The following is a 55858-nucleotide window of genomic DNA, read 5'->3' as shown; positions in this document are numbered from 1 at the left end:
AGCTATTTCAAGGAAGAGATTTCGCAGTGGATGCGGCCCGAGGTGGCCCACCAGGCCGCCGTGCCCGATGCCGCTGAAGTGGTCCCCCGCATCGCCGAGGAGCTGCAGCAGATGGTGCCCGGCAGCTCGCAATGGAGCCTGGGCATGGCCGATGCGCGCAACAATGTCGTGAGTGCGTTCTGGCGCATTGCCAAGCCCGCGAAGGGCGAGCGCGGCTTTGGCAGCGCGGTGTTCGATCCGCAAACCGGCCAGAAGGTCAGCAGCCGTGAGACTGTGGGCGGCGAGTTCTTCTACCGCTTCCACTTCCAGTTCCATTACATGCCGGTGCTCTGGGCCCGCTGGCTGGCCAGTTTCTGCGCGATGTTCATGCTGGTGGCCATTGTTAGCGGCGTGATCACGCACAAGAAGATCTTTGTCGACTTCTTCACCTTCCGCTGGGGCAAGGGCCAGCGCTCCTGGCTGGATGCGCACAATGCGCTGTCGGTCTTCGGCCTGCCTTTCCACGCGATGATCACCTATACCGGCCTGGTCACGCTGATGGCGATGACCATGCCCTGGGCCAGCAGTGCCGCCTTCAAGACCCAGGCCGAACGCCAGGCCATGCAAAGCGAGATCAGCGCCTTCGTTCCTGCCGGCAAGCCCAGCGGCCAGGCTGTGCCGCTCGCCCCGTTGGGCGATATGGTGCGCCAGGCCCAAGAGCGCTGGGGCGCGGACCGCATTGGCCGCGTCACCGTCAACAACGCCGGCGACGCCTCAGCACGCGTGATTGTCACCTATGGCGATTTCGAGCGCGTGTCGATCAGCCCCAAGTACATGCTGTTCGAGGGCAGCACCGGCAAGCTGCTGGAGGTCAAGGAACAGGTGGGCGCGGCAGCCGAGACGCGGGGCGTGCTCTATGCCCTGCACCTGGGCCGCTTTGGCGATACCACCGTGCGCTGGCTCTACTTCCTCACCAGCCTGGCGGGCACAGCCATGGTGGGCACGGGCCTGGTGATGTGGACCGTCAAGCGCCGCACCAAGCTGCCCCATCCGGACAAGCCGTACTTTGGCTTCTGGCTGGTGGAGCGGCTCAACATCGCTGCAATTGCCGGCCTGAGCATCGGCATGGCCGCCATGCTCTGGGCCAACCGCCTGCTGCCGCTGGGCATGGAAAAGCGCAGCGACTGGGAGATCCACTGGTTCTTCATCCTCTGGGGGGCCAGCCTGGTCTGGGCCATGCTGCGGCCTGCCAAGCGCGCCTGGGTGGAACTGCTCTGGGCCGGTTGCGCAGCGCTGGCCTTGCTGCCGGTCGTCAATGTGCTGACCACCGACCGGCCGCTGTGGCGCAGCGCCATCGACGGTGACTGGGTGTTCACCGGGCTGGAGCTGACCTTGCTGGCGCTGGCCGCGCTGCATGGCTGGCTGGCGATCCGCACCTGGCGCCACCAACCCAAGCGCAAGCCGCAGCGCCAGGCGGCACCGCGCCCGGCTGCCAACTCCCCGGCGCCTGCCGCCCGGGATGTGGAGTCCGGCGCGACGGCTGCCAGCGCGGCCATGGCGCCCGATCTGCAGGAGGCCCGGCCATGAACCACCTTGCCATTCAGCTGGTGTCACTGCCGGCGTTTGCACTGCTGGCACTGGCGATGGACCGCCACCAGCTCGACCTGTTGGGCCGTGAGCTGCCACCCGGCCCCACCCGGGGCCTGCGCATGGCCGGCTGGCTGGCGCTGCTCGCCTCGCTGGCCATCGCCGTCGGGCTCAAGGGCTGGTCGCTCGGCCTGGTCACCTGGTGCGGCCATATCTCGCTCAGCGCCGCGATTGTCCTTCTCACAATGGTGGCCTGGGAACGCCGCAAATCTGTAAAAAAGTGACACGCCAGGCGGGCCGGGGGCCCGTCTTGCATCATTTCGTCTTCGACCCTGCCTACAATCTCCGTTGCCGCGATTAATAAACACATATAGCGGGTAACTAACAGATTGAACGGAAGGGGAGGCGGTTTGTCACGTGTCTTAGCAACCGAAGCCGAGGTGGTGGCGCTGTCCCCGGATGCCTCTTCCACCAAGGCGGCACAAGGGTTGAAGAACCCCAGCAAATGGCCCAGCCTGGGCTGCAACGAAACGGCAGCCTGGGGCGAATGCCAGGGCAGCGGCTCCAAGCCCTACCAGACCCAGGTCGACCTGAGCGGGCCGTCGTTCAAGTGCTCTTGCCCGAGCCGCAAGTTCCCCTGCAAACATGGCCTGGCGCTGATGCTGCTGCGCGCTGCCGGCCAGGTGGCCGACAACGCCGAGCCACCCGCCTGGGTCAGCGCCTGGCTGGACAGCCGCGCTGAAAAAGCCGAGAAAAAAGAAGCCAAGGCCGCTGCCATTGCCGCAGCGCCCCCGGCCGATCCCGCGCTGCTGGCCAAGCAGCAAGCCAAACGTGACGACAAGCGCTGGGACAAGGTAGCCGCCGGCATGCAGGAGCTGCAACTGTGGATGCAGGACATGCTGCGCAACGGCCTGGCCAACCTCTCGGGCGACCAGCAGGCGCGCCAGCACTGGAACACCATGGCCGCGCGCATGGTCGATGCGCAGGCCAGCGGCATGGCCGCCCGCATCAAGGACGCCTGGGAGCTGGTGGACAGCCACCCCCAATGGTCGCGTGACCTGCTGGTGCAGCTGGGCCACTGGCAACTGCTGGCCGATGCGGTGGCACGCCGCGATGCGCTGAGCGCCGATACCCGTGCCGATGTGATGGCCGCGCTGGGCTGGCCCATGGACAAGGCCGAGGTGCAGGCACGGGGCGAGGCGCTGGCCGACGACTGGTTGGTCGTGGGCCTGCGCCAGATCGAACGCGAGGGCCGCCTGCTGGAGCGCCGCGTCTGGCTGCAAGGCCAGCACAGCGGGCGCATCGCCTGGTTGCTGGATTACGCCCAGGGCGGCCGTGGTTTTGAGACCGCCTGGGTGCCGGCGCAAAGCTACCGGGGCAGCCTGCATTTCTACCCCGGCCAGGCACCGCTGCGCGCCATCGCGGGGGCTGATATCGAACTGCTGGCGCCCGGCGCCGGCGCCCCGTTGGGCGAGGGCGCATGGCGCGATGCGTTGGCGCAGCTGAGCCAGCGCATTGCCGCCAACCCCTTGCAGCCGGTGCAGCCGCTGTGGTGCGGCCAGGCGCGTCTGCAGGTCAGCGCGGGCCAGTGGTATGCGCTGTGGCCGCAAGGGGACGCGGCCGCGGCGCTGGTGCCGCTGGCCGTGGGCGATGACCATGTCTGGCAGCTGCAGGCGCTCGGTGGAGGCGCGCCGATGGCGCTGTTTGGCGAATGGGAGGGCGGCCAGCCATCAGGGCGCTGGCGCCTGCTCAGTGCCTGGCAGGCCGGCGATGGCCAGGCGCCGTGGACCAACATCTGGCAGAACCGGGGTGAAGTGCTGTGAGCCATGCAAATCTTTGGGCTGCGTTGCAGCAATCTGCGCTCGTCGGCGCCGAGCGGCTGGCGCTGCCAGCCATCTTTACCCAGGGCATCGACCGCACGGCGCCCGCCAGCCAGCAGGCGCTGCAGGCGGCTTTGCTGCAACCGGCAGACAGCAAGGCGCAGCAGTTGCTGCGCGCCACCGCGGTGGCAGCGGTGCTGGAGCGGGCCGGTTGGCGCCCCGCGCAACCCGCTGCGACGGTGGTAGCTGCCGCTTTGCCACCACCGGCCGCTGAATCGCGCCCGGCGCCGCAGGGCGAGCCGCTGTTGCGGCTGCTGGGCGAGGTGCTGCAGGGCAATGCGCCCGAGCTGCTCGCGCTGGCCTTGGTCAGCCTTGATGAAGCCGGCCAGCGCCTGCCTTATGCGCTGTTGGTGGATGCGCTGCACCAAGGCCGCCAATCGGTCGAGCTGCGCCAGTGGCTGACCCCGGTGCTGGGCGAGCGCGGCCGCTGGCTGGCCGCCCAGAACCCGCAGTGGGCCTATGCGCATGGCGTGCAAGAGACAGCCGATGCCGAGCAGATCTGGCAGGAAGGCTCGCTGGAGCAGCGCGTGGCCTTGCTGCTGCAGCAGCGTGCCACGGACCCGGCAGGCGCCCGCGCGCGGCTGGAAGCCAGCCTCAAGGAGCTGGGTGCCCGCGAACGCGCACCAATGGTGCAGAGCCTGGCGCGCGGCCTGTCGGCAGACGACGAGGCCTTGTTGGAAAAGCTGCTCTGTAACCGCAGCAAGGAGGTGCGCGAATCGGCCGCCAGCCTGCTCGCGCGCCTGCCGCACAGCCCGCACAGCCAGCGCATGGGCGCCGCGCTGCAGGCCATGCTGAGCCAGGATGCCCAGGGCGAGTGGCAGATCGAGCCACCGCAGGAAGGCCACAAGGACTGGGAGCGCGACGGCGTCACTTTGCAGCCGCCCGCCTATATCAAGGGCCATCGCGCCTGGTGGCTGCAGCAGCTGGTGGAGCTCACGCCCCTCGATTTCTGGCACCAGCAACTGAACAAGACGCCCGAGCAGCTGTGGGAATGGAGCCGGCGCAGCGACTGGAAAAGCGCGCTGCGCCAGGGCTGGATCGCGGCGTTGCGCGCCCAGCGCGATGTGCGCTGGCTGCCGCTGATCCAGAGCATGGAGAGCGACTCGCGCAGCAGCGATGTGCTGCCGCTGCTGATGGCCGAGCTGAGCGCCGAAGAACGCGAAACCCAGTGGCTGGCACAGCTGCAGGCCAAGCTGGGCAAGAGCGCGTTCATCGAGGCCATCCACCGCATCGACGAGGGCATGGGCCGCACCGAGTTGCTGTCGCCTGCGATGTCCCGCTGGTTGCTCGAGGCCTTGCTCGGCACCTTGCAGTCGCGCCAGCCTGCGGGCAACTGGCACAGCTGGCAGGCAGACCATGCGATTCTTGCCTGCGCACGCCGCCTGCAGGTGGGCGACTTGGAGCGCTTTGCGCAGCTGTGGCGTGCGCCACCTGCGGCAGCGCCCGCCGAGCCCGTGGCGTCCGACGACGCTAGCGCACTGGTGGTGCCCGAAGGCAGCAGCGAGGCCGACATCGCCAAGCTCCAACAGGAGCAGCAGGCGCGCCTGGAGCGCTCACGCCTGCGCCCCTGGGATGACGAGCAGGTGCTCGCCCAACTCAACCGCATTGTCGATCTGCGCCTGGCGCTGCAAGCGGCCCGAATCGCCTGATCGCGCCCACCACGAACCTTTTGATCTCTACCGGAAGCACACCATGAGCCAAGTACTCCGCCAGCACGCCGAGCAGCAATTTGCCGAAGAACTGGATGCCTTGCAAAAGGCCGATGACCGTCCGCGTCCACCGAACTGGAAGCTCTCGCCCTGGGCCGTGCTGCAGTACCTGATGGGCGGCACGCTGAGCAATGGTTTTGAAGTCAGCGCCAAGTACATCGGCAGTCCGCGCCTGATGGAGATTGCCGTCTCGACCCTGGCCACCGACCGCGCACTGCTGCTGTACGGGGTGCCCGGCACCGCCAAGTCCTGGGTGTCCGAGCATCTGTCGGCGGCGGTGAGTGGCGACTCGACCATGCTGATCCAGGGCACGGCCGGCACCAGCGAAGAGCAGCTGCGCTATGGCTGGAACTATGCCCAGCTGCTGGCCCACGGCCCGTCGGAAAAGGCGCTGATCCCCAGCCCGCTGGTGCATGCGATGAAGCTGGGCAAGATCGCCCGCATCGAAGAGCTGACCCGCATCCCTGCCGATGTGCAGGACACCCTGATCACCGTGCTGTCCGAAAAGACCTTGCCGGTGCCCGAGCTCTCGACCGAGTTCCAGGCCGTCGCCGGCTTCTCGGTGATCGCCACGGCCAACAACCGTGACAAGGGTGTCAACGAACTCTCCAGCGCGTTGAAGCGCCGCTTCAACACCGTCGTGCTGCCCGTGCCTGCGTCGCAGGACGAGGAGGTGCAGATCGTCACCAAGCGCGTGGGCGAGCAAAGCCGCGCGCTGCAGCTGCCTGCCGAGGCACCTGCGCTGGAAGAAGTGCGCCGCGTCGTGCAGATCTTCCGCGAGCTGCGCCATGGCCAGACCGAAGACGGCAAGACCGTGCGCATCAAGTCGCCCAGCTCCACCTTGTCGACCGCCGAAGCGATCTCGGTGATCAACAGCGGCATGGCGCTGGCCGGCCATTTTGGCGATGGCGTGCTGCGTGCGCACGATGTGGCCTCCGGCCTGCTGGGCGCCGTCATCAAGGACCCGGTGCAGGACAGCGTGGTCTGGAAGGAATACCTGGAGACGGTGGTGAAGGAGCGCGCGGAGTGGAAGGATCTCTACCGCGCCTGCCGCGAGCAAATCTAAGCCGCTGACACCGTTCTTCTTCTGCCCCCGACAACGCTGACCGAGCCCATGGCCACTTCTGCTGACAACGTCCATTTCTTTGGCATTCGCCACCACGGGCCGGGCTGTGCGCGCAGCCTGGTGCAAGCGCTGGCGCAACTGCAGCCCGACTGCCTGCTGGTGGAAGGCCCGCCCGAGGGCGAGGCCCTGCTGCCGATGCTGCGCAGTGCCGAGCTGCGGCCGCCGGTGGCCATGCTGGTGTACATGCAGGACGAGCCCAGCCAGGCGGCGTTCTACCCCTTTGCCGAGTTTTCGCCCGAGTGGCAGGCGCTGCAGTGGGCGAGCGCGCAGGGGGTGGCCACGCGCTTTATCGACCTGCCCCAGACCCATGCGATGGCCCAGGACTGGGCACGGCGCCAGGCGCTGAAAAAGCCGGAGCCTGCGCAGGACGTGGATGGCGAAGAGGGCGAGGACGATGCGGTGGAGGCAGCGGACGAGGCGCCAGGTGATGCCGCCGAGGCCAGCGCCGACACGGCCCCCGCCGCGGATGTGGACAGCGATGCAGCGGATACCACTGCGCCCCCGCAAGCGCCGATGCGCGACCCGCTCGACTGGCTCGCCCATGCGGCCGGCTTTGAGGATGGCGAGAGCTGGTGGAACCGCCTGGTGGAAGAGCGCGGCAACAGCGAAGCGCTGTTTACCAGCATCAACGAGGCCATGACGGCGGTGCGCAGCGAACTGGGCGAGGAGGGCGAGGCCTGGCGCGGCCCCCACCATGTGCTGCGCGAGGCCCAGCGGGAGGCGCATATGCGCCAGTGCATCCGTGAGGCGGTCAAGGCGGGCTACCAGCGCATTGCGGTGGTCTGCGGCGCCTGGCATGTGCCGGCGCTGCAGCAAAGCACCACTGCCAAGGCCGACAGCGCCGTGCTCAAGGGCCTGCCCAAGGCCAAGGTGCTGGCGACCTGGGCGCCCTGGACCTACCGCAACCTGGCCAGCCGCAGCGGCTATGGCGCAGGCGTCACCTCGCCGGGCTGGTACGAGCACCTGTGGCAGTGCTACCGGGCCGATGCGGCCTTGGCACAGCAAGCGGCAGAAGGCCAGTCCGTGCCTGAACGCAGCGCCCGCGATGCCGCCACGTTGCGCACCGCAGGCTGGCTGACCCGCGTGGCACGGCTGCTGCGCGACAAGGACCTGGACTGCTCCAGCGCCCACATCATCGAGGCCACCCGCTTGGCCGAAGGCCTGGCTGCCATGCGCGGCCAGCCGATACCGGGATTGCAGGAGATCAACGAGGCCATCGTCACGGTGGTCTGCATGGGCGAGACCGCGCCGCTGAACCTGATCGACGACGAGCTCACCGTCGGCCATGTGCTGGGCACGGTGCCCGCCGATGTGCCGCAGGTGCCGTTGCAGCGCGATATCGAGCAGCAGCAGAAATCGCTGCGCATGAAGCCCGAAGCAGCCAGCAAGCTGCTGGCGCTGGATCTGCGCAAGGAGACCGACCTGGCGCGCAGCCATTTTCTGCACCGCCTGCGCTTGTTGGGCATTGGCTGGGGCACCCGTGCCGCCGATGCGCAGCGCAACCGCGGCACCTTCCGCGAGAGCTGGCAGATGCAGTGGGAGCCGGAGCTGGCCGTGCGCATCATCGAGGCCAGCGTGCATGGCGCCACCGTGGCGCAGGCCGCCACCGCGCGCCTGCGCGCCAGCCTCTCGCCCGATACCCCCTTGCCCGAGATTGCACAGGCGATTGACGACGCGCTGCTGGCGAACCTGCCGCAGCTGGTCGAGTCGCTGATTGCCACGTTGGCTGAGCGCGCGGCCACCACCGGTGATGTCGCCCAGCTGCTGCAGACCCTGCCGCCACTGGCCAATGTGTACCGCTACGGCAGCGTGCGCCAGACCGATACCGCCCTGCTGGCCACGGTCATCGATTCGCTGGTGCTGCGCGCAGCCATTGGCTTGCCAGTGGCCTGCATGGCGATGGACGAAGAGGCTGCTGCGGCGATGAAGGGCAAGGTGCTGGCCGCGCACGAGGCACTGCGCCTGCGCGGCACCGATGCCCAGGCCGCCGTGGACGCCTGGCGCGCTGCGCTGCGCAGCCTGGCGATGGGCGATGCCGCTGCGGCCTTGCTGCGCGGCATGGCCTGCCGGCTGCTGCTGGACGAGCATCTGCTGGACAGCGCCGAGGTGGTGCTGCAGTTCAACCGCAACCTGTCGCTGGGCGCGGCGCCGCTGGATGTGGCCGCCTGGCTGGATGGCTTTTTGAACCAGCAGGCGCTGGTGCTGCTGCACGACGAAGCGATCTGGGGCGCCGTCGATGCCTGGCTGGCCGGGCTGGGCGAAGTGCAGTTTGCACAGATCTTGCCGCTGGTGCGGCGCAGTTTTGCCCACTTCAGCAAGCATGAGCGCCAGAGCCTGGGCGACAAGGCCCGGCGCGCGCCGGTGGCCGGTGCTGCCGCGCCTGCCGCTGCGTTGGCTGCCGGCGATGACGATTCGCCCTGGGGCGAGGCGCGCGCCGTGCTGGCCTTGCCACTGCTCAACACCCTGCTGGGGCTGGGGCTGCCGCCCGAGTTGCTGGCGCAGATCGCCGCTGCCTCGGCCCCCCGCAACGACGCCCCAGCGCTGGAGTGATGACGATGACGAATGCCACCCATTCCGCGCCAGGCCCGGCGCAAAACGATAGCCAAACCCTGGCCGCCGACGCGGCAGAGGCGCTGCAGCCAACCACCCGCTTGCAACGCTGGCGCATGGTGCTGGGCAGCCCGGCCGATGCCAGCTGCGGGACCGTGGGCGGGCGCCTGCAGGAGATGGACCAGGCGCTGGCCGCGCTCTACGAAGGCGACAGCCAGCTGGGCTCACGCAAGGGTGGTCGGGGCAATTCTTCGCCGTCGGTGTCGCGCTGGCTGGGCGATATCCGCAAGTACTTCCCCAGCCAGGTGGTGCAGGTGATGCAGCGCGACGCGATGGAGCGCCTGCAACTGCGCGAGTTGCTGCTGCAACCCGAGATGCTGGAGAACGTGCAACCCGATGTGCACCTGGTGGCCAACCTGATGTCGCTGGGCTCGGTCATCCCGCAAAACACCAAGGCCACCGCGCGCCTGGTGGTGCGCAAGGTCGTGGACGAGCTGATGAAAAAGCTCGAAGAGCCGATGCGCAGTGCCGTGGCCGGCGCGCTGGACCGCAGCCAGCGCAACCGCCGCCCGCGCCATGCCGAGATCGACTGGAACCGCACGATACGCGCCAACCTGCGCCATTGGCAGCCCGAGTACAAGACCATCGTTCCCGAGACCTTGATCGGCTATGGCCGCAAGGCGCGCCGCCCGCAGCGCGAGGTGATTCTGTGCATCGACCAAAGCGGCTCCATGGCCAACTCGGTGGTCTATTCCAGCATCTTTGGTGCGGTGATGGCCAGCCTGCCTGCGGTCGCCACCAAGCTGGTGGTGTTTGACACGGCCGTCGTGGACCTGACCGAGAAGCTCGACGACCCGGTCGATGTGCTGTTTGGCGTGCAGCTGGGCGGCGGCACTGACATCAATGGCGCCGTGGGTTATTGCCAGAGCCTGATCAGCGAGCCGCGCAACACCATCCTGGTGCTGATCTCGGACCTGTACGAGGGGGGCGTGGAGTCAGGCCTGCTGCGCCGCGCCCATGAGCTGGTGGAGTCGGGCGTGCAGTTCGTCACCTTGCTGGCGCTGAGCGACGAAGGTGCCCCCGCTTACGATGCCGCACTGGCGGCCAAGCTGGCCGCCTTGGGCGTGCCTTCCTTTGCCTGCACGCCGGACGCCTTCCCGCAGCTGATGGCCGCTGCGATCCGCCGCGATGATGTGGCCGCCTGGGCGGCGACCCAGGGCTTCAAGACCAGCCAATAACGGCCAACAGCGGCCAGAAAAAAGCCCTGCGGAGCAGGGCGGTTGGAGTAAACAGGGATGGGTGGTTGAAGACCTTCAACGGCCCAGCGAATCGGGCAGCGGAAAGCCGGTAATCCGCTTGGCGCGCGGCGGTGCATAGGTGCGCACCTTGGAGGTCTTGAGGCCCAGGCGCACCAGCGATTCGGCAATCGTCACCGCTGCAGCCACGCCATCGACCACGGGCACGCCGGTGCGGCTGCGCACCTTGTCTTCGAGCTCGGCCATGCCGCCGCAGCCCAGGCAGATCACCTCGGCATGGTCTTCTTCAACAGCCTTGGCCGCCTGCTGCACGATGGCATCAACCGCGCGCTCGGGCTGGCTCTCCAGCTCCAGCACGGCCATGCCGCTGGCGCGCACCGAGGCGCAGCGCGCATCCAGACCGGCCAGCTTGAGCCGGTCTTCGATCAGCGGCACGGCCCGGTCCAGGGTGGTGACCACGGCGTATTTGTGGCCCAGGAACATCGCCGTCGATGCCGCTGCCTCGGTGATGTCCACCACCGGCACTTCCAGCAGCTCTTGCAGGCCTTCGCGGCCATGCTCGCCGTAGCCGGCCTGGATGACGGCATCAAAGGGCTGGTCATAGCGCATGACCGCATCCATCACCCCGACAGCGCAGAGGTAGCTCTCAAAATTGCCCTCCACCGACTCGGCGCCAAAACGCGGGGTGAGGGCGACGATCTCGGTGCCCGGGGCCGCTGCCCGGCGCGCCTGGGCGCCAATGGCCTCGGTCATGCTCTCGGTGGTGTTGACGTTCACGATCAGAATGCGCATGCAAAAAACTCCGTCTCAATGTTGGGCATGGTTCACGGCAATGGCCTCGCCGTCCTGGTCTTCGTAGTGCTGGCCCTTGGGGGTCAGCAGCCAGTAGAACAGGCCGCCGAGCCCGGCTGCAATGAACCAGGAGAAATGGGACACCGACTCCAGCGCCGGCAGAAAGGCGAACAGCAGCGCAATCAGCGCCGAGGGCACCAGGGCCTGGATGGCGCGGCGGTTGACGCCGTTGTGGTAATGGTAAGGGCCACGGTGGTCATCGCTGTACAGTGCAGGCACATGCACGCGCTCCTTGCGGATCAGCCAGTAGTCGGCCATCACGATACCGAACAGCGGGCCCAGGAAGGAGCCCAGGCCACCGAGGAAATACAGGATCACCAGCGGCGAATCGTAGAGGTTCCACGGCAGGATCACAAAGCCCAGGATGGCGCTGACCAGCGCCGCGCGGCGGAAGTTGAGCTGGCGCGGCAGCAGGTTGGCCAGCGCCAGCGCAGGGGCGACAAAGTTGGCCATCAGGTTCACGGCGATGGTCAGGATCAGCAGCGACAGGCTGGCCAGGATCAGCAGCGGCTTGTTGGGGATCTTCTCGACGATGTCGGTGGGGCTGAGGATCAGGGTGCCGTCGATGGCCAGTTGGCCGCCGGTCAGCACGACGACGATCAGGCCGAAGATCAGCATGTTGATGGGGATGCCCCAGAAGTTGCCCTTGACCACGGCGCTGCGCGAGGTGGCGCCCCGGGTGAAGTCACAGAAATTGAGCACAAAGGTGCCGTAGATGGCGACCCACAGCGAGGCCGCACCCATGATCTGCACCCACATCGCCCCACCGGTGCTGGGCTGGGGCGCCGTCCACTGGATCCTGCCGCCCGAGCTGTACAGCACCCAGCCGGCCAGCGCGATGAAGGTCACCAGAATCACCGGGCCGGCAAAGGCCTCGTACTTGCGGATGCTCTCCATGCCCCAGCAGGCAATCATCGTCTGCACCACCCACAGCAGGCTGAAGCTGATCCAGCCCAGCACCGGCAGGCCCAGCACCTGGTGCGCCAGCAGCGCCTGTAGGCTGGGGAAGAGGGTGATCAGCAGCACATCGAGCACCTTGGAGGCCAGGTAGGTCTGGATGCCGAACCAGGCAATCGCAACGCCGCCCCGGATCAGCGCCGGGATCTGCGCGCCCCGCGTGCCAAAGCTGATGCGGCTCATCACTGGAAAGGGCACGCCCGTCTTGGGGCCCATGAAGCCCGACAAGGTCAGCAGCACAAACAGCAGTGCGGCGCCCATCATCAGCGCCGTCAGAATCTGCCAGCCGCCCAGGCCCAGCGCAAACAGGCCGATGGCAAAGGCATAGTTGCCCAGGCTGTGCACATCATTGGCCCACAGCGTGAACAGGCTGTAAGCGCCCCAGGACCGGCTGTCTTTCCGGGTGGGTGCCAGGTCCTTGTTGTAGAGCGAGGGGCATACACCGGCGGGCAAATCGGTGGTGGCTGCGGGCCGCTGCTGGGCGGGGTTGAAGGCAAAGCCTGCGTTCTGGTCTGCTGCAAGATCGGTCATTGACATCCTTGGATCGGGCGCATCCAGGTGCGCCTTAGTAACGGCCTGGCGGCCTGATTTGTCTCGTCATGTGCGCGGGTCCATGCATGGCATGTGCAGCAGAGAAGCGGGGCCTCAATGGCTATGCTTTGTGTGCACATATGCATACATTAAGTGTATACAAAGCGTCCAAAAATGAACTAGGGCCAACCCTGAAAGGGCGCCGTTGCTGTTGCCTGGGAGACGCGTTTACCGGCGCTGCCAGAGAGCGCATCGGCGCAGCGCGAGTACATGAGGTTGCTCTTGTTTCGGCCTGTAGCTATCGGCCGTTTCGCTGCACCAACGCTTAGGCACCAGGCAGAAATGCGATCCATTTCTAAAGAGCCTGGCGCCTCTGGGGCCATGCGCTGCAACGCGCTGCGCAAGGTTTAGACTGCGGGCTCCCTTGGGGAGTAGCCTGCTTCCGCGCTGGAAGCGTCTGCGTCAACATACTCGGCATGACCCATGCTGTGGCGCAGACATCCGTTCTTCGGTTGGCGAGACCATCGGCATGCCAGCACGACCTCGGTCGGGCAGTGGTGGCATGCCGTTGTGCTCATGCCCGACTGTCCCAGAAGAACCTCCGATGAATGCTGCTTCCATTTCCCTGTTGGCGCTTGCCATGTCTACCGATGCCTTTGCCGCCGCAATTGGCAAAGGCTCTGCCCTTGTCAAACCCCGTTGGTCCGAGGCACTGCGCACCGGCCTGATCTTTGGTGTCATCGAAGCCATCACCCCGCTGGTAGGCTGGGCGCTGGGCTATGCCGCCGCCGATTATGTGAAGGCCTGGGACCACTGGATTGCCTTTGTGCTGCTGCTGGTGCTGGGTGGCCGCATGGTGCTGGGCGCTTTCAAAAGTGCCGATGAACCCGGGATGGGCCGCCCGGCGCGCCATGGCTTCTGGCTGCTGGTCGCCACCGGCTTTGCCACCAGCATTGATGCGATGGCGGTAGGCGTGGGCCTGGCTTTCCTGGATGTGAACATCACCGTGGTCGCGCTGAGCATCGGCTTTGCGACCTTTGCGATGGTGACCTTGGGGGTGATGGTGGGCCGTGTGCTGGGCCATATCACCGGCCGCTGGGCAGAGGCGGTGGGTGGCGTGGTGCTGATCGCGATTGGCTCGCTGATTCTGTACGAGCACCTGGTGGCGGTATAAAAGCAGGCCCTCTGCGGTTGCCACGGCAGAGGGCTTTGGTGTGCGGCCCTGTAGGAGGACGGCGCCAGACAAAACAAAGCCCCGCAGAGCGGGGCTAAAGTGAGAGAGATCAGTGAGCCTGCAATCGCTGCGGGTGCCGGGTTTTCAGTTCTGGCTCAACCGCTGGCAAGCTTCGCTGGTATCAGAAGCGGGCAGGAGCACGCTTACGGTCACGTTCGTCTTCAGGCCAAATAGCAAACACTTCAGTCATTTCAGTCCTTTCACCTTTCTGGTGTAGATGCGTGTACAACGGGCCGCGCGCTGAAGTGGTTGACAAGGCCTGCATAAAGTTTTGTGAACAACCTCCAACAAAACGTAGAAATCACCGTTTTACGGGGCTTGAGACGGCATTGCATTGTGAAATCGCTATGATTTGCCACCGAATTTGGATAGGGAGTGCGTAATGGCTGGTGCTGGTTTATTGATGTTGCTCGATGATATTGCGACCTTGCTTGACGATGTGGCGCTGATGACCAAGACGGCTGCGGGCAAGAGCACGGCCATCCTGGACGATGTGGCCACGCAGACCAAGGTGGCGGTGCAAAAGACGGCGGGGGTGCTGGGCGATGATCTGGCGCTGAACGCCGAGCAGGTGACCGGCGTCAGGGCCAACCGGGAGTTGCCGGTGGTCTGGGCGGTGGCCAAAGGCTCACTGAAGAACAAGGCCATTCTGGTGCCGGCAGCGTTGCTGATCAGCGCTTTTGCGCCCTGGCTGATCACGCCGCTGTTGATGATTGGCGGCGCTTTCCTGTGTTTTGAGGGGGTGGAGAAGGTGCTCAGCCTGTTCCACAAGCCCAAGCACACCCATGACGCCGTCAAGGAGTCAGAGCAGGCTGCACAAATGGGTGTAGCCCCTTCGTCGGTCAAAGCCGCCAACGAGAAGAACATGGACCCGGTGGCCTATGAAAAGGCCAAGGTGGCGGGTGCCGTCCGGACCGATTTCATTCTGTCGGCCGAGATCATGGCGATTGCGCTGGGCACCGTCGCCAGCAAGCCGATTGCCGAGCAGTTGGTGGTGTTGGTCGCTGTGGCGCTGGCGATCACCGTGTTTGTCTACGGCCTGGTGGCCGGTATTGTGCGCATGGACGATGTGGGCATGTGGCTGATGCGCAAGACCAGTGCCGCCGCAAAGGCGTTTGGCCGGGGCCTGATCGCTTTTACGCCCTGGCTGATGCGCGGCTTGTCGATTGTGGGTACGGCTGCGATGTTCATGGTGGGCGGCAGCTTGCTGGTGCATGGCATCGGCCCGATCGAGCACTGGCTGCAGAGCACCGTGACCCCGATGGGCGGTGTGGTGGCCCTGCTGGCACCGACGCTGGTGCACGTGGCCGTCGGCGCGGCCATTGGTGGCCTGGTGGTGCTGGCGGTGGAGGCCTGGCACAAGTTGCGCAGGCACTGATCAGCAGCAGCGCCACATCGTTGGGATGCGGCTGCAGTAAAGACCTCAAGGCGGCATCGCAACAGCGGGCCGCCTTTTTTCATGGCTTGTTTTGTCTCGTTGATCTGGGTCAGGGCCGCCTGGCGCGCAGAGGAAGAAGATGCAGGGCATGGACAGCAGGCAGATCTGCCACCCACCTATCCGGCGCTTGGCGCTGGCCGGGCATGCAGATGCTGGCTCGTTTCAGCTACTTTTCAATCCATGCGAGCAAGATCGCAGCGAGGGCAATGATGATGAAAAAAATGATGTTGGCAGCGGCGGCTGTATGTGCAATGGCGTCGGGCGCCGCGATGGCGCAGGAGGCGCAAAGCCCCTGGCAAGTGCGTTTGCGTGCGGTGCACCTGGACAGCGCCAACAAGGACTCCACCGGCCTGGGTCTGTCGATCAATGACAAGACCATTCCCGAAGTGGATGTGACCTACTTCTTCACGCCCAATATCGCGGCCGAGCTGGTGCTGACCTACCCGCAAAAGCACGACCTGCGCTCTGACGGCGCCAAGATCGGCACGCTCAAGCACCTGCCGCCCAGCCTGCTGGCGCAGTACCACTTCACCAACATGGGCGCGTTCAAGCCCTATCTGGGCGCTGGTGTGAACTACACGCGCTTCTCGAACGTGAACTTTGCACCGGCGGTTGAGGCCGCGCTCGATCCATCGATCAAGAAGAACAGCTTTGGCGCCGCACTGCAGATCGGCTTTGACTACATGCTCGACAAGAACTGGTCGATCAACGTGGATGTGAAGAAGGTCTACATCAAGACCGATGTGCGCTCGGCGGGCACCAAGGTGGGGACCTTCAAGGTCGATCCTTGGCTGCTGGGTGTCGGTGTGGGCTACCGCTTCTAAACAGGTTCTGAAGCCGTCGACGGATCAAAGAGCACTGTGATTGAGCCGCTTGTTGCAAGCGGCTCTTTTTTTGCGTGCGACGGCCCCTCAGACCTTGGCCAGCGCCTGCTCCAGATCGGCCAGCAGGTCATCGACATGCTCGATGCCGACGGACAGACGCACCATGCCTTCGCTGACGCCGGCCTTCTCCAGCTCGCCACTGTCGAGCTGGCGGTGGGTGGTCGAGGCCGGGTGCGTGGCCAGTGATTTGGCATCGCCAATATTGACCAGGCGCGTGAACAGCTGCAAAGCATCCAGAAAGCGGGCGCCTGCGGCACGGCCTTCGCCGTCGGCGGCCTGGAGGCTGAACGACAAAATACCCGAGGCGCGGCCGCCCGACTGCTTTTGCAGAATGGCATGGTCCGGGTGGTCTGGCAGGCCCGCATAGCGCACCCAGGCGACCTTGGGGTGCTTTTGCAGGGTCTCGGCAATCTTCTGGGTGTTCTGGCAAATGCGGTCCATGCGCAGCGCCAAGGTTTCGATGCCTTGCAGGATCTGAAACGCGTTCTGCGGCGAGATGGCCGCGCCCATATTGCGCAGCGGCACCACGCGCGCGCGGCCGATGTAGGCCGCAGGGCCCAGCGCTTCGGTATAGACCACGCCGTGGTAGCTCACATCGGGTTCGTTGAGGCGCTTGAAGCGCGCCTTGTGCTCCGCCCAGGGGAAGGTGCCGCTGTCGACGATGGCGCCGCCGACGCTGGTGCCATGGCCGCCGAGGTATTTGGTGAGCGAGTGCACGACGATGTCAGCGCCATGCTCGATGGGGCGCAGCAGGTAGGGCGATGGCACGGTGTTGTCGACGATCAGCGGCACGCCATGGCGGTGGGCCACATCGGCCAGCGCGCGGATGTCGGTGACATTGCCCAGCGGGTTGCCGATGGACTCGATGAACACGGCCTTGGTCTTGTCGTCGATCAGTGCGCCAAAGCTGGCCGGGTCGCGCGGATCGGCAAAGCGCACCTCGATGCCTTGCTGCGGAAAGGTGTGGGCAAACAGGTTGTAGGTGCCGCCATACAAGGTGCTGGCCGAGACGATGTTGTCGCCCGCTTCGGCCAAGGTCTGGATGGCTGCGGTGATCGCTGCCATGCCCGAGGCCAGTGCCAGCGCGGCAATGCCGCCTTCGAGCGCCGCCACGCGCTTTTCCAGCACATCGGTGGTCGGGTTCATGATGCGGGTGTAGATATTGCCCGGCACCTTCAGGTCAAACAGGTCGGCGCCATGCTGCGCGCTGTCAAAGGCGTAGGCCACCGTTTGGTAGATGGGCACGGCCGCAGCCTTGGTGGTCGGGTCGGGCGAATAGCCTGCGTGAACGGCCAATGTCTCGATGCGCATGGTGTTGGAATCCTTTTTGTGGGCAGAAATATGCCTCCCGGTTGTAGCAGTTTTGTGCGGCAGACCAACGATTTTTTGGGTATGAGCTTATGAGCGCTCAGCGCCATCAACACGCTCAGAGCCAGGTATTGACCGCCAGCCCGCCCAGCACCAGCCAGACAAACAGCACCAGCCCCAGCAGCAAGGGCTTGATGCCCGCAGCCCGCACGGCGCGCACATGGGTGGTGAGCCCCAGGCCGGCCATCGCCATCGTCAGCAAGGCGTTGTCCCACTGCACACCGATGGCGAGCGCCTGCGCAGGGATGACGCCCAGCGAATGGATGCCCGCGACTGCGACAAAGCCCAACGCAAACCAGGGAATGGTGATCTGGCGGGCCTGCACGGCGCCACCGGCTGCCGGCTGCCGGACCGCTGCAGCGCTGCCAGGGCGCCTGGCCAGCCACAGCGACAGCGCGATCAGAAACGGGGCCAGCATCATCACCCGCACCATCTTGGCGACCACGGCAGTATCGGCCGCGCTGCTGCTGACGGCGCCGCCAGCCGCCACGACCTGGGCGACCTCGTGCACCGTCGAGCCGACCCAGAGGCCATAGCCGGCCTCGGTCATCTGCAGACTGGGTGCGAGCCATTGGTAGAGCACGGGGTACAGAAAGGTGCCCACCGTGCCAAAGACCACCACGGTGGCAATCGCGACCGCCACATCATCGGCACGTGCCTTGGCCACCGGAGCCGTGGCCAGCACGGCCGCTGCGCCGCAGATGGCGCTGCCTGCGCCCACCAGCATGCTGGTGCGTGCATCCAGCCCCAGCCAGCGCCGGCCCAGCCATTGCGCCAGCACAAAGGTGCTGATGAGCATCAGCGCATCGATCAGCACTCCGGCCAGGCCCACGGCGGCGATGTCCTGGAAAGTCAGGCGCAGGCCATAGAGGATGATGCCCAGGCGCAGCAGCTGCTGCTTGGACAGCCCGACCCCCGCTGCCGCCGGCGCCTGTACCGCGCCATAGACGGTATTGCCCACCAGCATGCCGATGACGATGGCCACCGTGAGCGCGCTCAGCCCATGGCTGCTAAACCAGGGCAGTGCCGCCAGCCCGCTGGCCAGCCAGGCGATGGCCGCGCACAGCAGCAGGCCGGGCGCCAGGCGTCTGGCGGTATCGAGCCCGTGGCCGTGGCGCAGCCGGGGGAGGGGGAGGTGGGCGAGTGACATGGGCGGTTCCAGAGGCCCTGGCAGGGCCGGAAGCGGCAGGCTGCTGGGCGGTATGGGGTCACTATAGAAATTATTCTTATATCTGTATAACGGATTGTTTGATTAAGTTCTATCGATAAAATAGGTAGATATTGTTCCATCAACCCAAGCACCTTGGGTGCCATCACCATGCTCCATCTCAGCCTGCGCCAGTGGGAGGTTTTCTGCGCCATTGCCCATAGCGGCAGTACCGTCGCTGCGGCGCGGACCATTGGCCTGTCGCAGTCGGCGGTCAGCGCCGCCCTGCAGCAGCTGGAGGCAGGCCTGGGCGCGCAGCTGTTTGCGCGTAGCGGCAAGCGCCTGGTGCTCAACGACCTGGGCCGCAGCCTGTGGCTGCAAGCACAGGCCTTGCTGGAGCTGGCCTTGCAGCTGGAGCAGGCCACCCAGCACAGCGAGCCCATGGCGCCCGTGGTGCTGCGGCTGGCGGCCAGCACCACCATTGCCAACCATGTGCTGCCGGCTATCCTGGCGGACTTCATGCAGCGCTATGCCCAGGTGCAGTTTGAGGTGGTGATCGGCAATACCCGCGAGGTGGCCGAGGCGGTCAGCGAGGCCAGTGTGGACCTGGGCTTTATCGAAGGGGTGAGCCACTGGCCGGCACTGGAGGTCCAGCCCTGGCGCGAGGATGAGCTGGTGCTGATTGCCGCGCCTGGCCATGCGCTGGTGGCGGCAGCAGGCCACGGCCCTGTCAGCGCGCAGCAGCTGGGCGCCTGCCGCTGGTTGTTGCGTGAGGAGGGGTCGGGCACGCGCGAGGCGGTGGAGTTCAGCGTGCTCTCCCAGTTGCGGGAATGGCCGATTGCGGCGGTGCTGGGCAGCTCGGAGGCGATCTGCACCGCCGTTGCGCGGGGGGCGGGCATCAGTTGCCTGTCGCGGGTGATTGCCCAGCCCTGGATCGACCGGGGCGAGCTGGCCGTGTTGCACAGCCTGTTGCCGCCGATGCGGCGGCAGTTCTCGCTGTTGCAGCGCCAGGGCAAGCAGCGCTCACCGGTATTGCAGGCGCTGGTGCAGGCCTGTGAGGACGCTGCCTGAGCGCTGTTCAACGGACGTGGTGCTTTTCCAGCTTGCGGGCCAGGGTGCGGCGGTGCATGCCCAGGCGGCGTGCGGTTTCGGAGATGTTGAAGCCGGTCTCGGCCAGGGTCTCGTGGATCTTCTCCCACTCCAGTGTCTTGATCGAGGTCGTGGCGGCGGTCAGGTCGACCTCGGTGCTGCCTTCGACCCGGCTGAAGGCCGCTTCGATGTCATCGGTGTTGGACGGTTTGGCCAGGTAGTGGCAGGCGCCGAGCTTGATGGCTTCGACCGCGGTGGCAATGCTGGCGTAGCCGGTCAGCACGACGATCAGCGCATCGGGGTTTTGCGCATGCAGCAGCTGCACGCAGGACAGGCCCGAGGCATGGCCGGCCAGCTTCAGGTCCATCACCGCGTACTGCGGGCGCTCGGTCTGCAGCAGTTGGGCCACCTCGTCAGCGCTGCTGGCATGCAGCACGCGGTAGCCCCGGCGCTCAAAGGAGCGGCGCAGCGTGCGGGCAAAAGCGGCATCGTCTTCAACCAGGAGTAGCAGGCGTTCTTGGGTGGAGGTCATGGTGTGGTTCATCATCCAGGGCAATGGAGGCCAGCGGCAGGCTGATGCGTACAGCTGCACCGCCGCCCAGGTGCTGCTCGCGGTTGCGGGCCTCGACATGGCCGCCCAGCGAGCGGGCCACATTCATCACCAGAAAGAGGCCCAGGCCACCGCCAGGGCGTTGTTTGGTCGACTGGTAGGGCTTGCCCAGATGGGCCAGGATCTCGCTCTTGAAACCCGGGCCGCTGTCGGTCACCTGCAGCACCAGCTGGGCGTCGTCCTGCGCGGGGCATTCCACCACCAGCTGGACAAAGTCGGACGAGGCCTCCAGTGCATTGTCCAGCACATTGAAAATCATCTGTTGCAACGAGGTATCCGAGATGATGGGAACGTCGCGTGCCACCTGCTTGCGGTAGACAAAATTGCCGGGCTGGCGGTGGCTTTGCCACTGCGCCACCACGCGGTCCATGAAGGTGACCAGGGTGGTGGTCTCGGGCGCGTCGCCGCGCGTCTCGCCGGCCGACAGCAGCACGCCGGTGACGATGGATTTGCAGCGCTGCACTTGGTGCTCCATCTCGTGCAGGTCCTCCATCAGCTCGCCGTCTTGCGCGATCGAGGGCATGCGCTGCCAGTCGCCCAGAATCACCGCCAGGGTCGACAGCGGCGTGCCCAGCTCATGGGCTGCGCCGCTGGCCAGCAGGCCCATGCGCACGATGTGCTCTTCCTCGGCGGCGCGCTGGCGCAGGTCCGCCAGGCGCGTATCGCGCAGCTGCAGGTTGGACATGATGCGGTTGATGAACGAGACCAGCAAGATCGCATTGAGCCCGAAGCTGATCAGCAGCCCCAGCAGGTACAGCGAATGCATCGCGCCGCTGCGGTGGCTCATGATCTGCAGCGGCTGGTAGAAAAAGGCCAGCGCCACCGCGCAGCAGCCGGTGACCACCACAATGCCCCAGGCATAGAAGGGCTTGAGCAGTACCGCCCCCAGCGTGACCTGCAGCAGGAACAACGTGATGAAGGGGTTGTTGGCGCCGCCGCTGAGGTAGAGCTGCAGGCTCAGCGCACCGACATCGGCGAGCAGTGCCACGAACAGATCGCTCGACGAGATATCGTGCTGGCGCCAGCGCAGCCACCAGATGCAGATCAGGTTGGTGATGACCAGCCCGGCCAGCACGGCCAGCATCTCGTACAGCGGCAGGTAGATGTCAAAGCCCCAGCGGACCAGCGAGATGGTGACCACCTGCCCCACCACGGCCAGCCAGCGCAGCTGGATCAGCAGCTGCATGTTCTGGCGGTCGGTGGTGTGGGTGACCTGAAAAGGGGAGGGGATGGACAGTGGCACCGTGCGATTGTGCCGCAGTCGGCAGGCCTTGCGCCTGCCAGTGTTACCAGCGCCGCCAGGCGCCGGTAAGTCTGAGGGTGATTAACGCGCGCGCTTGCGTTTGCGCAGCACCAGCCAGGTCGCGCCTGCCACCATCAGCGCCAGGCCGTACCAGGTCAGCGCATAGACCAGGTGGTTGTTGACAAAGCGCACCTGCGTGAGACCGGCGCGTGGCCATTGCTGGCTTTGCAGGTCGCTGGCGCTGCTGCGCTTTTGCTCGCCCACCAGCTCGGCGCTGCCATCGGGCAGGCCTTCGTCGATGAAGAAGGGGGCCACCTGCGTCAGGCCCTGGGCCTGTGCGATGGCCTGCACATCGCGGGAGAACCAGCGCTGGGATTGCGGGTCGTTGTCACGCAGAAAGCCGCCCTTGGGCTCGGTGGCGCGCAGCAGGCCCGTCACGCGGACCTCGCCCGTTGGCGTAGCAGCTGCCAGCTGCGGGCCGCCTGCCCAGTCACGGCGCAAGGTATCGGGCACAAAGCCCCGGTTGACCAGCACCTGGCTGCCATCGGCCTGCTGCAAAGGGGTCAGCACCCAAAAGCCCGAGCCCAGCGCGGTGGCGGCCTGGGTCAGCACGGTCTTGTCGGTCAGCCACTGGCCTTGCAGGCTGCTGGGCTGGTATTCCACCGCCTTGGCATCGAGCTGGGACCAGCTGGCCGGGGCGGGCAGCGCTTGGGGCGCGCTGTGCACCCGGCGCTCGACCCGTTCGATCAGGTCCAGCTTCCACTGCAGGCGGTAGACCTGCCAGGTGCCCAAGGCGATAAAGCCCAAGAACAAGGCGATGCCCACGGTCGCGAGCATCGCCTGAAAAAGTGCGGAATGCCGGGGCAGACCCGGTGCATTCCGTTGCGTTTCGTTGGTCAAAACAGCTTAGTGGTTGGTGTGGCCTTCGCCGGCAGGTTGCTGCGGGTTCACGACCGTGGGGCTGTGGTTGTGGCCCGGCATCATGTTGGTGTTCATGTGGTACATGACCCACAAGGTACCAGCCAGGGTCACGGCCACGAACACGATGGTGAAGATCGTGGACATCAGGGTCCAGCCGCCTTCGACCTTGCCGTTCATGTGCAGGAAATAGATCATGTGCACGATGATCTGCACGACTGCGAAGAAGGCGATCACGACTACGGTGGTGGTGCGGTTCTCAAACACATCGCCCATGACCACGGCAAAGGGGATGGCCGTCAGGATGATCGACAGGAAAAAGCCGATCATGTAGCCCGAGAAGGTGCTGTGCGGGCCGTCGTCATGACCGTGGTGGTCGTCATGGCCGTGTGCAGCGTGGTGGTGTTGTGCGCTCATTTACAGCACTCCGATCAGATAAACGAAGGAGAAGACGCCGATCCAGACCACGTCCAAGAAGTGCCAGAACATCGACAGGCACATCAGGCGGCGGTTGTTCTCACGGGTCAGGCCGTGCTTGCCAATTTGCAGCAGCAGCACCACCAGCCACACCAGACCGAAGGTCACGTGCAGACCGTGGGTGCCCACCAGTGCAAAGAAGGCCGACATCGCAGCGCTGCTTTGCGGGCCAGCGCCCTCATGGATCAGGTGGTGGAACTCATACAGTTCCACGCCCAGGAAGCCCGCACCGAACAGGCCAGTGATGATCAGCCAGACAACGGTGCCCTTGACCGAGCCCTTTTGCTTGGCCAGCATCGCAAAGCCGAAGGTGATGGACGAGAACAGCAGCAATGCCGTGTTGATGGCCACCAGGCTCAGGTCGAACAGCTCGGCACCACCGGCGCCGCCGGCATAGTTGCGGCCCAGCGCGCCGTAGGTGGCGAAGAGGGCTGCAAAGATCAGGCAGTCGCTCATCAGGTAGAGCCAGAAGCCCAGAGCGGTGCCATTTTCAACATGCGGCTCTTCCTTGAGGAAGTAGTCGCGGTTCAGGGCGCCGGGCGCCCCGGCGAGTGTGTTGTGATTAGACATGGCGGGCCAACAGTTGGGTACGTTCTTCTTCGGTGGCTGCTACCTGCGTTGCAGGGATGTAGTAGTCACGCTTGTAGTTGAAGGTGTGGATGATCGAGGCCAACACGATGCCGGCAAAGCTCAGACCCGCCAGCCACCACATGTGCCAGATCATGGCAAAGCCGAAGACCAGGGCGATCATCGAGATCACGAAGCCGGCGCCGGTGTTCTTGGGCATGTGGATTTCCACGAAACCGTCGAGCTTACGCTTGAAGCCGTGCTTCTTCATGTCCCACCAGGCGTCGCTGTCATGCACCGCTGGCGTGAAGGCGAAGTTGTACTGAGGAGGAGGCGAAGAGGTCGCCCATTCCAGCGTACGGCCGTTCCAGCAGTCACCGGTCACGTCACGCAGCTGGTCGCGCTTGAGGTAGCTGACGAACAACTGGATGAAGAAGCAGGCGATACCCAGAGCGATCAGCACGGCGCCGAACGCAGCGATGATGAACCAGATCTGCAGCGAGGTGTCTTCGTAGTGGTTGACGCGGCGGGTCACACCCATCAGGCCCAGCACGTACAGCGGGGTGAAGGCCACCCAGAAACCGACGAACCAGAACCAGAACGAGGCCTTGCCCCAGAACTCGTCGAGGCGGTAGCCAAAGGCCTTGGGGTACCAGTAGTTGATACCGGCAAACACGGCAAACACCACGCCACCAATGATCACGTTGTGGAAGTGGGCGATCAGGAACAGCGAGTTGTGCAGCACGAAGTCAGCAGGCGGCACGGCCAGCAGCACACCAGTCATACCACCGATGGTGAAGGTCAGCATGAAGCCCACGGTCCACAGCATGGGCACGGTGAACTTGATGCGGCCACGGTACATCGTGAACAGCCAGTTGAAGATCTTGGCGCCGGTCGGGATCGAAATGATCATCGTCGTGATGCCGAAGAACGAGTTCACGCTGGCACCGGACCCCATCGTGAAGAAGTGGTGCAGCCACACCAGCCAGGACAGGATGGTGATACAGACGGTCGCATACACCATCGAGGTGTAGCCGAACAGGCGCTTGCGCGAGAAGGTGGCGACGATTTCGGAGAACACGCCGAACGCAGGCAGGATCAGGATGTAGACCTCAGGGTGGCCCCAGATCCAGATCAGGTTCACGTACAGCATGGGGTTGCCGCCCAGCTCGTTGGTGAAGAAGTTGGTGCCGACGTAGCGGTCCAGGGTCATCAGCACCAGCACGGCGGTCAGGATCGGGAACGAGGCCACGATCAGCGCGTTGGTGCACAGCGAGGTCCAGGTGAAGATAGGCATCTTCATCAGGTTCATGCCAGGTGCGCGCATCTTGATGATGGTCACGATCAGGTTGATACCGGACAAGGTCGTCCCGACACCGGCAATCTGCAGCGCCCAGATGTAGTAATCCAGACCGACGCCCGGGTGGTACTCGCCCAGACCCGACAGTGCCAGCCAGCCCAGGGTGGAGAACTCACCGACGAACAGCGAGGCCATCACCAGTACGGCACCGGAGGTGGTCATCCAGAAGCTGAAGTTGTTCAGGAACGGGAAGGCCACGTCACGCGCACCGATTTGCAGCGGCACCAGGTAGTTCATCAGGCCGGTCACAAAAGGCATGGCCACGAAGAAGATCATGATCACGCCGTGGGCGGTGAAGATCTGGTCGTAGTGGTGCGGAGGCAGGTAGCCCATCGATTCACCGGCAGCCAGCGCCTGCTGGCCACGCATCATGATCGCATCGGCAAAGCCGCGCAGGAACATGACCAGGCCGAGGATCATGTACATGATCCCGATGTTCTTGTGGTCGATGGAGCAGATCCAGTTCTTCCACAGCGGACCCCAAAGCTTGAACTTGGTGATACCGGCGAAGACGACGAGGCCGCCCAGGACCACGGCAATGAAGGTCCACAACACGATGGGCTCATGCACCATCGGTATGTCATTCCATGTCAGCCGCCCGAGGAGCGGGTCATGGCTTACGTTTGTAGCTACGGACATATTGAGTCTCTTTGAAAATTCTCGATGGGGTTACTGCGCCACGGGGGTGCCAGGCGCCTGCTCGCCCAGGGAGGCGACCACCGCAGGGGCGTTGGCCACCGTGCACACGTCGTCTTCAGGGATCAGCGAAACACTCTTGCCTGCAGCTGCACGGGCCTTGATGTTGGCCATGGCATCCTTGGCCATGATCTCGTCCATGCACATCTTGCCGGCTTCAACGCAGCGGTTGAGCACGGCGTGGTACAGGGTGTTGTCAACGGTGCCGAACAAACGGACCGGATCGCGCTCGCTGGGCTTTTCCAGCTTCACGTATTCGGCGCGGTCCAAGGTAGCGCCTTCGGTCTTGGCCTTTTGCACCCAGGCGTCGAAATCGCCATTGCTCAGGCCATGGAACTTGAAGGTCATACCGGCAAAACCCGAGCCGCTGTAGTGCGAGCTCATGCCCTTGTACACACCGGGCTTGTTGATCACGGCGTTCAGCTGCGTCTGCATCGAAGGCATGGCATAAATCATGCCTGCCAGGTCAGGGACGTAGAAAGCATTCATCGTCGTGGTCGCCGTCAGCTTGAAGCGGATGGGGCGGTCGACAGGTGCAGCCAGCTCGTTGACGGTCGCAATGCCTTGCTCAGGGTAGATGAAGAGCCACTTCCAGTCCATCGCCACCACTTCCACTTCGAGCGGCTTGACGTCAGCGGCCAGAGGGCGGTTGGCGTCAATGCGGTCCAGGGGGCGGTAGGGATCGAGCTTGTGGGTGTAGATCCAGGTGAGCGCGCCCAGCGCGATGATGATCAACAGCGGTACCGACCAGATCACCAGCTCCAGCACCGTGGAGTGGTGCCATTCGGGATCGTAGTCCGCCGGCTCATTGCTTTCGCGGTACTTGAACGCGAAGAGCAGGATCAGCACGATCACCGGAACGATGATGATCAGCATCAGCAACGTGGCGATGATCACCAGATTGCCGGACTGCGCCGCCACGTCTCCCGCAGGGTTGAGGACAACGGTATTACAGCCTGCAAGGCTGGCGGCAACCAGTAACGCCGCAACGAGCCGTGAAGGCCCGCGAAGTTTTTTGAGATCAGGCATGCGAAAGGGCACGGCAAGCGCGCTTAGGTATAAACATGGATTGCAAAATCCCCCCAAATGTAAATGCTAGAGGCAGGCCTGTCGATTGGACATTTTGTCCTACGCCCTCTCAGAAAGTACCCAGCTAGGCTCCTGGTGAAGGTACGGTCTCAGCAGGCCGGTAACAGCTTGAGGAAGGAGCTTTTGTATGAGTAGTCTCGGTTACACAGCATCTCCTGTCGGCGGCACCCCCGGTGCTGATCCCCATTCCCGTGCCCATTCTGACGAAGATGTAACACCTGGCGAGATCGCGGTCGGCGTTATTATCGGCCGTTCGTCGGAGTACTTTGACTTTTTCGTATTTGGTATAGCGGCCGTCTTGGTCTTTCCAAGCGTTTTCTTCCCCAATTTCTCTCAGCTGAACGGCACTTTGCTGTCGTTTGCGGTCTTTGCAATCGCCTTCATTGCCCGACCGGTGGGCACTGCGATTTCGATGGCTATCCAGCGCCGCTGGGGCCGGGCCGCCAAAATGACCGTGGCTTTGTTCCTGCTCGGTGTCTCCACGGTCGGCATCGCCTTTTTACCCGGGTATGACGTGCTGGGCCGTACGGCCATCTGGCTGCTGGCGCTGTTTCGCTTTGCCCAGGGGCTGGCGCTGGGCGGCTCCTGGGACGGGCTGCCATCGCTGCTGGCGATGAATGCCCCCAGCAACCGCCGCGGCTGGTACGCGATGATTGGGCAGCTGGGTGCGCCGCTGGGCTTTGTGCTGGCGGCCGGTCTGTTTGCCTACCTGTACAGCGCGCTGTCGAAGGCCGAGTTCCTCAGCTTCGGCTGGCGCTATCCGTTCTATGTCGCCTTTGCGGTGAACGTGGTGGCCTTGTTTGCGCGGCTGCAGCTGGTGCTGGGCCAGACCTACACCCAGGCCATGCAGGAGCGGGAGCTGGAGCCTGTCAGCGTCACCCGCCTGATCGATGAGGAAGGCAGCCACGTGGCCATCGGTGCGTTTGCCGCGCTGGCCAGCTTTGCGCTGTTCCATCTGGTCACGGTGTTTCCGCTGTCCTGGATTTCGCTGTACTCCCAGCAGCCCATCACGCATGTGCTGGGCGTGCAGATACTGGGCGCCTTCTGTGCGGCACTGGCGATTGTGGCCTCGGGCACGCTGGCAGACCGCTTTGGCAGGCGCAATACCTTGGGTGCGATGGCCGTGTTGATTGCGCTGTTCAGCCTGGCCACACCGAAGCTGCTGTCCAGCGGCGTCACCGGTAACAACATCTTCATCATTGTCGGCTTTGTGCTGCTGGGCCTGTCCTACGGCCAGTCCTCGGGCACGGTCACTGCCAATTTCTCCGCCCGTTACCGCTACACCGGGGCCGCGCTGTCCACCGACATGGCCTGGCTGGTGGGTGCTGCGTTTGCACCGCTGGTGGCGCTGGGGCTGTCGGCCAAGTTCGGCCTGATCGCCGTCTGCCTGTACCTGCTGTCGGGTGCCATCTGTACGTTGGCTGCGCTGGGGATCAATCGCGCGCTGGAGTCGCGCGAGAGCGCCGAGTCCGGCGCGTGACCGGTTTTATCAAGGGACTGCCCATTGCGGGTAGCCAGGCCAAGGATTGACCTCGGTGCCTGGACCTTGGTGAAAATAAAGCTGCAGAGCGAAGCTCTTGCAGCTTTTTTTATGGGCGCGGGCCAGCAGCAGCGATCAGCTGCGCACCACCGCAGGCCGGGTGCGGTAGAACTGCATCGGAAACTCCTGCATCTCCTTGGCATGCTGGTTGATCACCGAGCGCTTCATCTTGCCCACCACATGCATCTCGCAGGGCTTGCAGTCAAAGCGCAGGGTCAGCTTTTCCTTGCCATTGATCAGCTGCAGCGGCTCGGCCTTGATGGTGCCCTTGACGCCGATGACACCCTTGGCCTGCTTGGGGCAGAGGCTCATTGAGAAGCGCACGCAGTGCTTGGTGATCATCAGCGAGACTTCGCCTTCCTCTTCCTTGCTCTCGTAGGCCGCGTCGATCACCTTGACGCCATGCTTCACATAGAAGTCATGCGCCTTCTGGTTGAACACGTTGGACAGGTAGGTCAAGGTGTCTTCCGGGAAGGGTACCGGTGGCTCCACCGGCAGCGCGCGCGGCAGGCGCACAAAGCCGGCCTCGCGGGCCGCTTCCAGCGCGGCCACCGCATCGCGGCGCAGCTGGTTCAGCGCCGAAGCCGGAATGAACCAGGGCTGGTCCAGCTGCAGGCTGATGTCATGCACCGAGAAGATCGTTGCGCCAAAACGGCCGAGCTGGTCGCGCAAGGTCGCCTCGGCCCGTTCGCTGTCGGTGGCGGGCTGGTGCGGCTGCACCAGGCTGGCGCTGCCGACAAAGCCGTCCTCGTCGGTCAGGGTCAGTGCAAAGCCGTCCGGGGTCTGGTTGAGCTGGGCCCACAGGCCAATGCGGCGCTCGCTGGATTTCTTGTCCAGCGTGCGCACCCAGGCCATGTCGCGGTTGCGGTTCACTTCCAGGCCCTTGCGCAGGTCCTTGAAGCCGGCGATCGGGTCCTTGGGGAATACGCGCCACAGCGATTTCTTCGCATCCACCGATTCGGCGCGGTTGATCTGCATGCCGACCAGCTCTTTTTGCAGGTCGTAGTAGCACAGGCCATCGCCGTTGTGCAGCACGGTGTCGCGGCTGGAGGCTTCGAGCTCAACAAAGTTCTCGCCCACCTTGGTGACCCAGCCGATCGCACGGCCCGGCGTCTTGGGGGTGTCAAAGGCGCCGATATCGTCCTTGCGGCCATTGACGAAGTAGTCGGTGAACTCGCGGTTGAAGTTCTGGTCCGGGTCGGGCGTGAAGCTGAAGCTGGTGCGCCCCGAAGACGAGCGCGCCAGTGGCGCATCCGAGAATTCGCGCTCTTCGATGATCTCGTCGAGCAGCTTGCGGTAGTGGGCGGTGATGTTCTTCACATAGCCCATGTCCTTGTAGCGCCCCTCGATCTTGAAGCTGCGCACACCGGCATCGATCAGCGCGCGCAGGTTGTCGCTCTGGTTGTTGTCCTTCATCGACAGCACATGCTTTTCATGCGCAATGATGCGGCCCTGGGCGTCCAGCACCTCATAGGGCAGGCGGCAGGCCTGGTTGCAATCGCCCCGGTTGGCGCTGCGGCCCGTGTGGGCGTGGGTGATGTAGCACTGGCCCGAATAGGCCACGCACAAGGCGCCATGGACAAAGAATTCTATCGTCGTGCGCGCCGGGTCGGTCGCGGCACGCACGGCGGCAATCTGTTTCAGATCCAGCTCACGCGCCACCACGAGCTGCGACAGGCCGGCATCCTGCAGAAAGCGGGCTTTCTCGGGCGTGCGGATATCGCTCTGGGTGGAGGCATGCAGCTGGATCGGGGGCAGGTCCAGCTCCAGCAGGCCCATGTCCTGGATGATCAGCGCATCGGCGCCGGCCTCATACACCTGCCAGGCCATCTGGCGCGCGCCTTCGAGCTCATCATCGCGCAGGATGGTGTTGAGCGTGATGAAGATGCGGCTGCCAAAGCGGTGCGCGTGGTTGATCAGGCGCTCCAGGTCGCGGATGTCATTGCCCGCCGTGGCGCGTGCGCCAAAGGCCGGACCTCCGATATAGACGGCATCGGCGCCATGGTTGATGGCTTCCATACCGATATCGGCATCACGGGCCGGGGAGAGCAGTTCGAGCTGGTGTGGCAGGAGGGACATAGGGGCCGGATTATCTCAGGTCGCTGCAGCACGGCCGCTGCACTGGGAGATAAGCTGACTGCCGCGCCAGCCCAAGCACCAGGCCCCCGTTCATCCGCGCGGGCTGAAGGTGCGCGGAAACACCACCGGCGCACTGCGGTCGGCCAGGCGGTAGCCCATCGCCGGGCGGTTGGAGGGGCCCGCAACATGCCCGGCCTCATGCAGAAACTGTGCCGCCAGCATGCGGGTGCGAAAGCCGCTCTTGTCCACCGGCCGGCCCAGCACCGTCTCGTACACCTGCTGCAGCTGGGGCAGCGTAAAGGGCTCGGGCAGCAAAAAGGCAGGCAGCGAGGTGTACTCCACCTTGCCGCGCAGGCGTTCGACCGCAGCGCGCAGGATCTCGCTGTGGTCAAAGGCGAGTGCCGGCTCGCCGCCGAGCGCATCGACCTCGAACCAGGCCACATCGGCCGCATTGGCGCCCTTGGCCAGAGTCAGCGGCTGCGCAGCAACCAACGCAAAGTAGACATGGGTGGCCGACCAGCCACGCGGGTCCCGGCTGCGGCCGCCCCAGCTGCCCAGCTGCTCCAGGTAGGGGCTGGCGACATTGGTCTTCTCGCGCAGCTTGCGGTGGGCGCAGGCCTGCAGATCGCTGTCCTGCGCCACATCGACGAAGCCACCGGGCAGCGCCCACAGCCCCGGGAACGGCTCCGAGCCGGACGCCGGACGCTGCACCAGCAAAACCTTCAAGGCCCCGTCCACCACGCTGAAGATCACCACATCCACCGTGGTGTAGGGGCGTTCAAAATCAACGGGTTGGAGGCTGGCAGCGCTGGAAGCCATAGAAAAACCTTGACGGATGGAAAAGCTAGTTGTATTGTACAACTCATATAAGTTGCCTAATACAACTTATATGTCGCAGGTGTCGCGGGTCTATACCTGCGCTTGGAGCGATTCATAACAACAAGAAGGATGAATGATGACTTTAGAAACCGAACGATATAGCCAGCAGCTACAGCAATGGCCTGCGGCGGGCCAACACATACTCGCCAATTACGACGAGCACAGCATTGTGGTCTACCAGGCCTACCGTGCCTCGATAGGGCGTTATGCGCTGGAGCACGGCCGTCTGGGCGGAACGGATTTCAGCTTTTCCCGCATGAGCTGGATCAAGCCGAATTTTCTATGGATGATGTACCGCAGCGGCTGGGGTACCCAGCCCGGGCAGGAGTATGTACTGGGCCTGCGCGTGCGACGCAGCTTTTTTGACGCGCTGCTGCGTGACGCGGTGCCTTCGAGCTTCGGGGCCTCGCAGTTTGGCTCGATGGAGGATTGGCAGGCGGCGGTGGAAAGCTCCGACGTACGTCTGCAGTGGGATCCGGACCATGCCCCCAGCGGTGCCCGGTGTGAGCGCAGAGCCGTGCAACTGGGTTTACGTGGCCAGACCCTGGATGCCTTTGCAACCGAGGAGTTGCTGGAAGTGATCGATATGCGCTCGTTGGTGGCCGAACAGCGCCTCCATGCGCAGGATGACTCGCTGGCGCTGCTCACGCCGCGTGAGCGTGTCTATGAGCCTTTGAAAGGCTGAAACCATGCAAGAAATTCATGAAGCCCATAGCATCCGGCTGGGCTTTGCGCTGATGGCGGCGCGCGCGCAGCTGCGCGCCGGAGGCCAGTGATGCCGCCCAGTCTGGACCGCTTTCAAGGCGCATTGCTGGGCCTGGCCTGTGGCGATGCGGTGGGCACCACGGTCGAGTTTCAGCCGCGCGGCAGCTTTGTGCCGCTGACCGACATGGTGGGCGGGGGCCCGTTCTCGCTGCGGGCGGGGCAGTGGACCGACGACACCTCGATGGCGCTGTGCCTGGCCGAGAGCCTGGTCACCAAGGGCGGCTGCGACCCGGCAGACCAGATGGCGCGCTATGCGAACTGGTACCAGTGGGGCTACTGGAGTTCCACCGGCCATTGCTTTGACATTGGCATGGCCACGCGTGAAGCTTTGCAGCGGTTCTTGCTCACCGGCAATCCGCTGGCGGGCAGCTCCGACCCGCACAGCGCTGGCAATGGCTCGATCATGCGGCTGGCACCTGTGGCGCTGCGCTTTTGCGGTGATGCGCAGCGATTGCAGGACCAGGCGGCACTCAGCTCGCAAACCACCCACGGCGCCGCGGAGTGCCTGGATGCCTGCCGCCTATTGGCCGTGGCGATTGCCCGCGCGCTGCAGGGCAGCTCCAAACACGAGGTGCTGGCGCTGGCGGATCTGCGGCTGGCCAGCCCCCAACTGCAGCAAATTGCGCAGGGCCATTACCTGGCCAAAAGCCGGGAGGACATCAGCGGTTCGGGCTATGTGGTGCGCAGCCTGGAGGCGGCGCTGTGGTGCTTTGCCCGGCATGGCTGCTTTGAGGATGCCGTGCTGGAGGCCGCAAATCTGGGCGATGACGCCGACACCACGGCGGCCATCACCGGGCAGATAGCGGGCGCCTTCTGGGGCGAGCAGGGCATACCAAGCCACTGGTTGCAGCGCCTGCACCTGGCCGATGACATCCGGGCGCTGGCTGGGCAGCTGTGGCAGGCCAACCAGGGCCTGCCGGCCACGGGCTGCGATGCCGCGCGATAATCAGACCCGCATGCGGAACTGAGGGAGGATGCTATGCGGGCTGTATTGGGTTTGGCAGGGTTGCTGGTGGTGATGGCGATTGTCGCGCTGTTGATGAAACAGAACATGGGCGTGACCAAGGCGCCCGCGCCCGCTGCCGTGGAAGGCGTACCCGTGCCGCAGATCGACACCAGCAAGGATGTGAATGCACAAAGCCGGCAGATCCAGCAGCAGGTGCAGGACCAGCTGAACCAGGCGCTGCAGCAGGATGCCCAGCGTCTGAAACAGGCCGAAGAATGACCGCAATGGCCGGCAGCATCGTCCCCACCGCCACCGGCAGCCAGCTGGCCCACCAGCCTGGCGATGCGCACTGGATGCGCGCTGCGCTGGAGCAGGCGCGCGCTGCGGCTGAGGCGGGTGAAGTGCCGGTGGGGGCCGTGGTGGTGCGTGATGGCCAGATCGTAGGCCGGGGCTTCAACCACCCGATTGGCGCCCATGACCCCAGTGCCCATGCCGAGATCGAGGCCCTGCGCGATGCGGCCCAGCGCCTGGGCAATTACCGGCTTGAGGGCTGCACCTTGTATGTGACCCTGGAGCCCTGCGCCATGTGTGCAGGCGCCATCCTGCACGCGCGCCTGGACCGCGTGGTCTGGGGCGCTGCCGAGCCGCGCACCGGTGCCGGCGGATCGGTGCTGGACCTGTTTGCGCAGGCCGCGCTGAACCACCACACCGCGGTGACCCCGGGGGTGTTGGCGGACGAGGCCGCAGCGCTGCTGACCGCATTTTTTGGCAAACGCCGCGTGCAGCAAAGGCAGCAGGCGCTGGCCAGCCACCCGCTGCGCGACGACGCACTGCGCACCTCCGACACGCTGTTTGCAGCGGCGCTGGATTGTGGCTGCCCCAGCTGCTTCTACAGCGATTGGCCCGCATTGGCGGGTCTGCGCCTGCATGTCAAAGACAGCGCGGGCCAGAACCCCCTGCCAGCCGCCGCAGCCCGGCAATGGCTGCTGTTGCCCGGCATGCCGGCCCATCAAGGGCTTTTTCGTGAATTGGCGGCAGGCCTGGCCGCGCGGGGAGATCGCGTCGTGGCCCCGGATTGGCTGGGCCTGGGACGCAGCGACAAGCCCAAAAAGGACCAGCGCCTGGGCGATGCGCAGCAGCTGGCGATGCTGCAGGACCTCATCGAGCATTTGCATCTGGATGGCGAGCAGGGGCTGGTCGTCGTCGCCCATGGCGATGCCGCGCGCCTGGCCCAGGCCCTGGTGGCGCAGCTGGCGGCACTGGGCCGGCCGGTACAAGGGCTGTGGCTGGTCAACCCGCCCAATGCCGCAGTGCCGAGTGCGGACTACCGGCTCTGGCTGGAGCAGCTGGCGCGCAAGCCGGCGCTGGATATGGCCGCCGCGCTGGGCAGCAGCGCTATCGGTGCCGAGATGGATGCGGACCGCCAGCAATGGGCGGCGCAGTTTCCTGACAAGGGCTACCGCGCCGGCCTGCGTGCCTGGGCGCGTGATGCGTTGGCCGCCCTGGATGCCCCGGCTATGGCGCCGGCCGCATCAGTGCAAGCGCTGCCTGTGCTGGTCAGCCTGGGCGAGCAAGCCCGCTGGTGGCCTGCACCGGTGGATGGACTGGGTGCCTGGCTGGCGGATGTTGCTACCAAAGCGGGCGGCACCGGGCCGCTGGCCTGGCGGCGTTGCGCTGGCGGCGACTGGCTGCCCTTGCAAAACAGCACCGCACTGCTGCAGGCCAGCCGCTTCTTTGACGCCGGTGCGCAGCCCGCAGCACTGGGCTTGGCGGCAGCGGCTTTGCGCTGAGCCTATCTGCTGCACAATAGCCCGCAGCTGTTCCGTTTTCTGACCGACATTTTTTGCTATGAGCTCCACCCCCAAAAACCAGGCGCCGATCACCGGCATCATCCACCACCCCTACACGGTCGATGCACCCTTTGCCGCGCCGCAGCCCGGCGTGTTCAAGGCTTCGAGCGTGTTCTTCCCGAACGTGGCGGCGATGCGCAACTGGGAATGGAAGGACAAGAGCGCCTTCACCTATGGCCTGCACGGCACGCCCACCACCTATATCCTGGAAGAGCGCATTGCCACGTTGGAAGGCGGCACCCACTGCGTGCTGGTGCCCAGTGGCCTGGCATCGGTCTCGGTGATCGGGTTGGCGCTGCTCAAGAGCGGTGACCATGTGCTGCTGCCAGACAACGTCTACGGCCCAAGCAAGGGCTTTGCCGAGAGCGAGCTGCAGCGCTATGGCGTCAGTGTCGGCTACTACGACCCGATGCGTGTGGACCACTGCGCCAGCCTGATCCAGGACAACACGCGGCTGGTGTGGCTGGAAGCGGCCGGCTCGGTCAGCATGGAGTTCCCCGATCTGGTGGGCCTCGTGCGCCTGTGCCGGCAAAAAGGCATTGCCACGGCGCTGGACAACACCTGGGGCGCGGGCCTGGCCTTCAACTGCTTTGACCTGGATGGCGATGGCAGCTACCGCCTGGGCGTGGATGTCTCGGCGCATGCGCTCACCAAGTACCCCAGCGGCGGTGGCGATGTGCTGATGGGCTCCATCGTGACCCGTGATGCCGCCGTGCACCGCAAGGTGCAGGCCACGCATATGCACCTGGGCCTGGGCGTGGGGGTGAACGATATCGAAACCGTGCTGCGCAGCCTGCCCAGCATCGCGCTGCGCTACCACGCGCAAGATGCCGCTGCCCGGCAGCTGGCCGCCTTCATGGCCGAGCATCCCGCCGTCGTGCAACTGCTGCACCCGGCGTTTGCTGGATCGCCCGGCCACGCGCATTGGCAGCAGCTGTGCGGCGCTGGTGCGGTGGCCGGCAAGCAGGGCACGGCAGCCGGTCTTTTCAGCGTGGTGATCGATCCGCGCTACGGCCAGAAGCAGATCGACCTGTTCTGCGAAAGCCTGCGTCTGTTCAAGCTGGCCTACAGCTGGGGCGGCCCGGTGAGCCTGGTCGTGCCCTACAAGATCGGCAGCATGCGCGCGCTCGGTGAGTCGCAGTTGCAGCCCGGTATGGTGGTGCGCTTTGCGATCGGGCTGGAGGATGCCAATGACCTGCAGCAGGATTTGGCCCAGGCGCTGCAAAAAGCCTTTGGCTGAACGCAAGGGACCCTCTGCAGAACGCCCTGCCGTGGTCTGAACGCGGTCTCGGGCGATCCGCGTCCATCCCGCTTGGCGAGGGTCATGCAGAGGATCCCTGGAGCCAAACCCATGAATGCCGCCCGCATCGCGCTGGCGGCATTTTTTATTTCATCAGCTTTTGCAGCTCGGGCCAGACATTGGCGAGCAGCTGCGGGTGGGCGCAGGCCAGCGGGTGGATGCGGTCGGCCTGGAAGTTCTTCTCGGCGTTGGGCACATCGGCCACGCCGTGCAGCAAGAAGGGCACGACAGCGGTTTTCTTCTCGCGCGCCAAGGTGGTGAAGACCTGGGCAAAGTCCGTGGTGTACTTGGTGCCGTAGTTGGGGGGCACCTGCATGCCCAGCAGCAGCACCTGGGCGCCGGCCTTTTGCGCGCTGTCCACCATCGCTGCCAGGTTGGCCTGGGTGCTGGCCAGCGGCAGGCCGCGCAGCGCATCGTTGGCGCCCAGCTCCAGCACGACGATGCCGGGCTTGTGCTGCGTCAGCAGCTGGCCAAAACGGGCCCGGCCGCCGGCGGTGGTGTCGCCGCTGATGCTGGCGTTGTGCACCTGGTAGGCGTTGGCGGTTTTGCTTTTTTCCAGCTTGTCCTGCAGCAGCGCCACCCAGCCCGTTCCGCGTGCGATGCCGTATTCGGCGCTGATCGAGTCGCCCACGACCAAAATTGTGGCAGGCGCCTGTGGTGCAGCCGCCTGTGCTGTAAAACCTATAGCGATGGAGGTCATCATTGCCCCCGTTACGATGCTGCGCAGACACCGGCGTCGTGTGACGGGTGCTCGACCATTGGAGGAAAGATTGGTTGTCATGACAGATGCAGTGCTTTCTCAATCGCAGGCGCCTGAAGCGGTGTTGGTGGCCCAGGGCCTGGGCAAATCGGTCTCGGATTCGACCGGCAGTCTGACCATTCTGCGTGATGTGGACTTTAGCATCGCCCAAGGGGAAACCGTAGCGATTGTCGGTGCATCGGGCTCGGGCAAAAGCACCTTGCTGTCGATCCTGGCGGGCCTGGATACGCCCAGCGTGGGCACGGTGCGCATTGCTGGGCAGGACCTGTTTGCGCTGAGCGAAGATGACCGGGCCGCGCTGCGTGCGCGCACGATGGGCTTTGTGTTTCAGAACTTTCAATTGATGGGCAATTTGACAGCGCTGGAGAACGTGATGCTGCCCCTGGAGCTGGCCGGACAGCGCGATGCCCGCAAGCAGGCGACTGCGATGCTCGAGCGCGTGGGCCTGGGCCAGCGCCTGTCGCACTATCCCAAGCTGCTGTCGGGTGGCGAGCAGCAACGCGTGGCATTGGCGCGCGCCTTTGTGGTGCAGCCTGCCGTGCTGCTGGCCGACGAGCCCACCGGCAGCCTGGACTTTGCCACCGGCGAGGCGGTGATGCAGCTGGTGATGGACCTGAACCGCGAGGCGGGCACGACCTTGGTCATGGTCACGCACGACCGGGCCATTGCCGCCCAGTGCCAGCGCGTAATCACGATTGCCGCCGGCGCGGTCGTGCAGGACAGCCGAATTTAAATTCGTTATCGCTTTTTCCATGCATTTAGGATCCTCTGCAAAACCCTCGCCAAGCGGGATGGACGCGGATCGGGATGAGGCGCAAGGCGTCTTTTGCAGTCAATAGCCGTAGCTATTGACAAGGAAGACAACGCAGCGGATCGCCCGAGCCCGCGTTCAGACCACGGCAGGGAGTTTTGCAGAGGATCCTTAAGACATCGGTAAGTTCCGCCCGCCACAGTGCCAACCTACAGAATGCGCGGTTGCCGGGTGAACACCTATCCAGAGCGGCCTTCTGTGTGAGGGGTTTGCGATGGATGCATGGAATCTGCAGTGGTTTGCATGGATGGCCGGGGGCTTTGCACCGACGGCTTGGGTGCTGGAGCTGGCCCGTTGGCTGGGCATGGACGGCGTTGCGCTGGCAGGCGCGGCGCTGCTGTGGCTGTGGTGGAAGCGGCCGGCGGACCGCCTGTACCTGCTGGGCAGCATGCTGTGCTGCGCCGCTGCGGTGCTGCTGGCGCACCAGCTCGCCATCTGGGTGGGGCATCCGCGCCCCTTCGTGATGGGGCTGAGCCCCGCCTATATTGAACATGCCGCCCGGGGCTCACTCCCGAGCGCGCATGCCAGCGCACTGTTTACCTTGGGTTTTTGCCTGCTGTGGCTGCGCCAGCTGCGCCTGGGTGGCGTGGCAGTGGTGGCGGTGGCGCTGGCAGTGAGCTGGGGCCGTGTCTACTGCGGTGTGCACTTTCCATTCGATATCACTGCCGGCGCAGCGCTGGGCGGGGTGATCGCGCTGTTGTATGGCTGGCTGTGGCGGCATGCCGGTCCGGTGGTGCAAGAGCCTGCTGCGCTGGCGCTGCCAGACGCCGCAGCGCCCCGCCCATCGCCGCAGCCCGCACCGGTGGAGTAAGCCATGCACAGTCTTGCTTCTGCACGCGCGGTGCCTGCCCGCTTTGCCTGGACGACCGAGGCCAGCATGGCGGTCCTGGTGGCAGTGTGGCTGCTGGCGCTGGCCTGGCTGCGGCCGCTCAGCGATCCGGATGAGGGGCGGTACGCCGTTGCCGCGCTGCAGATGCTGCGCAGTGGCGACTGGGTGACGCCGGCACTCAACGGCCTGCCGTTTTTCCACAAGCCGCCGCTGTACTACTGGCTGGCGGCCACCGGCTTCCAGGTTGCGGGTGTGCATGAATGGGTGGCGCGCCTGCCATCGCTGCTGGGCGCATGGCTGGCGGCCATGTCCTTGTTGGTGTTGCTCAAGCGCTATGCCAGCCTGTCGGTGGCTGTCGCTGCGGCGGTGGTGCTGGTGACGATGCCCTATACCTATATGGCCGCGCAGTACGCCAATATGGACATGCTGTTGGCCGGCTGCCTGACCGCCTGCATTTGCAGCGCCGCGATGGCGACCCTGGAGGCGCGCCCGGCCACGGGCCGCATCCGCGGCATGGCCTGGATGGGCTGGCTGGCTGCGGCCGGCGTCTGGGCCGGGCTGGGTTTTCTGGCCAAGGGCTTGATTGCGCTGGTGCTGCCCGGCATGGTCTGGGCCCTCTGGCTGGTGTGGGAGCGGCGCTGGCGCCAATGGTGGCTGCCTTTGCATGCAGCGGCATGGCTGCCGGTGCTGCTGATTGCCGGCCCCTGGGTCTGGATGGCGCAGGCACGGCACAGCGGCTTTTTCCACTACTTTTTTGTGACCCAGCACTTTCAGCGCTACACCGGCAGCAGCTTCAACAACCCCCAGCCCAGGTGGTTCTATGTTGCCGTGATCGCGCTGGCCGCGTTGCCCTGGACGGGCTGGGCGCTGGCCGCTGGCTGGCGCAGTGGGCGGCGCAAGGCCGTTGCCGGATCGCAGCCACCGCAGGCGGCACGGCCCGCCGCGCAGCCCTTGGTGCAGAGCCTGGACCGGCTGATGCTGGTCTGGTTTGCCGTCATCGTGCTGTTCTTCTCGGTGCCGCACAGCAAGATCGTAGGCTATGTGCTGCCCGCGCTGCCGCCACTGGCTTATGCGGTGGTGCGCCTGGTGCAGGCCGCTGGCTGGCAGCGCTGGGGCCGGCACGCGGCCGCGCTGGCCGCGCTGTTGTGTGTGGCCTTGGCCGTGGTGCTGGGCACGGTGGCCGTGCCTGCCAAGGCCCAGTGGCGCGCACTGCGCAGCCTGCCGGTGCAGCCGGCCGACCGCTTGGTGATGCTGGAGCACCTGTACTACGAAGTGCCTTTTTACCTGCCTGCGATGGCAGCTCCGCTGGTCGTGGATGACTGGACCACCGAGGGCCAGCAGGCCGACAACTGGACGAAGGAGCTGAGCGATGCAGCGCAGTTTGCGCCGCAGCGGGGCAATAGCCTGCTGCTGGATGCGCAGGCCTTGCAGGCGTACGCCTGCGCGCATCCGCAGCAGCGCCTGTGGGTCGTGGGCAGCACCGAGGCGGCCCAACGCCAGATGCCGCCGTTGGCGTCGGCTGCACCAGCACTGCACCTGGGCAGCACCCAGGTCTGGCAGCTGCAGGCGGGCCAGGCCTGCGGCAGGGGCACGGCGCAGTGATTCACAGCGCCGGTAGGGCAGCGCAGTTCGCGTTGGCCTACATCGGCGGTCACAAACCAGGGGTATAACCAGAGGCTTTCATCCTCTGCATGTCCTGAAAGTGAGAATGACTGTGGCAAAACCCCAAATTGGCATCATCGTTGGCAGCAACAGCAAGACCTCGATCAACAAGCAACTGGCGCATGGCCTGGTGAACCTGGTGCAGGACCAGGCGGACTTCGAGTTCCTCGACCTGAGCGCGCTGCCGTTCTACAACCGCGACGACGACGCCGACGCCTACCCGGCAGCGTTTACCGCTTTCAAAGACAAGGTGCGCAGCAAGAACGGCATCCTGTTCGTGACGCCCGAGCACAACCGCTCGGTGCCGGCTTATTTGAAAAATGCACTCGACGGCGCCAGCCGCCCTTATGGCAGTGGCGCGTGGAACGGCATTCCCGCCGGCATCATCGGCACCTCGACGGGTGGTCCGGCCACGTCGATGGCTCAGCAGCACCTGCGCAACATTCTGGTGTTTCTGGACATGCCTGCGATGGCGCAGCCTGAAGGCTTTATCCGCTGGACCGATGGCCTGGTCAGCGCCGATGGCAAGGTGGCCGAGGCCAGCGAAAAGTTCTTGCGCAACTACATGGAGCGCTTTCTGGCCTGGGTGGCTGTGCACCAGAAGAAATAAGCCATCTGTGGCGGGCTGGGGTGCCAGCGGCGGTGCACCGGCCTCAGCCGCCGCAAGGCGTTTTGCTGTGCTTCCCGCCATGGTTGCCAAGGCTGCGGTACGATGCAGCCAATTTTTTGACCAGGGCTGCCATGTTGAAACTTCCCCTTGACCACCTGTACCGTGCCGCTGCGCCGGATACCCGCGCACCCTGGTTGCTGGTGCTGATGCATGGCGTGGGCAGCAACGAGCAGGATCTGTTTGGCCTGGCGGGCATGGTGCCACCGGCGTTCCATGTGCTGAGCCTGCGCGCGCCTTATACCTTGGGCCCCGGCAGCTATGCCTGGTTCCAGTTTGGGGTGAACCCCGACGGCAGCCGCACCATCGATACTGCGCAGGAGAAAGCCAGCCGTGCGCTCGTCGCCCAGACCTGTGCCCAGGCGGCCCAGGCCTTGCAGATTCCTGCCGAGCGGGTGGTGGTGGGCGGCTTCAGCCAGGGCGGCATCATGGCGCTGTCGGCGCTGCTGACCGAGCCGCAGCTGCTGCAGGCCATCCTGGTGTGGCACAGCCGCCTCTTGCCCGAGATGGCCGCCGAGCAGGTGGCTCCCGGTCAGCTGGCCGGCCGCAAAGCCTGGATCAGCCATGGCACGGCCGACAATGTGATTCCGCTGGCGCAGGCCCATGCGATTCGCGCGGCCCTGCAGGCCACGCCTGTGGATCTGAGCTACCACGAGTACCCCTGCCGCCATGAGCTGCACCCGCAAGAGCTGCAGGACAGCATCGCCTGGCTGCAGGCACTGACCGGGGCGCAGCGCGTTTAACGTCTTGAATGTTTAGCCGGCATCCGGGCGGAACAGCCCGGCGAGCATGCGGTCGAGCTGCGGCCATTCCTCGGCAAAGTGGCGGCGGTTGACAAAAAAGGCCTCGCAGGCGACCGCAAAAAATTCGGCCGGGGCGGTGGCGCCATAGCTGTCCAGCCAGGGTGCGGGCTCGCCAAAGCGCTGGGATTTGGCAATCGCATGGCGAAAGGCATCAAAGGCCGATGCCCAGGTGCGCTCCCAGGTCTGGCGTGCTTCGGCCGCGCTGGCCAGGCCCAGAAAATGGCCGGGCAGCGACGGGTAGCCATCGGCTCCGCCGTTGCGCATATCGATCTTGTGGCAGAACTCGTGGATGACGACGCTGGTGCCGCGCTCGTTTTGCTGCAGCGGGTCTTGCGCAATGGCCGCCCAGCTCAAGGTGACGGGCCCATGCTGCATGGCTTCGCCTTCGAGCATCATGCGCCGGTGCGAGATAAGGCCCGCCTCGTCATGCATGTCGCGCGCAGCCACCATGGTGCCAGGGTGTACAACGATGCCGACAAAATCATCGTAGAGCGCAATGGCCTGCTGCGCCTCGCCCCGGTGCAGCAGCGGCACGCAGGCCTGTGCGGCAATGGTCAGCGCCATCGCATCGCTCACCACCAGACCATGCGCACCCGAGAACTGCTTTTGGCGCAGAAACAGCGCGCTGAGGGCGCGCAGCTTGGCTTTTTCTTCGAGCGACAGCGCTTGCAGAAAAGGGTATTTTTGCAGCACCTGCAGCCACAGGGTGGCAGGTATCTCGGGCACGGGGCGCGCCAGTGCGCGCAGGCGTGACCAGGTGCGGTGCAGCCAGGCCATGGGATCAGCGCGCGCCCGGCTGTGGCGGCCGGGCCAGGTAGTCGTCCAGCGCGATGCGCTGCAGGCCTGCGGCATCGATGCGCAGCACTTCGGCGCGTGCCGGCTCCAGGTCGGTGTCCCAATCGGTCAGTACCACGCGCTGGTGGTCTGCATCCAAGGGGTGGCTGGCAGGGCGGTGGGTGTGGCCGTGGATCAGCGTGGGCGCCTGGGCCTGCTGCAACCAGGCCAGGGCGGCCTTCGTATCCACATCGGCGGTGATGACCTCACGCATGCGGCGCGCCTCGCTCTGGCTGCGCATGGCGCCTGCCAGCTGGCGGCGCTGGGCCAGCGGCTGGGCCAGAATTTGCTGCTGCCAGGCGGGGCTGCGTGCCACCGCACGAAAACGCTGGTACTCGCTGTCTTCGACGCACAGCGCATCGCCATGGCTGAGCAGCCAGCGCTGGCCCAGAAACGCCAGGCAACTGGGATCGGGCAGCAATTGCATGCCGCTGCGTTGGGCAAACTGCGCGCCAATCAGAAAGTCGCGGTTGCCGTGCATGAAGAAAAGGGCGCGCTGGCCACTGGCCTCGCGCAGGGTCTGGGCGCAGGCCGCTTCAAAGCTGTCTGCCTCGTCGAGCGCATCGTCGCCGACCCAGGCTTCGAACAGGTCGCCCAGCATGAAGATCGCATCGGCCGTACTGGCTTGCAGGTACCGCTGCCAGCTGCGCCAGGTCAGAGGCAGCTGGGGTTGCAGATGCAGATCGGAGATGAATTCGATGCTGCGCCAGGCGGGGGGCGCAGCGAAGGCATGGACTGCCGTGGTGGCCAACTGGGCGCGCAGCGCCTCATCGGGGTCTGCGGCTCGGGTGTCGGTCGGGCTGTCCATGCAGATGGTGGCGGCCTGTTACAGCGCCACAGCCTTTTCGATCAGCACTTCTTCCTTGGGCACGTCTTGGTGCATGCCCTTGGAGCCGGTCTTGACGGCCTTGATCTTGTCGACCACATCGTTGCCCTTGACCACCTTGCCGAACACGGCATAGCCCCAGCCGCTGGGGGTGGGCGAGGTGTGGTTCAGGAAGTCGTTCTTGGCGACGTTGATGAAGAACTGGGCGGTGGCCGAGTGCGGATCGCTGGTGCGGGCCATGGCCACGGTGTACTGGTCGTTCTTCAGGCCGTTCTGGGCTTCGTTCTGGATGGGGGTCTGGGTGGACTTCTGGTCCATGCCCGAAGCAAAGCCGCCGCCCTGGATCATGAAGCTGTTGATCACGCGGTGGAAGATCGTGCCGTCATAGTGGCCGCTCTTGACGTAGCTCAGGAAGTTCTCGGTGGACTTGGGGGCTTTGTCTGCGTCGAGTTCCAGCGTGATCACGCCGTAGTCTTTGATATGCAGTTCAACTTGTGGATTGCTCATGGTGTGTTTCCTGTTGAGAAAGGTGGGAAGGGCGCCGCTGGCCGGGTTGAGGCAGGCGGCATAGCCATTTACTTGACGACGGTAGCCGACTTGATGATGACCGGGGTCTTGGGCACGTTCTGGTGCGGGCCGGCATTGCCGGTTTGCACCGCCTTGATCTTGTCGACCACATCATTGCCGCTGACCACCTTGCCAAACACTGCGTAGCCGTGGCCATCGGGATTGGGGGCGTTCAGCGAATCGTTGTTCTGCACATTGATGAAGAACTGCGCGGTGGCCGAATCGGGCACAGCCGTGCGGGCCATTGCAATGGTGTAGGTGTTGTTCTTGAGGCCGTTGTTGGCCTCCAGCGGGATGGGCGAGCGCGCAGGCTTTTGCTGCATGTCGGGGGTAAAGCCACCGCCCTGGATCATGAAGTTGCCGATCACGCGGTGGAAGATCGTGCCGTCGTAGAACTTGTCGTTCACGTACTGCAGGAAGTTGGCCACCGTCTTGGGCGCTTTTTCTGGGTTGAGTTCCACAACGATGTCGCCCATCGAGGTGGCCAGTTTCACGCGGGGCTGGTCAGCCGCCTGTGCAGCGCTGGTCAGCAACATGCCGCCGGCCAGTGCCAGGCCGCCCAGAATGGAAAGAGTGTGTCGTTTGGTAGGCATCGGTTTCCTCTGTGGTCAATTACGGTAGATGGCCAGCACAGGGCACTGCGCTGTCCGCAATGCATGCTGCGCTGCGCGCAAGTCATCGGCGTTGCAGCGTGGGCGTTGCACCGAGTTGAGGGCCAACGGTGCAAGATTCAAGGCAAGGCCTTTACTTTTTTGCGTCAGGCGCCGCTGCCGGTGCCGCCGGTGCGGCAGTGGCTGGCGCTGCGGCTGCTGAAGGCTGGGCCCGCGTCACCAGCAGACGCAGGCTGCTGATCTTGGGCTGCAGCCGCGCCTGCTGGGCGGGCGCCAGGCTGCTGGCCTTGCTCAGCGATTGCTCGGCCAGGCGGATATAGATGTCGCCCAGGTTCTCATAAGCGGTGGCATAGCCGGGGTTGGCCCGCACGGCATCCTGCAGCGCACGGCTGGCTTTTTCCAGCTGGTTGTTCTGGGCGTAGAGCACGGCCAGGTTGTTGTAGGGCTCGGGCAGCTCGGGGTATTCCTGCACCAGCTTTTCGAAGGTGGCCGTGGCTTCATCGCGCTGGCCGGCATTCATCTGGGCCACGCCTTGCAAAAAGCGCCATTGCGGGTCACGCGGCGCTTGCTGGATCTTGGGCTCCAGCTGCTCCAGGGCCAATGCGGTCTGGCCGGACTGAATCAGCTTTTCCACGGCTGCGTAATCGTCCGCATAGGCGGCACCGCAGCTCAGTGCGAGCGCCAGCAAGGCAGCACGAGGCATCAGGGGGGAGAAAAGGCAACTGACTAACTTCATAGGGTTCGGGCACGCTGGGCGCGTGCAAGTGGCCTGCAGGCTTATACTGCAGCGCATTGTAGCTGAGGGGGCTGGCGCCCCGGAACGGCGGGCGGCCATGGTTTGCAGGGCATGGTGTCGGCATCAGCTACCATACATGGTTCGGCGGTTCCTGCCGGGCGGCTCTGCCCCAAGCAGGCTCTGCACAACCCGCACACCAGTCTCTTTGCAGAGGGTGGGTGCGGACCGGCGTGGGGCGCCAGGCGTCCTTCCCTCTCAACCACAACCACGCTAATTTTTCATGAGTTTGCGCATCTACAACACGCTTTCGCGTGCGCTGGAGTCATTTGTTCCGATCGAGCAGGGCCATGTCCGCATGTATGTATGCGGCATGACGGTCTATGACCTCTGTCATCTGGGACATGCGCGCTCGATGCTGGCGTTCGATGTGGTGCAGCGCTGGTTGCGTGTCAGCGGCCTCAAGGTGACCTATGTGCGCAATGTCACCGACATCGAGGACAAGATCATCCGCCGCGCTGTGGAGAACGGCGAGACCATCCGCAGCCTGACCGACCGCATGATCGAGGCCCTGCACCAGGACGCCGATGCACTGGGCATCGAGCGCCCCACCCATGAGCCCCGTGCGACCGAGTACGTGCCGCAGATGCTGTCCATCATCTCGCAGCTGGAGGAAAAAGGCCTGGCCTACCGCACCGAGGGCGGCGATGTGAACTACGCCGTGCGCAAGTTCCCGGGCTACGGCAAGCTGTCGGGCAAGTCGCTCGATGAGCTCAATGCCGGTGAACGCGTGGCCGTGCAGGACGGCAAGGATGACCCACTGGATTTTGTGCTGTGGAAGAGCGCCAAACCCACCGAGCCGGACGAGGCCAAATGGCAAAGCAGCTATGGCACGGGCCGGCCGGGCTGGCACATCGAGTGCTCGGCGATGAGCTGCGCCCTGCTGGGCGAGACTTTCGACATCCATGGCGGCGGCGCTGACCTGCAGTTCCCCCACCACGAAAACGAAATTGCGCAGAGCGAAGGCGCACACGGCCAGCCGCTGGCCAGGATGTGGATGCACAACGGCTTCATCAACGTCGACAACGAGAAGATGTCCAAGTCCCTGGGCAATTTCTTCACGATCCGCGATGTGCTCAAGCGCTACGATGCAGAAACCATCCGCTTCTTTGTGGTGCGCACCCATTACCGCAGCCCGCTCAATTACAGCGATGTGCATCTGGACGATGCCCGCAATGCCCTGAAGCGCCTCTACACCGCGCTGAGCCTGGTGCCGGCAGAGCCTGTGACCATCGACTGGAGCCAGCCGAGCGCAGCGCGCTTCAAGGCGGCGATGGACGAGGACTTTGGCACACCCGAGGCGGTGGCGGTGCTGTTTGAGCTAGCTGCCGAAGTCAACCGCAGCAAATCGCCTGCGGTGGCGGGGCTGCTCAAGGCCTTGGCCGCTACCTTGGGTTTGCTGCAGGCCGACCCTGCCGCCTACCTGCAGGCGGGTGCTAGCGTGGATGCCGCTTATGTAGAGGCGCAGATTGCACTGCGAGCTGCAGCCAAGGCGGCCAAGAACTATGCGGAATCTGACCGCATCCGCGCCGAGCTGCTGGCCCAAGGGGTGGAGCTCAAGGACTCCGCCCAAGGCACGACCTGGACGGTCGTGCAGGCAGGGGCCTGATGCGCGCTGTGGGTAGTCTGACTTTGTCCCTGGCGTTGACGCGGTCCGTCTAGCCCTATGCCTGGTATCAGCAATAAACCGCTGTCAGCGGAAGACTGGGCTGCCGCCTGCAAACACCTGGCCCGCAAGGACCGGGTGATGCGCCGGCTCGCGCCGCTGTATGCCGGTGAGATGCTGCGCCGCGAGGCGGACGGCTTTGCGCTGCTGATGCGCTCGGTGGTCTGGCAGCAACTCTCGGACAATTCGGCGCGCCAGCTGTGGAAGCGGCTGGTGGCAGCGCTGGGCGCAGCCACGCCCAAGGCCATGCTGGCGCTGACGGACGAGGCCGCCAAGGCCATCCGCCTGCCGCAGCGCAAGCTGGGCTATCTGCGCGATCTCGCCCAGTGGTTTGTGCAGGAGCCCAAGGATGCGCTGTCCTGGGTGCATGTCGACGATGATGCCGTCATTGATCAGCTGCTGGCGCAGCGCGGCATCGCACGCTGGGGCGCGGAGATGTTTCTGCTGTTCCATCTGGGGCGGCCCAATGTGCTGGCCATCGACGACGCAGCGCTGCTGCAGGGCATCAGCGACCATTATTTTTCGGGCGAGGCCGTCAGCCGCAGCGATGCGCGCGAGGTGGCCCAGGCCTGGCAACCCTGGGCCAGTGTGGCGGCCTGGCTGATCTGGCGATCCCAGAATGCCATGCCACTGGGGCAGGATGCAGATTGATCTGGTTTGGCCGCATGCGGTTACACTGTCGGTCGTTATGAGAAGGCTGCCTGCGGCTTTTCTCGAGGAGAATCATTTTGGCGAAAAGAACATTCCTGGATTTCGAGCAACCGATTGCGGAGCTGGAAACCAAAATTGATGAACTGCGCTATGTGCAAAGCGAAAGCGCAGTCGATATCTCTGAAGAGATCGATCAGCTCAGCAAGAAAAGCCAGCAGCTGACCAAGGACATCTACAGCGAGCTCTCCCCTGGCAGATCACCAAGATCGCACGCCATCCCGAGCGCCCCTACACCCTGGACTATGTGAACGAGATCTTCACCGATTTCGTTGAAATGCATGGTGACCGCCACTTTGCCGACGACCTGTCCATCGTAGGCGGCCTGGCACGCTTCAATGGCAACCCCTGCATGGTGGTGGGCCACCAAAAGGGGCGCGACACCAAGGAGCGCACCCTGCGCAACTTCGGCATGAGCAAGCCCGAGGGCTACCGCAAGGCGCTGCGCCTGATGAAGACCGCCGAGAAATTCAAGCTGCCGGTGTTCACCTTTGTCGACACGCCTGGCGCCTACCCCGGCATTGATGCCGAAGAGCGCGGCCAGTCCGAAGCCATTGGCCGCAACATCTATGAAATGGCGCAGCTGGAAGTGCCGATCATCTCCACCATCATCGGTGAAGGCGGCTCCGGCGGCGCGCTGGGTATCTCGGTGGCCGACCAGGTGCTGATGCTGCAGTACTCGGTGTACTCGACCATCAGCCCCGAAGGCTGCGCCTCCATCCTGTGGAAGACCAGCGACAAGGCCCAGGAAGCGGCCGATGCGATGGGCATCACCGCGCACCGCCTCAAGGCCTTGGGTCTGATCGACAAGATCATCCACGAGCCTGTAGGCGGTGCCCACCGTGACCACAAGCAAATGGCGGCACTGCTCAAGCGCGGCCTGAGCGATGCCTTCCGCCAGCTGGCTGACCTCAAGCCCGCCGAGCTGCTGGACCGCCGCTATGAGCGCCTGCAAAGCTATGGCCGTTTCTCGGACACCAAGGCAGAACATTGATGCCCGCTGCCGGCCGCTGCTGATGCTGCGCCGCTGCTGCTGCCAAGCCTCCCGTTGCGGAGGCTTTTTGCTGTGGAGTGCGTGCCATGGCTGAGCCCGCCATTGTTGCTGCGCTGAACGGCTGGCAGCCCGTACTGCCATTGGCGGTAGCCTACAGCGGCGGGGCGGATTCCACGGCGTTGCTCTGGGCTTGCCTGCAGCGCTTTCCCGGCCAGGTGCATGCCATCCACATCAACCACGGGCTGCAGGCGGCGGCGGCTGTGTTTGAGGCCCATTGCCGTGCCCAATGCACTGCCTGGGCAGTGCCTTTGCAGGTGGCGGCGGTGAACGCGCATGCGCAACCTGGCCAAAGCCCGGAGGATGCGGCACGCATTGCGCGCTACCGGGCGTTGACCGAGGCCGTGCTGGCTGCCGCTGATGCAGGGCAGGGCGCCATCCAGACCATTGCGCTGGCCCAGCATGCCGATGACCAGGTCGAGACCGTGGTGCTGGCACTGTCGCGCGGTGCCGGGGTGGCCGGGCTGGCAGGCATGCGCCCGCAGTGGCAGCGCGCAGGCCTGCAGTGGGCGCGGCCCTATCTGGCGCTGGGCAGTGCGCAGATCCGCGCTGATCTGGCTGCGTTGGGCATTGCCTGGGTGGAAGACCCCAGCAACACCAACACGCGCTACACACGCAACCGCATCCGCCAGCAGGTCATGCCCGCACTGGTGCAGGCCTTTCCGCAGATCGCGCAGACGGTGGCACGCAGCAGCGCCCATGCGGCGCAGGCGGCCGAACTGCTCGATGACCTGGCGCAGATCGATCTGCAGGCCACTGGCTCGCCACCGCGCATCCGCGCGCTGCAGGCGCTGACCGAGGCCCGCATGGCCAATGTCTTGCGCTACTGGTTGCGCACAGCCCATGGCCAAACGCCCAGTGCCGCGCAGTTGGCGCAACTGCTGCTGCAGCTGCAGTGCTGCACCACGCGGGGCCACCAAATCCATATAAAAGTGGGCCATGGGTATATACAGCGCCACAGAGATGTCATCGATTGGTACAATCCGCCAGTTTTGGTCTGACTAATGTACGATTCCGACGGCGTGCCAAAACACTTTGCATCAACGCCGAGCTTCGTGTTTCGTCATCGTGATATTCAATGGCACTGATCGTTCATAAGTACGGCGGCACGTCGATGGGCTCTTCCGAGCGCATCCGCAATGTCGCCAAACGCGTCGCCAAGTGGGCAAGGGCTGGCCACCAGATGGTGGTGGTGCCCAGCGCCATGAGTGGCGAAACCAACCGTCTGTTGGGTCTGGCCAGTGAGCTGGCACCCAGCCGCGCAGACAAGTCCTATTACCGTGAGCTGGACATGCTGGCCGCCACTGGCGAGCAGGCCTCGTCGGCCCTGCTGGCCATTGCGCTGCAGGCCGAGGGCGTTCCTTCGGTCAGCTACACCGGCTGGCAGGTGCCGGTGCGCACCGACGACAGCTACACCAAGGCGCGTATTGAATCGATCGATGACCAGCGCGTGCGGGCCGATCTGGACGCCGGCCGCGTGGTGATCGTCACCGGTTTCCAGGGCATTGACCCGAACGGCAACATCACGACCCTGGGCCGTGGCGGCTCGGACACCTCGGCCGTCGCCGTGGCAGCCGCCCTCAAGGCTGCCGAGTGCCTGATTTATACCGATGTTGATGGTGTCTACACCACCGACCCGCGTGTGGTGTCGGCCGCACAGCGCCTCAAGACCGTGAGCTTTGAGGAAATGCTGGAGATGGCGAGCCTGGGCTCCAAGGTGCTGCAGATCCGCTCGGTGGAATTTGCCGGCAAGTACAAAGTGCCAATGCGTGTGCTGTCGAGCTTCACGCCCTGGGATATTGCATTGGATGAAGAGGCCAAATCGGGCACTCTGATCACATTTGAGGAAGACGAAAAGATGGAAAAGGCCGTCGTATCCGGTATCGCTTTCAACCGTAGCGAAGCCAAAATCTCTGTCCGTGGCGTGCCTGACACCCCCGGCATCGCCTACCAGATCCTGGGTCCGGTGGCAGACGCCAACATCGATGTGGATGTGATCCTGCAAAACATCGGCAAGGACGGCAAGACCGACTTCAGCTTCACCGTGAACCAGGGCGACTTCAACCGCACCGTTGAGCTGCTGCGCGACGAAGTGGTGCCCAAGCTCGGCGCTGACGAAGTCATCGGCAACCCCAACATCTGCAAGGTGAGCATTGTCGGCATCGGCATGCGCAGCCACGTGGGCGTCGCATCGACGATGTTCCGCGCACTGGCCGAAGAGGGCATCAACATCCAGATGATTTCCACCTCCGAAATCAAGACCTCGGTCGTGATCGATGAGAAGTACCTGGAACTGGCCGTTCGCGCGCTGCACACCGCTTTTGGTCTGGATTCTGCAGAAGTTTCCAAATCGGCCTGATTTTTCAGGTTAGAATAGCTGTATTGGAAACGTGACCGAGTGGCCGAAGGTGCTCCCCTGCTAAGGGAGTATGGGGTGTAGAGCCTCATCGAGGGTTCGAATCCCTCCGTTTCCGCCAAAAAGATAAGCCCCAAGTGATTGATTCACTTGGGGCTTTTTCTATGCATGGGTGGTGCGCTCTCAAGTCATCCCTAATCCATCCCTAAATCGCTTCTTTTCGGGGTGTGGCCTGGTTGGTGATCGCAGCATTGACCGCTGCGAGGTTGGCGCCTCGATCTGCTGACGGAATCCACTTTGCATAGTCGCGCATCATCACCTGCACAGAGTGCCCGTGCTGCATGGCCACCCACATGGGATTCGCGCCGGCCATGAGCGCCAGGGTTACGCTGGTGTCCCGGCATTCCTTGGGCGCCCTGTATCGCACGCCGATGGCGCGCAAGGTGATGCGCCAGGCTCTGCGCTGCGACTGCTCGTCGTGATAGGGCGCTCCCGTGTTCGGGTTATAGAACACCTCCGCATTCATTGCTGCAGTCCTTGCGCGCTGGCGCTGGATCACACTGGCGGCGCGCTGGTTAAGCTCCACCGTGCGTTCAACGTTGGTTTTGGTGCGGTCTTTTTCCATAGTCATCACCTTGGAGCGGCGAACCAGCACAGTGGACTTCCGTAAGTCCACATCCTCCCACCTCAGCGCGATATGCTCGCTTGCCCGTAACCCAGCAAAGAATGAGAATTCAAAATAATCTGTCATTACCTCCCCAAAACGCTTTTGCATCTCCTTTAGGATCAATTCGACCTCATCAGGTGCAAAAGGGTCAGGGTTGGCTTTTTGGATCTTCTGATTATCTATTCCTTCAACTGGGTTGCTAACTCGGCTTGGTGGTTTGCATATCAGGTCGAAAACTCCACGCAGTGGGATCAGAATATTATTCTGAGTTTTCCGCGATAGTCCTTTCATTTTGCGCCCGGTTTCCAAGTCCATTCGGTCTTTGCTCAATGTTGCCAAGTGAGTTAATACCATTTCATGGCTTATTTTCTCTGGCCGTAGGTTTCCGAATGCAGGCACCCAATATGCATTTAGATGACGGACATAAATGGCATGCGTGGAATGCTCCAAGCTCCGAGCGGAGAGGGTAACCCATACCTTCGACCACTCTAGAAAGGTTCGCATGCCAGCCTCGCTCTCTGGCTGGTGTTGCTGCAGGTGCTTGTAGTCGGGGAAATGTGCTGCAAAGCTGAAGGTGCCATGCTTTATTTCTTCGACTATGGTGGCTCGCACCCGAGCCGCATGTTTGAGGTTTGCGGCAGTGGGGCGAAGATCAAGCGTAGGGGAGACCTGTTTTCCATTCCAGGTGAAACGAACCTCTATGCGGTCGCCTCGCGGTCTAACACCTCCTGTCGTTGCTTTGCGGCCCATTGGTTGTAACCTTCCATATCGATCAAAATATTATTGTCCGGGGCGCGGACGTATTCCTTGCCTTCAATCCAAACTCCCCGGTGAATCTTCGTCTCAACTGCGCGATCCGAGTATCCAGTCTCTGCGCAGAATTTGACAATGCGTACAAATCGTGCGGCCATCATGGCTCCTTTCTGGTTCTGATCGAAATCAATGCACCTGCAGGTTTCTCGCTCACCGGCATGGCCTGCAGGTTTTCGTCTGACCTGCAGCCTTCGACAACGCCGGATCGCTTGTCATGCTCCAGCAGGGCCTTGCTGAGCATCTTGTGGGCCTGGCGCACGTATGCGGGCACCTGGTTGATCTGCTCCGCCTTCTCCTGCAGAAGGTCTTGAGCATTTCGGCCTGTAGCGATGCCCGTTTCGTGGCACTTGACCACGGCATTGATAAATCCGCGCTGCATGTCTCCATCCAGCATGTACTCGCAGCGCAGCCAGGCCAGCAGCCGGCGCAGGTGGTTTACCTGGGCCTCGGTCATCGGTAGGGCGGGAATGTTGTTGTCCCCGGTCAAGATCATCGTCTTGGTCATAGTTTTTCCTTCGTGTTCCCATCCTTCTGTGGTTGGGTCTGGATGGTGGGCGGCTGGGCGGCGCGGGCCCGGCGCTCCGCAATCTCTTTAAGGATGTCAAAGGGCGAGCCGGTGCGCTGCGGCCGTGGTGGGGGTGGTGGGCTGTAGTGGCGCGTCATTTAAGCCTCCGTGCCTTCACTGGTACAACTGGCGGATCTTCCACAGCAAGCGCAATCTCCATTGCATGCCGGAGGGCGGCCACTATCACCTTGAACACTGGCGCCGCTAATGGCTCCGGCAGCTTTTCCAGGACATCCGCTACAGACACGATGTCAGCCTGAATGATCGCCATGAGACTGACCGCTTCAGAGAGGTCATCCTTGATCGCGGCCACCTCCCTGGCGCACTTTTCGTACAGCCAATCGGTGAGGTGATGGGCGCCATATGCATAGTCCTCATTCGCTTCGGCTGCCGCAAGGTGCGTTGTGAGCGAGGCGGCTTCCACAAGGGCCAGGATCTGTTTGCCGGCCTTGCGTGCTGGCGCGGTCTTTTTGGACTTAGCGGGAGGCTGCTTGCGCAACACAGGCTTGGTGATCGGTGCCCAGCCCTCTGCCACTGAATCTTCGACCAGCTTGGCCAAGGTGGGTGCGATCAGGCTTTTGGGGATCGTCTTTGTGTCCAGGGTGGCATTCATGGCTTCAGCTCCAGGCGCATGGCGTTCAAGAAATGCGGCGTCAGGGCGCGGGCCTCCTCGGGCGTGAAGCCGGAGACGGTAATGGTCCGGTCCTTGGAGTGGCGGAACTGCGCAAAGGCGCTCCCGTCCTCTTGCTCACCGACGGCCGCCAACTGGCCCACCAGAAACAGGCCTTCAGCACAGCCGACAACGTGGCGCCGGTAAATGTTCTTCACGTAGCCATGCACGGTGGTGCGCGCCCATTCGTCAGGAGGTATCGGCTTCCACTCGCGGCCTTCTGCAGTAGTTGTGAGCGCCTCCAACTGGCCGTTGTGGCGGTGCAGATTGCGCACGCCGGTAAAGGCCGAGGTGAATGGGAAGCGACCGGGTGGCCCAACAACTTCGCCTACCGGCGCACGGCGATGGATCAGATAGAGCCCTTCACCACGGTACTCACGCACATCGAAATCAATTTCCAGCACATCGTCTCGATCCGCATACGGCCAGGCCAGACGCTCCGAGTCCTTCACCAGGTGGATGCCACTGGCATGGCCGCCAGGCGCTGCTCTCGCTTCGTCCTGCGGGATGGGTTCAACTGGGCGCGCTGTCGCTTTGACCGCTTTACGCGGCCTTGTGATTACTGCATCCATGGATTACCTCCTCAGCAACTTGCTGCGCGGCTTGTAGACCTCGCGCACCATGCCGAGAACTTCGATATTCGCCATCAGCTCGGGGGTGACCATGCGCCAGGCTTGCCCATCACCGTGGATGGTGGGATCAGCCATCCAGAGTTCGCAATTGGGGAGGGACTGAAAGCGCCGTACCCCGTACCAGCTGTAGTCGTCTGAATGGCGAAAGGCGATCATGTATCCGGCATCCCCTTTGATGCGGCGCTGGTCGAAATCCACCTCGATCACATCGTGGGCGCAGATGAAGTCGCCGAACAACTGACAGTGCGTCTGCAGGAGGTGGAGCCCTCTGCACTGGGTCAGCTGCTCCCGGGCGCCCATCGGTGTCACGGCGGTTGCCTCGACCCCTCTGGGAACCGTGCGCTCAGGCGTGGCCGTGGTTTTGAAGGCTGCAACCGCGGTCATGGCGCTGCCCCGGCATCGCGCTCAGCTGCCGCCTTGCGGATAGCGTCCTTGCGGGGTTTGTCTTCATTCAGGTAATGGTCCAGCGATTCCTTGCCGCGAGTGTTGAGGCGCTCGTAGATGGGGTGCTGGCGCAGAGTGGTAGCCAAGACGGACACCTGCCGGCCAGTTTCATCCTGAACGGTGTACTCTTCCTCGTCATCCGCGAAACCAGTTCCGATGTGATCGACAGCGCCTATGAGGGTGTCCAGCAGCTCCGGCTGCAGGATTTGTCCGCGTGGTGGCCCAGAAAGCTTGTGGACGCGCGCTATGAAGGCCGTGGGGTGCTCCTTTTTAAGCTCGATCAGAACATCTGCCGCTTTTACCCAAGACTCGTGGCGAACAGACAGCCTGGCGCCATTGCTGGTCCAGATTTCAAAGAAATGCTCTGAGCCTTCCCCCGAGGTCAAACGCAGCCATTCTTTCAACAGGCGGCCGGTGCGAGAGAACTCCTCTTCGCTGCTGCGGTGCCGCCCCTGGTCCTGCAGTCGCTCAACCGCCCACTGTGGCAACGGCTCAAGTGGCTCTGGGTAGATGCGATCGTGATTCCGATGGGTCATCAAGATGCTATCGATGATCGACCACCAGTGAATCCCAATCTCATGTGCTCGAGTGCGCAAGTCTTCGGCGTCCAGTGGCTCTGGTAGCGCTGGCGCATTGCAGCGCATCGGAGGCTGAGGGCGAGGGTTGCGGCCTTGCTTGGGGTTGGCACGCGCCTCAGTGGCGTTTTCCGTCGAACGAGGGATAATCTCGGACATGGTTCGTTTCCTTGGAATGGTTTCGGATCTAGAAACCCTTGAGCAGGTCAGAGCGCTCAGGGGTTTCGCTTTGGTGGGTCACGCTGCAGCCATCTCGGCTTTGGCGTGTGCCTTGAGGGGCTTTGGCTTGCGGCCGTCAGGCATGAGCTGAAAGCGCTTCTCAATGTCGCGGTGCGACCAGAGGGTAGGCGTCTCCTGCACGCAGTCCTTCACGAACTGGGCAAAGAGCCGGGTGATGTCAGCCACGGCGTAAACCACATACTGGGAGCCCCGCGCCTCTTCGCGGTGGTTGCGCACCATGGCATGCGGCTTGGGGCTCGTTGGCAGCTCGCGCATGACCCGGTGGATAACCCAATCCGGCAGGGCATAGCGCTTGTTCATCCTGTCCACGATCTTGCTGATGGGCTCGCAGTTTTGCGGGCAGTGGTCCCAAACTCGGGATTCGGCCAGGTCCTGCACTTGCCCCTCCAGGCGCGCAACATC

The 55858-nt window shown here is 64.2% G+C and carries 52 protein-coding genes, 1 tRNA gene, 1 pseudogene and 1 riboswitch (2 of these 55 only partly in view); of the genes and pseudogenes, 28 read left to right on the top strand and 26 right to left on the bottom strand.

Translation table 11 applies throughout. The features are described from left to right. From MJ205_RS12300 to MJ205_RS12270, 7 genes are all read left to right on the top strand, one after another. Window positions 1–1566, top strand: the 3' portion of a protein-coding gene (locus tag MJ205_RS12300) for a PepSY-associated TM helix domain-containing protein (RefSeq protein ID WP_239808738.1). It extends 141 nt beyond the left edge of the window; 1566 of the gene's 1707 nt are visible here — the last part of the coding sequence; its start codon lies beyond the left edge, outside the window; the stop codon is at window positions 1564–1566. Beyond that, window positions 1563–1850: a DUF3325 domain-containing protein gene (locus MJ205_RS12295; protein ID WP_239808737.1), complete on the top strand. Its 288-nt coding sequence runs from the start codon at window positions 1563–1565 to the stop codon at window positions 1848–1850. The genes MJ205_RS12300 and MJ205_RS12295 overlap by 4 nt, the downstream gene beginning before the upstream one ends. Before the next feature lie 126 nt (window positions 1851–1976). Then, on the top strand, window positions 1977–3389 hold the full coding sequence (locus tag MJ205_RS12290; protein ID WP_239808736.1) for an SWIM zinc finger family protein: 1413 nt from the start codon (window positions 1977–1979) through the stop codon (window positions 3387–3389). After that, entirely contained in the window at window positions 3386–5095 is a 1710-nt protein-coding gene (locus MJ205_RS12285) for a DUF5691 domain-containing protein (protein ID WP_239808735.1), read from the top strand. The genes MJ205_RS12290 and MJ205_RS12285 overlap by 4 nt, the downstream gene beginning before the upstream one ends. A 43-nt stretch (window positions 5096–5138) precedes the next feature. Beyond that, window positions 5139–6221 carry an ATP-binding protein gene (locus MJ205_RS12280; RefSeq protein ID WP_239808734.1) on the top strand — a complete coding sequence of 361 codons (1083 nt, stop codon included), beginning with the start codon at window positions 5139–5141 and terminating at the stop codon, window positions 6219–6221. Between the two features lie 48 nt (window positions 6222–6269). Beyond that, complete coding sequence (locus tag MJ205_RS12275) at window positions 6270–8831, top strand: DUF5682 family protein (RefSeq protein WP_239808733.1); 2562 nt, start codon at window positions 6270–6272, stop codon at window positions 8829–8831. Between the two features lie 116 nt (window positions 8832–8947). Beyond that, on the top strand, window positions 8948–10069 hold the full coding sequence (locus MJ205_RS12270; RefSeq protein ID WP_239812734.1) for a VWA domain-containing protein: 1122 nt from the start codon (window positions 8948–8950) through the stop codon (window positions 10067–10069). Between the two features lie 75 nt (window positions 10070–10144). On the opposite strand, the gene MJ205_RS12265 is transcribed toward MJ205_RS12270, so the two are convergent. Then, a complete protein-coding gene (locus MJ205_RS12265) occupies window positions 10145–10879 on the bottom strand; it encodes an aspartate/glutamate racemase family protein (RefSeq protein WP_021027627.1) in 735 nt (244 codons plus the stop codon). Between the two features lie 15 nt (window positions 10880–10894). After that, window positions 10895–12427, bottom strand: a complete 1533-nt coding sequence (locus tag MJ205_RS12260) for an NCS1 family nucleobase:cation symporter-1 (protein ID WP_239808732.1) — start codon at window positions 12425–12427, stop codon at window positions 10895–10897. 419 nt (window positions 12428–12846) lie between these two features. Further along, a riboswitch (yybP-ykoY riboswitch) is annotated at window positions 12847–13012 on the top strand. Window positions 13013–13031: 19 nt separating this feature from the next. Here MJ205_RS12260 and mntP point away from each other — a divergent pair. The 3 genes from mntP (at window position 13032) to MJ205_RS12245 (ending at window position 15923) form a co-directional block, all read left to right on the top strand. Beyond that, on the top strand, window positions 13032–13601 hold the full coding sequence (gene mntP / locus MJ205_RS12255) for a manganese efflux pump MntP (RefSeq protein WP_239808731.1): 570 nt from the start codon (window positions 13032–13034) through the stop codon (window positions 13599–13601). A gap of 442 nt (window positions 13602–14043) precedes the next feature. After that, window positions 14044–15039, top strand: coding sequence for a DUF808 domain-containing protein (locus MJ205_RS12250; protein ID WP_239808730.1), 996 nt, complete (start codon window positions 14044–14046; stop codon window positions 15037–15039). A gap of 272 nt (window positions 15040–15311) precedes the next feature. Then, a complete protein-coding gene (locus MJ205_RS12245; protein WP_230773008.1) occupies window positions 15312–15923 on the top strand; it encodes an OmpW/AlkL family protein in 612 nt (203 codons plus the stop codon). Window positions 15924–16010: 87 nt separating this feature from the next. Here the strand turns inward: MJ205_RS12245 and MJ205_RS12240 are convergent, their stop codons facing one another. Continuing rightward, window positions 16011–17294: an O-acetylhomoserine aminocarboxypropyltransferase/cysteine synthase family protein gene (locus MJ205_RS12240; RefSeq protein ID WP_239808729.1), complete on the bottom strand. Its 1284-nt coding sequence runs from the start codon at window positions 17292–17294 to the stop codon at window positions 16011–16013. Between the two features lie 115 nt (window positions 17295–17409). Then, window positions 17410–18501 carry a YeiH family protein gene (locus tag MJ205_RS12235; RefSeq protein WP_239808728.1) on the bottom strand — a complete coding sequence of 364 codons (1092 nt, stop codon included), beginning with the start codon at window positions 18499–18501 and terminating at the stop codon, window positions 17410–17412. 168 nt (window positions 18502–18669) lie between these two features. Here MJ205_RS12235 and MJ205_RS12230 point away from each other — a divergent pair, with 168 nt between their 5' ends. After that, window positions 18670–19569 (top strand): LysR family transcriptional regulator, encoded by a 900-nt coding sequence (locus MJ205_RS12230; protein WP_239808727.1) that lies wholly within the window; start codon window positions 18670–18672, stop codon window positions 19567–19569. A 7-nt stretch (window positions 19570–19576) separates the two neighbouring features. Here MJ205_RS12230 and MJ205_RS12225 read toward each other — a convergent pair whose 3' ends face one another. From MJ205_RS12225 to cyoA, 7 genes are all read right to left on the bottom strand, one after another. Further along, window positions 19577–20119: a response regulator transcription factor gene (locus tag MJ205_RS12225; RefSeq protein WP_239808726.1), complete on the bottom strand. Its 543-nt coding sequence runs from the start codon at window positions 20117–20119 to the stop codon at window positions 19577–19579. Next, the gene (locus tag MJ205_RS12220) at window positions 20082–21440 is read right to left on the bottom strand and encodes an ATP-binding protein (protein ID WP_239808725.1); all 1359 of its coding nucleotides are present in this window, start codon (window positions 21438–21440) and stop codon (window positions 20082–20084) included. The genes MJ205_RS12225 and MJ205_RS12220 overlap by 38 nt, the downstream gene beginning before the upstream one ends. Window positions 21441–21521: 81 nt before the next feature. Further along, window positions 21522–22277: an SURF1 family protein gene (locus tag MJ205_RS12215; RefSeq protein WP_239812733.1), complete on the bottom strand. Its 756-nt coding sequence runs from the start codon at window positions 22275–22277 to the stop codon at window positions 21522–21524. Window positions 22278–22346: 69 nt separating this feature from the next. Next, window positions 22347–22775 carry a cytochrome o ubiquinol oxidase subunit IV gene (gene cyoD / locus MJ205_RS12210; protein ID WP_239808724.1) on the bottom strand — a complete coding sequence of 143 codons (429 nt, stop codon included), beginning with the start codon at window positions 22773–22775 and terminating at the stop codon, window positions 22347–22349. Continuing rightward, on the bottom strand, window positions 22776–23405 hold the full coding sequence (gene cyoC / locus MJ205_RS12205) for a cytochrome o ubiquinol oxidase subunit III (protein WP_239808723.1): 630 nt from the start codon (window positions 23403–23405) through the stop codon (window positions 22776–22778). Further along, window positions 23398–25401, bottom strand: coding sequence for a cytochrome o ubiquinol oxidase subunit I (gene cyoB / locus MJ205_RS12200; RefSeq protein ID WP_256460929.1), 2004 nt, complete (start codon window positions 25399–25401; stop codon window positions 23398–23400). The genes cyoC and cyoB overlap by 8 nt, the downstream gene beginning before the upstream one ends. Before the next feature lie 30 nt (window positions 25402–25431). Then, window positions 25432–26487: a ubiquinol oxidase subunit II gene (gene cyoA, locus MJ205_RS12195; protein WP_239808722.1), complete on the bottom strand. Its 1056-nt coding sequence runs from the start codon at window positions 26485–26487 to the stop codon at window positions 25432–25434. A 187-nt stretch (window positions 26488–26674) separates the two neighbouring features. Here cyoA and MJ205_RS12190 point away from each other — a divergent pair, with 187 nt between their 5' ends. After that, window positions 26675–28027 carry an MFS transporter gene (locus MJ205_RS12190; RefSeq protein WP_239808721.1) on the top strand — a complete coding sequence of 451 codons (1353 nt, stop codon included), beginning with the start codon at window positions 26675–26677 and terminating at the stop codon, window positions 28025–28027. Between the two features lie 135 nt (window positions 28028–28162). Here MJ205_RS12190 and MJ205_RS12185 read toward each other — a convergent pair whose 3' ends face one another. After that, window positions 28163–30166 carry a peptidase U32 family protein gene (locus MJ205_RS12185; RefSeq protein ID WP_239808720.1) on the bottom strand — a complete coding sequence of 668 codons (2004 nt, stop codon included), beginning with the start codon at window positions 30164–30166 and terminating at the stop codon, window positions 28163–28165. A 90-nt stretch (window positions 30167–30256) separates the two neighbouring features. Beyond that, complete coding sequence (locus MJ205_RS12180) at window positions 30257–30985, bottom strand: NUDIX hydrolase (protein WP_239808719.1); 729 nt, start codon at window positions 30983–30985, stop codon at window positions 30257–30259. Window positions 30986–31121: 136 nt separating this feature from the next. On the opposite strand from MJ205_RS12180, the gene MJ205_RS12175 reads away from it, so the two are divergent. The 5 genes from MJ205_RS12175 to MJ205_RS12155 all read left to right on the top strand — a co-directional run bounded on the left by MJ205_RS12175 (window position 31122) and on the right by MJ205_RS12155 (window position 35846). Continuing rightward, window positions 31122–31730, top strand: coding sequence for a DUF4291 domain-containing protein (locus MJ205_RS12175; protein WP_239808718.1), 609 nt, complete (start codon window positions 31122–31124; stop codon window positions 31728–31730). A gap of 90 nt (window positions 31731–31820) precedes the next feature. Beyond that, a complete protein-coding gene (locus MJ205_RS12170) occupies window positions 31821–32756 on the top strand; it encodes an ADP-ribosylglycohydrolase family protein (protein WP_239808717.1) in 936 nt (311 codons plus the stop codon). Window positions 32757–32789: 33 nt separating this feature from the next. Next, window positions 32790–33035: a hypothetical protein gene (locus MJ205_RS12165; RefSeq protein ID WP_239808716.1), complete on the top strand. Its 246-nt coding sequence runs from the start codon at window positions 32790–32792 to the stop codon at window positions 33033–33035. Then, window positions 33032–34546, top strand: coding sequence for a tRNA adenosine(34) deaminase TadA (gene tadA / locus MJ205_RS12160; RefSeq protein ID WP_239808715.1), 1515 nt, complete (start codon window positions 33032–33034; stop codon window positions 34544–34546). The genes MJ205_RS12165 and tadA overlap by 4 nt, the downstream gene beginning before the upstream one ends. A gap of 58 nt (window positions 34547–34604) precedes the next feature. Beyond that, the gene (locus tag MJ205_RS12155; protein ID WP_239808714.1) at window positions 34605–35846 is read left to right on the top strand and encodes a PLP-dependent transferase; all 1242 of its coding nucleotides are present in this window, start codon (window positions 34605–34607) and stop codon (window positions 35844–35846) included. A 145-nt stretch (window positions 35847–35991) separates the two neighbouring features. On the opposite strand, the gene MJ205_RS12150 is transcribed toward MJ205_RS12155, so the two are convergent. Beyond that, the gene (locus MJ205_RS12150; protein WP_239808713.1) at window positions 35992–36606 is read right to left on the bottom strand and encodes an arylesterase; all 615 of its coding nucleotides are present in this window, start codon (window positions 36604–36606) and stop codon (window positions 35992–35994) included. Window positions 36607–36685: 79 nt separating this feature from the next. On the opposite strand from MJ205_RS12150, the gene MJ205_RS12145 reads away from it, so the two are divergent. The 5 genes from MJ205_RS12145 (at window position 36686) to MJ205_RS12125 (ending at window position 41378) form a co-directional block, all read left to right on the top strand. Further along, window positions 36686–37399: an ABC transporter ATP-binding protein gene (locus tag MJ205_RS12145; RefSeq protein WP_230772983.1), complete on the top strand. Its 714-nt coding sequence runs from the start codon at window positions 36686–36688 to the stop codon at window positions 37397–37399. A gap of 292 nt (window positions 37400–37691) precedes the next feature. Next, complete coding sequence (locus tag MJ205_RS12140) at window positions 37692–38288, top strand: phosphatase PAP2 family protein (protein WP_239808712.1); 597 nt, start codon at window positions 37692–37694, stop codon at window positions 38286–38288. Window positions 38289–38291: 3 nt separating this feature from the next. Further along, on the top strand, window positions 38292–39908 hold the full coding sequence (locus MJ205_RS12135; protein ID WP_239808711.1) for an ArnT family glycosyltransferase: 1617 nt from the start codon (window positions 38292–38294) through the stop codon (window positions 39906–39908). A 112-nt stretch (window positions 39909–40020) separates the two neighbouring features. After that, on the top strand, window positions 40021–40578 hold the full coding sequence (locus MJ205_RS12130) for an NADPH-dependent FMN reductase (RefSeq protein WP_239808710.1): 558 nt from the start codon (window positions 40021–40023) through the stop codon (window positions 40576–40578). A 131-nt stretch (window positions 40579–40709) separates the two neighbouring features. Beyond that, window positions 40710–41378: an alpha/beta hydrolase gene (locus tag MJ205_RS12125; RefSeq protein WP_239808709.1), complete on the top strand. Its 669-nt coding sequence runs from the start codon at window positions 40710–40712 to the stop codon at window positions 41376–41378. Window positions 41379–41390: 12 nt separating this feature from the next. On the opposite strand, the gene MJ205_RS12120 is transcribed toward MJ205_RS12125, so the two are convergent. The 5 genes from MJ205_RS12120 to MJ205_RS12100 all read right to left on the bottom strand — a co-directional run bounded on the left by MJ205_RS12120 (window position 41391) and on the right by MJ205_RS12100 (window position 44979). Then, window positions 41391–42215, bottom strand: coding sequence for a M90 family metallopeptidase (locus MJ205_RS12120; RefSeq protein WP_239808708.1), 825 nt, complete (start codon window positions 42213–42215; stop codon window positions 41391–41393). Window positions 42216–42219: 4 nt separating this feature from the next. Beyond that, a complete protein-coding gene (locus MJ205_RS12115; protein WP_239808707.1) occupies window positions 42220–43080 on the bottom strand; it encodes a UDP-2,3-diacylglucosamine diphosphatase in 861 nt (286 codons plus the stop codon). Between the two features lie 18 nt (window positions 43081–43098). Continuing rightward, complete coding sequence (locus tag MJ205_RS12110; RefSeq protein ID WP_239808706.1) at window positions 43099–43605, bottom strand: peptidylprolyl isomerase; 507 nt, start codon at window positions 43603–43605, stop codon at window positions 43099–43101. Window positions 43606–43673: 68 nt separating this feature from the next. Further along, window positions 43674–44201: a peptidylprolyl isomerase gene (locus MJ205_RS12105; RefSeq protein ID WP_021026743.1), complete on the bottom strand. Its 528-nt coding sequence runs from the start codon at window positions 44199–44201 to the stop codon at window positions 43674–43676. Between the two features lie 208 nt (window positions 44202–44409). Then, window positions 44410–44979 carry a tetratricopeptide repeat protein gene (locus MJ205_RS12100; RefSeq protein WP_239808705.1) on the bottom strand — a complete coding sequence of 190 codons (570 nt, stop codon included), beginning with the start codon at window positions 44977–44979 and terminating at the stop codon, window positions 44410–44412. Between the two features lie 313 nt (window positions 44980–45292). Between MJ205_RS12100 and cysS the strand changes: the two genes are divergently transcribed. The 6 genes and pseudogenes from cysS (at window position 45293) to MJ205_RS12070 (ending at window position 50971) form a co-directional block, all read left to right on the top strand. After that, window positions 45293–46678: a cysteine--tRNA ligase gene (gene cysS, locus MJ205_RS12095; protein WP_239808704.1), complete on the top strand. Its 1386-nt coding sequence runs from the start codon at window positions 45293–45295 to the stop codon at window positions 46676–46678. 57 nt (window positions 46679–46735) lie between these two features. Further along, a complete protein-coding gene (locus MJ205_RS12090) occupies window positions 46736–47386 on the top strand; it encodes a DNA-3-methyladenine glycosylase family protein (protein ID WP_239808703.1) in 651 nt (216 codons plus the stop codon). A gap of 77 nt (window positions 47387–47463) precedes the next feature. Then, window positions 47464–48437, top strand: a pseudogene (locus MJ205_RS12085) (acetyl-CoA carboxylase carboxyltransferase subunit alpha). 86 nt (window positions 48438–48523) lie between these two features. Beyond that, window positions 48524–49495 carry a tRNA lysidine(34) synthetase TilS gene (gene tilS / locus MJ205_RS12080; protein ID WP_239808702.1) on the top strand — a complete coding sequence of 324 codons (972 nt, stop codon included), beginning with the start codon at window positions 48524–48526 and terminating at the stop codon, window positions 49493–49495. 77 nt (window positions 49496–49572) lie between these two features. Continuing rightward, window positions 49573–50853 (top strand): aspartate kinase, encoded by a 1281-nt coding sequence (locus MJ205_RS12075; RefSeq protein WP_239808701.1) that lies wholly within the window; start codon window positions 49573–49575, stop codon window positions 50851–50853. A 25-nt stretch (window positions 50854–50878) separates the two neighbouring features. Beyond that, window positions 50879–50971 (top strand) — tRNA-Ser (locus MJ205_RS12070). A gap of 84 nt (window positions 50972–51055) precedes the next feature. On the opposite strand, the gene MJ205_RS12065 is transcribed toward MJ205_RS12070, so the two are convergent. The 7 genes from MJ205_RS12065 to MJ205_RS12035 all read right to left on the bottom strand — a co-directional run. Continuing rightward, on the bottom strand, window positions 51056–52267 hold the full coding sequence (locus tag MJ205_RS12065; protein WP_239808700.1) for a site-specific integrase: 1212 nt from the start codon (window positions 52265–52267) through the stop codon (window positions 51056–51058). A gap of 160 nt (window positions 52268–52427) precedes the next feature. After that, window positions 52428–52835 (bottom strand): hypothetical protein, encoded by a 408-nt coding sequence (locus tag MJ205_RS12060; RefSeq protein WP_239808699.1) that lies wholly within the window; start codon window positions 52833–52835, stop codon window positions 52428–52430. A 154-nt stretch (window positions 52836–52989) separates the two neighbouring features. Beyond that, a complete protein-coding gene (locus MJ205_RS12055; RefSeq protein WP_239808698.1) occupies window positions 52990–53508 on the bottom strand; it encodes a hypothetical protein in 519 nt (172 codons plus the stop codon). Beyond that, window positions 53505–54137 carry a hypothetical protein gene (locus MJ205_RS12050; protein ID WP_239808697.1) on the bottom strand — a complete coding sequence of 211 codons (633 nt, stop codon included), beginning with the start codon at window positions 54135–54137 and terminating at the stop codon, window positions 53505–53507. Before MJ205_RS12050 ends, MJ205_RS12055 begins: the two co-directional genes overlap by 4 nt. A 3-nt stretch (window positions 54138–54140) precedes the next feature. Beyond that, on the bottom strand, window positions 54141–54581 hold the full coding sequence (locus MJ205_RS12045) for a hypothetical protein (RefSeq protein WP_239808696.1): 441 nt from the start codon (window positions 54579–54581) through the stop codon (window positions 54141–54143). Next, a complete protein-coding gene (locus tag MJ205_RS12040; RefSeq protein ID WP_239808695.1) occupies window positions 54578–55375 on the bottom strand; it encodes a hypothetical protein in 798 nt (265 codons plus the stop codon). Before MJ205_RS12040 ends, MJ205_RS12045 begins: the two co-directional genes overlap by 4 nt. A 78-nt stretch (window positions 55376–55453) precedes the next feature. Next, on the bottom strand, window positions 55454–55858 hold the final stretch of the coding sequence (locus MJ205_RS12035; protein WP_239808694.1) for a BRO-N domain-containing protein. It continues 411 nt past the right edge of the window; the window shows 405 of its 816 coding nt (coding positions 412–816); its start codon lies beyond the right edge, outside the window; its stop codon occupies window positions 55454–55456.

Origin of the sequence: Comamonas sp. B21-038, assembly GCF_022387135.1 — a bacterium.
GTDB lineage: Bacteria > Pseudomonadota > Gammaproteobacteria > Burkholderiales > Burkholderiaceae_C > Comamonas > Comamonas sediminis.
Note: the sequence above shows the minus strand (reverse complement) of the source record. Positions and strands in the feature narration are given on the sequence as shown.

Excerpts from the sequence above, each read along its gene's own strand:
- MJ205_RS12295 (WP_239808737.1), top strand. The coding sequence starts at position 1,563 with ATGAACCACCTTGCCATTCAGCTGGTGTCACTGCCGGCGTTTGCACTG.
- MJ205_RS12280 (WP_239808734.1), top strand. The coding sequence starts at position 5,139 with ATGAGCCAAGTACTCCGCCAGCACGCCGAGCAGCAATTTGCCGAAGAA.
- MJ205_RS12275 (WP_239808733.1), top strand. The coding sequence starts at position 6,270 with ATGGCCACTTCTGCTGACAACGTCCATTTCTTTGGCATTCGCCACCAC.
- MJ205_RS12270 (WP_239812734.1), top strand. The coding sequence starts at position 8,948 with ATGGTGCTGGGCAGCCCGGCCGATGCCAGCTGCGGGACCGTGGGCGGG.
- MJ205_RS12265 (WP_021027627.1), bottom strand. The coding sequence starts at position 10,879 with ATGCGCATTCTGATCGTGAACGTCAACACCACCGAGAGCATGACCGAG.
- MJ205_RS12260 (WP_239808732.1), bottom strand. The coding sequence starts at position 12,427 with ATGACCGATCTTGCAGCAGACCAGAACGCAGGCTTTGCCTTCAACCCC.
- mntP (WP_239808731.1), top strand. The coding sequence starts at position 13,032 with ATGAATGCTGCTTCCATTTCCCTGTTGGCGCTTGCCATGTCTACCGAT.
- MJ205_RS12250 (WP_239808730.1), top strand. The coding sequence starts at position 14,044 with ATGGCTGGTGCTGGTTTATTGATGTTGCTCGATGATATTGCGACCTTG.
- MJ205_RS12245 (WP_230773008.1), top strand. The coding sequence starts at position 15,312 with ATGAAAAAAATGATGTTGGCAGCGGCGGCTGTATGTGCAATGGCGTCG.
- MJ205_RS12240 (WP_239808729.1), bottom strand. The coding sequence starts at position 17,294 with ATGCGCATCGAGACATTGGCCGTTCACGCAGGCTATTCGCCCGACCCG.
- MJ205_RS12235 (WP_239808728.1), bottom strand. The coding sequence starts at position 18,501 with ATGTCACTCGCCCACCTCCCCCTCCCCCGGCTGCGCCACGGCCACGGG.
- MJ205_RS12230 (WP_239808727.1), top strand. The coding sequence starts at position 18,670 with ATGCTCCATCTCAGCCTGCGCCAGTGGGAGGTTTTCTGCGCCATTGCC.
- MJ205_RS12225 (WP_239808726.1), bottom strand. The coding sequence starts at position 20,119 with ATGACCTCCACCCAAGAACGCCTGCTACTCCTGGTTGAAGACGATGCC.
- MJ205_RS12215 (WP_239812733.1), bottom strand. The coding sequence starts at position 22,277 with ATGCTCGCGACCGTGGGCATCGCCTTGTTCTTGGGCTTTATCGCCTTG.
- cyoD (WP_239808724.1), bottom strand. The coding sequence starts at position 22,775 with ATGAGCGCACAACACCACCACGCTGCACACGGCCATGACGACCACCAC.
- cyoC (WP_239808723.1), bottom strand. The coding sequence starts at position 23,405 with ATGTCTAATCACAACACACTCGCCGGGGCGCCCGGCGCCCTGAACCGC.
- cyoB (WP_256460929.1), bottom strand. The coding sequence starts at position 25,401 with ATGTCCGTAGCTACAAACGTAAGCCATGACCCGCTCCTCGGGCGGCTG.
- cyoA (WP_239808722.1), bottom strand. The coding sequence starts at position 26,487 with ATGCCTGATCTCAAAAAACTTCGCGGGCCTTCACGGCTCGTTGCGGCG.
- MJ205_RS12190 (WP_239808721.1), top strand. The coding sequence starts at position 26,675 with ATGAGTAGTCTCGGTTACACAGCATCTCCTGTCGGCGGCACCCCCGGT.
- MJ205_RS12185 (WP_239808720.1), bottom strand. The coding sequence starts at position 30,166 with ATGTCCCTCCTGCCACACCAGCTCGAACTGCTCTCCCCGGCCCGTGAT.
- MJ205_RS12180 (WP_239808719.1), bottom strand. The coding sequence starts at position 30,985 with ATGGCTTCCAGCGCTGCCAGCCTCCAACCCGTTGATTTTGAACGCCCC.
- MJ205_RS12175 (WP_239808718.1), top strand. The coding sequence starts at position 31,122 with ATGACTTTAGAAACCGAACGATATAGCCAGCAGCTACAGCAATGGCCT.
- MJ205_RS12170 (WP_239808717.1), top strand. The coding sequence starts at position 31,821 with ATGCCGCCCAGTCTGGACCGCTTTCAAGGCGCATTGCTGGGCCTGGCC.
- MJ205_RS12165 (WP_239808716.1), top strand. The coding sequence starts at position 32,790 with ATGCGGGCTGTATTGGGTTTGGCAGGGTTGCTGGTGGTGATGGCGATT.
- tadA (WP_239808715.1), top strand. The coding sequence starts at position 33,032 with ATGACCGCAATGGCCGGCAGCATCGTCCCCACCGCCACCGGCAGCCAG.
- MJ205_RS12155 (WP_239808714.1), top strand. The coding sequence starts at position 34,605 with ATGAGCTCCACCCCCAAAAACCAGGCGCCGATCACCGGCATCATCCAC.
- MJ205_RS12150 (WP_239808713.1), bottom strand. The coding sequence starts at position 36,606 with ATGACCTCCATCGCTATAGGTTTTACAGCACAGGCGGCTGCACCACAG.
- MJ205_RS12145 (WP_230772983.1), top strand. The coding sequence starts at position 36,686 with ATGACAGATGCAGTGCTTTCTCAATCGCAGGCGCCTGAAGCGGTGTTG.
- MJ205_RS12140 (WP_239808712.1), top strand. The coding sequence starts at position 37,692 with ATGGATGCATGGAATCTGCAGTGGTTTGCATGGATGGCCGGGGGCTTT.
- MJ205_RS12135 (WP_239808711.1), top strand. The coding sequence starts at position 38,292 with ATGCACAGTCTTGCTTCTGCACGCGCGGTGCCTGCCCGCTTTGCCTGG.
- MJ205_RS12125 (WP_239808709.1), top strand. The coding sequence starts at position 40,710 with ATGTTGAAACTTCCCCTTGACCACCTGTACCGTGCCGCTGCGCCGGAT.
- MJ205_RS12120 (WP_239808708.1), bottom strand. The coding sequence starts at position 42,215 with ATGGCCTGGCTGCACCGCACCTGGTCACGCCTGCGCGCACTGGCGCGC.
- MJ205_RS12115 (WP_239808707.1), bottom strand. The coding sequence starts at position 43,080 with ATGGACAGCCCGACCGACACCCGAGCCGCAGACCCCGATGAGGCGCTG.
- MJ205_RS12110 (WP_239808706.1), bottom strand. The coding sequence starts at position 43,605 with ATGAGCAATCCACAAGTTGAACTGCATATCAAAGACTACGGCGTGATC.
- MJ205_RS12105 (WP_021026743.1), bottom strand. The coding sequence starts at position 44,201 with ATGTTGCTGACCAGCGCTGCACAGGCGGCTGACCAGCCCCGCGTGAAA.
- MJ205_RS12100 (WP_239808705.1), bottom strand. The coding sequence starts at position 44,979 with ATGCCTCGTGCTGCCTTGCTGGCGCTCGCACTGAGCTGCGGTGCCGCC.
- cysS (WP_239808704.1), top strand. The coding sequence starts at position 45,293 with ATGAGTTTGCGCATCTACAACACGCTTTCGCGTGCGCTGGAGTCATTT.
- MJ205_RS12090 (WP_239808703.1), top strand. The coding sequence starts at position 46,736 with ATGCCTGGTATCAGCAATAAACCGCTGTCAGCGGAAGACTGGGCTGCC.
- tilS (WP_239808702.1), top strand. The coding sequence starts at position 48,524 with ATGGCTGAGCCCGCCATTGTTGCTGCGCTGAACGGCTGGCAGCCCGTA.
- MJ205_RS12075 (WP_239808701.1), top strand. The coding sequence starts at position 49,573 with ATGGCACTGATCGTTCATAAGTACGGCGGCACGTCGATGGGCTCTTCC.
- MJ205_RS12065 (WP_239808700.1), bottom strand. The coding sequence starts at position 52,267 with ATGGGCCGCAAAGCAACGACAGGAGGTGTTAGACCGCGAGGCGACCGC.
- MJ205_RS12060 (WP_239808699.1), bottom strand. The coding sequence starts at position 52,835 with ATGACCAAGACGATGATCTTGACCGGGGACAACAACATTCCCGCCCTA.
- MJ205_RS12055 (WP_239808698.1), bottom strand. The coding sequence starts at position 53,508 with ATGAATGCCACCCTGGACACAAAGACGATCCCCAAAAGCCTGATCGCA.
- MJ205_RS12050 (WP_239808697.1), bottom strand. The coding sequence starts at position 54,137 with ATGGATGCAGTAATCACAAGGCCGCGTAAAGCGGTCAAAGCGACAGCG.
- MJ205_RS12045 (WP_239808696.1), bottom strand. The coding sequence starts at position 54,581 with ATGACCGCGGTTGCAGCCTTCAAAACCACGGCCACGCCTGAGCGCACG.
- MJ205_RS12040 (WP_239808695.1), bottom strand. The coding sequence starts at position 55,375 with ATGTCCGAGATTATCCCTCGTTCGACGGAAAACGCCACTGAGGCGCGT.